Origin of the sequence: Microbacterium oxydans (genome assembly GCF_900095745.1) — a bacterium.
Lineage (GTDB): Bacteria > Actinomycetota > Actinomycetes > Actinomycetales > Microbacteriaceae > Microbacterium > Microbacterium oxydans_B.
The window spans coordinates 448276-503943 of the sequence record NZ_FMIR01000019.1 but is presented as its reverse complement, the minus strand read 5'-3'; the positions used below and the strand labels follow the sequence as shown (position 1 = coordinate 503943).

General features: G+C 68.7%; 55 protein-coding genes and 1 tRNA gene (2 of these 56 cut by a window edge). 39 read left to right on the top strand and 17 right to left on the bottom strand.

Features of this window, described 5'->3' with window-relative positions:
- The 4 genes in view from ileS to ndk are tightly spaced (at most 1 nt apart) and all read left to right on the top strand, a layout consistent with a single transcriptional unit that may run on beyond the window.
- Window positions 1-2364, top strand: the 3' portion of a protein-coding gene (ileS, locus tag BQ2383_RS17980; protein ID WP_091037059.1) for an isoleucine--tRNA ligase. The gene continues 1017 nt to the left of window position 1, outside the view; the window shows 2364 of its 3381 coding nt (coding positions 1018-3381); the start codon falls outside the window, past its left edge; its stop codon occupies window positions 2362-2364.
- Window positions 2361-3713, top strand: coding sequence for a bifunctional folylpolyglutamate synthase/dihydrofolate synthase (locus BQ2383_RS17975; RefSeq protein WP_091037056.1), 1353 nt, complete (start codon window positions 2361-2363; stop codon window positions 3711-3713). The genes ileS and BQ2383_RS17975 overlap by 4 nt, the downstream gene beginning before the upstream one ends.
- Complete coding sequence (locus tag BQ2383_RS17970; RefSeq protein ID WP_091037053.1) at window positions 3701-4123, top strand: DUF4233 domain-containing protein; 423 nt, start codon at window positions 3701-3703, stop codon at window positions 4121-4123. Before BQ2383_RS17975 ends, BQ2383_RS17970 begins: the two co-directional genes overlap by 13 nt.
- Before the next feature lies 1 nt (window position 4124).
- The gene (gene ndk / locus BQ2383_RS17965; RefSeq protein ID WP_029261664.1) at window positions 4125-4541 is read left to right on the top strand and encodes a nucleoside-diphosphate kinase; all 417 of its coding nucleotides are present in this window, start codon (window positions 4125-4127) and stop codon (window positions 4539-4541) included.
- A 69-nt stretch (window positions 4542-4610) separates the two neighbouring features.
- On the opposite strand, the gene BQ2383_RS17960 is transcribed toward ndk, so the two are convergent.
- Entirely contained in the window at window positions 4611-5228 is a 618-nt protein-coding gene (locus tag BQ2383_RS17960; RefSeq protein WP_029261665.1) for a vitamin K epoxide reductase family protein, read from the bottom strand.
- 283 nt (window positions 5229-5511) lie between these two features.
- Between BQ2383_RS17960 and BQ2383_RS17955 the strand changes: the two genes are divergently transcribed.
- A complete protein-coding gene (locus BQ2383_RS17955; RefSeq protein WP_244176044.1) occupies window positions 5512-8199 on the top strand; it encodes an Rne/Rng family ribonuclease in 2688 nt (895 codons plus the stop codon).
- On the opposite strand, the gene BQ2383_RS17950 is transcribed toward BQ2383_RS17955, so the two are convergent.
- Window positions 8164-8430 (bottom strand): DUF4031 domain-containing protein, encoded by a 267-nt coding sequence (locus BQ2383_RS17950; protein WP_091037051.1) that lies wholly within the window; start codon window positions 8428-8430, stop codon window positions 8164-8166. The two genes, BQ2383_RS17955 and BQ2383_RS17950, sit on opposite strands and share 36 nt — an antisense overlap.
- A gap of 245 nt (window positions 8431-8675) precedes the next feature.
- Between BQ2383_RS17950 and rplU the strand changes: the two genes are divergently transcribed.
- The 11 genes from rplU to BQ2383_RS17895 all read left to right on the top strand — a co-directional run bounded on the left by rplU (window position 8676) and on the right by BQ2383_RS17895 (window position 16463).
- Complete coding sequence (rplU, locus tag BQ2383_RS17945; RefSeq protein ID WP_028501602.1) at window positions 8676-8984, top strand: 50S ribosomal protein L21; 309 nt, start codon at window positions 8676-8678, stop codon at window positions 8982-8984.
- 18 nt (window positions 8985-9002) lie between these two features.
- Window positions 9003-9260: a 50S ribosomal protein L27 gene (gene rpmA / locus BQ2383_RS17940; protein ID WP_028501603.1), complete on the top strand. Its 258-nt coding sequence runs from the start codon at window positions 9003-9005 to the stop codon at window positions 9258-9260.
- A gap of 100 nt (window positions 9261-9360) precedes the next feature.
- Window positions 9361-10860, top strand: a complete 1500-nt coding sequence (obgE, locus tag BQ2383_RS17935) for a GTPase ObgE (protein ID WP_091037049.1) — start codon at window positions 9361-9363, stop codon at window positions 10858-10860.
- Complete coding sequence (gene proB, locus BQ2383_RS17930) at window positions 10857-11642, top strand: glutamate 5-kinase (RefSeq protein WP_091037048.1); 786 nt, start codon at window positions 10857-10859, stop codon at window positions 11640-11642. The genes obgE and proB overlap by 4 nt, the downstream gene beginning before the upstream one ends.
- Before the next feature lie 9 nt (window positions 11643-11651).
- Window positions 11652-12905, top strand: coding sequence for a glutamate-5-semialdehyde dehydrogenase (locus BQ2383_RS17925; RefSeq protein ID WP_091037046.1), 1254 nt, complete (start codon window positions 11652-11654; stop codon window positions 12903-12905).
- 67 nt (window positions 12906-12972) lie between these two features.
- On the top strand, window positions 12973-13197 hold the full coding sequence (locus tag BQ2383_RS17920) for a hypothetical protein (protein WP_091037043.1): 225 nt from the start codon (window positions 12973-12975) through the stop codon (window positions 13195-13197).
- A 6-nt stretch (window positions 13198-13203) separates the two neighbouring features.
- Entirely contained in the window at window positions 13204-13809 is a 606-nt protein-coding gene (nadD, locus tag BQ2383_RS17915) for a nicotinate-nucleotide adenylyltransferase (protein WP_091037040.1), read from the top strand.
- The gene (locus BQ2383_RS17910) at window positions 13806-15011 is read left to right on the top strand and encodes a hypothetical protein (RefSeq protein ID WP_091037037.1); all 1206 of its coding nucleotides are present in this window, start codon (window positions 13806-13808) and stop codon (window positions 15009-15011) included. The genes nadD and BQ2383_RS17910 overlap by 4 nt, the downstream gene beginning before the upstream one ends.
- The gene (rsfS, locus tag BQ2383_RS17905) at window positions 15011-15391 is read left to right on the top strand and encodes a ribosome silencing factor (RefSeq protein ID WP_091037033.1); all 381 of its coding nucleotides are present in this window, start codon (window positions 15011-15013) and stop codon (window positions 15389-15391) included. The genes BQ2383_RS17910 and rsfS overlap by 1 nt, the downstream gene beginning before the upstream one ends.
- A 1-nt stretch (window position 15392) precedes the next feature.
- Window positions 15393-16082: an SDR family oxidoreductase gene (locus BQ2383_RS17900; protein ID WP_091037030.1), complete on the top strand. Its 690-nt coding sequence runs from the start codon at window positions 15393-15395 to the stop codon at window positions 16080-16082.
- A gap of 96 nt (window positions 16083-16178) precedes the next feature.
- Window positions 16179-16463 (top strand): hypothetical protein, encoded by a 285-nt coding sequence (locus BQ2383_RS17895; protein WP_091037028.1) that lies wholly within the window; start codon window positions 16179-16181, stop codon window positions 16461-16463.
- A 78-nt stretch (window positions 16464-16541) separates the two neighbouring features.
- Here BQ2383_RS17895 and BQ2383_RS17890 read toward each other — a convergent pair whose 3' ends face one another.
- From BQ2383_RS17890 to BQ2383_RS17880, 3 genes are all read right to left on the bottom strand, one after another.
- Window positions 16542-16724 carry a hypothetical protein gene (locus BQ2383_RS17890; protein WP_091037025.1) on the bottom strand — a complete coding sequence of 61 codons (183 nt, stop codon included), beginning with the start codon at window positions 16722-16724 and terminating at the stop codon, window positions 16542-16544.
- Window positions 16725-16827: 103 nt separating this feature from the next.
- The gene (locus BQ2383_RS17885; protein WP_091037021.1) at window positions 16828-17289 is read right to left on the bottom strand and encodes an SRPBCC domain-containing protein; all 462 of its coding nucleotides are present in this window, start codon (window positions 17287-17289) and stop codon (window positions 16828-16830) included.
- 108 nt (window positions 17290-17397) lie between these two features.
- A tRNA-Ala gene (locus BQ2383_RS17880) sits at window positions 17398-17470 on the bottom strand.
- A 137-nt stretch (window positions 17471-17607) separates the two neighbouring features.
- Here BQ2383_RS17880 and BQ2383_RS17875 point away from each other — a divergent pair.
- Entirely contained in the window at window positions 17608-18678 is a 1071-nt protein-coding gene (locus BQ2383_RS17875) for an NAD(P)-binding domain-containing protein (RefSeq protein WP_167381659.1), read from the top strand.
- On the opposite strand, the gene BQ2383_RS17870 is transcribed toward BQ2383_RS17875, so the two are convergent.
- Entirely contained in the window at window positions 18665-19687 is a 1023-nt protein-coding gene (locus tag BQ2383_RS17870; protein ID WP_091037667.1) for a DUF2804 domain-containing protein, read from the bottom strand. The genes BQ2383_RS17875 and BQ2383_RS17870 overlap by 14 nt on opposite strands.
- Before the next feature lie 140 nt (window positions 19688-19827).
- On the opposite strand from BQ2383_RS17870, the gene BQ2383_RS17865 reads away from it, so the two are divergent.
- Genes BQ2383_RS17865 through BQ2383_RS17850 form a run of 4 tightly spaced genes read left to right on the top strand, consistent with a single transcriptional unit; the run spans window position 19828 to window position 23060 of the window.
- Window positions 19828-20619: a hypothetical protein gene (locus BQ2383_RS17865; protein ID WP_091037016.1), complete on the top strand. Its 792-nt coding sequence runs from the start codon at window positions 19828-19830 to the stop codon at window positions 20617-20619.
- Complete coding sequence (locus BQ2383_RS17860) at window positions 20616-21143, top strand: hypothetical protein (RefSeq protein WP_091037013.1); 528 nt, start codon at window positions 20616-20618, stop codon at window positions 21141-21143. The genes BQ2383_RS17865 and BQ2383_RS17860 overlap by 4 nt, the downstream gene beginning before the upstream one ends.
- Window positions 21144-21171: 28 nt before the next feature.
- A complete protein-coding gene (locus BQ2383_RS17855; protein WP_091037011.1) occupies window positions 21172-21828 on the top strand; it encodes an SDR family oxidoreductase in 657 nt (218 codons plus the stop codon).
- Window positions 21829-21854: 26 nt separating this feature from the next.
- Window positions 21855-23060: a glycoside hydrolase family 3 N-terminal domain-containing protein gene (locus BQ2383_RS17850; RefSeq protein WP_244176043.1), complete on the top strand. Its 1206-nt coding sequence runs from the start codon at window positions 21855-21857 to the stop codon at window positions 23058-23060.
- A 3-nt stretch (window positions 23061-23063) separates the two neighbouring features.
- Here the strand turns inward: BQ2383_RS17850 and BQ2383_RS17845 are convergent, their stop codons facing one another.
- Genes BQ2383_RS17845 through BQ2383_RS17835 form a run of 3 tightly spaced genes read right to left on the bottom strand, consistent with a single transcriptional unit; the run spans window position 23064 to window position 25665 of the window.
- Complete coding sequence (locus BQ2383_RS17845) at window positions 23064-23945, bottom strand: 3-methyladenine DNA glycosylase (RefSeq protein ID WP_091037008.1); 882 nt, start codon at window positions 23943-23945, stop codon at window positions 23064-23066.
- Window positions 23946-23963: 18 nt separating this feature from the next.
- On the bottom strand, window positions 23964-24989 hold the full coding sequence (locus BQ2383_RS17840; protein WP_091037005.1) for an App1 family protein: 1026 nt from the start codon (window positions 24987-24989) through the stop codon (window positions 23964-23966).
- 4 nt (window positions 24990-24993) lie between these two features.
- Window positions 24994-25665 carry a DedA family protein gene (locus BQ2383_RS17835; protein WP_091037003.1) on the bottom strand — a complete coding sequence of 224 codons (672 nt, stop codon included), beginning with the start codon at window positions 25663-25665 and terminating at the stop codon, window positions 24994-24996.
- Between the two features lie 41 nt (window positions 25666-25706).
- On the opposite strand from BQ2383_RS17835, the gene BQ2383_RS17830 reads away from it, so the two are divergent.
- Together BQ2383_RS17830 and leuS are read left to right on the top strand one after the other, a co-directional pair.
- The gene (locus tag BQ2383_RS17830) at window positions 25707-27029 is read left to right on the top strand and encodes an anthranilate synthase component I family protein (RefSeq protein WP_208617696.1); all 1323 of its coding nucleotides are present in this window, start codon (window positions 25707-25709) and stop codon (window positions 27027-27029) included.
- 34 nt (window positions 27030-27063) lie between these two features.
- Window positions 27064-29640: a leucine--tRNA ligase gene (gene leuS, locus BQ2383_RS17825; RefSeq protein ID WP_091037660.1), complete on the top strand. Its 2577-nt coding sequence runs from the start codon at window positions 27064-27066 to the stop codon at window positions 29638-29640.
- 69 nt (window positions 29641-29709) lie between these two features.
- Here leuS and BQ2383_RS17820 read toward each other — a convergent pair whose 3' ends face one another.
- Window positions 29710-30336 (bottom strand): phosphatase PAP2 family protein, encoded by a 627-nt coding sequence (locus BQ2383_RS17820; RefSeq protein ID WP_091037000.1) that lies wholly within the window; start codon window positions 30334-30336, stop codon window positions 29710-29712.
- Window positions 30337-30516: 180 nt separating this feature from the next.
- Between BQ2383_RS17820 and BQ2383_RS17815 the strand changes: the two genes are divergently transcribed.
- The 3 genes from BQ2383_RS17815 to holA are packed head-to-tail and all read left to right on the top strand — an operon-like array spanning window position 30517 to window position 34518.
- A complete protein-coding gene (locus tag BQ2383_RS17815; protein ID WP_091036998.1) occupies window positions 30517-31113 on the top strand; it encodes a ComEA family DNA-binding protein in 597 nt (198 codons plus the stop codon).
- On the top strand, window positions 31110-33434 hold the full coding sequence (locus BQ2383_RS17810) for a ComEC/Rec2 family competence protein (protein WP_244176042.1): 2325 nt from the start codon (window positions 31110-31112) through the stop codon (window positions 33432-33434). The genes BQ2383_RS17815 and BQ2383_RS17810 overlap by 4 nt, the downstream gene beginning before the upstream one ends.
- Window positions 33435-33477: 43 nt before the next feature.
- Window positions 33478-34518 carry a DNA polymerase III subunit delta gene (gene holA, locus BQ2383_RS17805; protein WP_091036995.1) on the top strand — a complete coding sequence of 347 codons (1041 nt, stop codon included), beginning with the start codon at window positions 33478-33480 and terminating at the stop codon, window positions 34516-34518.
- Window positions 34519-34614: 96 nt separating this feature from the next.
- On the opposite strand, the gene rpsT is transcribed toward holA, so the two are convergent.
- Window positions 34615-34875 (bottom strand): 30S ribosomal protein S20, encoded by a 261-nt coding sequence (rpsT, locus tag BQ2383_RS17800; RefSeq protein ID WP_091036992.1) that lies wholly within the window; start codon window positions 34873-34875, stop codon window positions 34615-34617.
- Between the two features lie 222 nt (window positions 34876-35097).
- On the opposite strand from rpsT, the gene BQ2383_RS17795 reads away from it, so the two are divergent.
- Together BQ2383_RS17795 and BQ2383_RS17790 are read left to right on the top strand one after the other, a co-directional pair.
- On the top strand, window positions 35098-36468 hold the full coding sequence (locus BQ2383_RS17795; RefSeq protein ID WP_091036990.1) for a glycoside hydrolase family 1 protein: 1371 nt from the start codon (window positions 35098-35100) through the stop codon (window positions 36466-36468).
- Window positions 36465-37700, top strand: coding sequence for an MFS transporter (locus BQ2383_RS17790; protein WP_091036987.1), 1236 nt, complete (start codon window positions 36465-36467; stop codon window positions 37698-37700). The genes BQ2383_RS17795 and BQ2383_RS17790 overlap by 4 nt, the downstream gene beginning before the upstream one ends.
- On the opposite strand, the gene BQ2383_RS17785 is transcribed toward BQ2383_RS17790, so the two are convergent.
- The 5 genes from BQ2383_RS17785 to BQ2383_RS17765 are packed head-to-tail and all read right to left on the bottom strand — an operon-like array spanning window position 37695 to window position 42996.
- Window positions 37695-38426: an alpha/beta fold hydrolase gene (locus BQ2383_RS17785; RefSeq protein ID WP_091036985.1), complete on the bottom strand. Its 732-nt coding sequence runs from the start codon at window positions 38424-38426 to the stop codon at window positions 37695-37697. The two genes, BQ2383_RS17790 and BQ2383_RS17785, sit on opposite strands and share 6 nt — an antisense overlap.
- Window positions 38427-38468: 42 nt before the next feature.
- The gene (locus BQ2383_RS17780) at window positions 38469-39047 is read right to left on the bottom strand and encodes a PH domain-containing protein (protein WP_091036981.1); all 579 of its coding nucleotides are present in this window, start codon (window positions 39045-39047) and stop codon (window positions 38469-38471) included.
- Window positions 39044-41146, bottom strand: coding sequence for an ABC transporter ATP-binding protein (locus tag BQ2383_RS17775; RefSeq protein ID WP_091036978.1), 2103 nt, complete (start codon window positions 41144-41146; stop codon window positions 39044-39046). Before BQ2383_RS17775 ends, BQ2383_RS17780 begins: the two co-directional genes overlap by 4 nt.
- Window positions 41097-42014: an ABC transporter permease gene (locus BQ2383_RS17770; RefSeq protein ID WP_091036975.1), complete on the bottom strand. Its 918-nt coding sequence runs from the start codon at window positions 42012-42014 to the stop codon at window positions 41097-41099. The genes BQ2383_RS17775 and BQ2383_RS17770 overlap by 50 nt, the downstream gene beginning before the upstream one ends.
- Window position 42015: 1 nt before the next feature.
- Window positions 42016-42996, bottom strand: coding sequence for an ABC transporter permease (locus BQ2383_RS17765; RefSeq protein ID WP_091036971.1), 981 nt, complete (start codon window positions 42994-42996; stop codon window positions 42016-42018).
- 365 nt (window positions 42997-43361) lie between these two features.
- Between BQ2383_RS17765 and BQ2383_RS17760 the strand changes: the two genes are divergently transcribed.
- The 5 genes from BQ2383_RS17760 to hemW all read left to right on the top strand — a co-directional run bounded on the left by BQ2383_RS17760 (window position 43362) and on the right by hemW (window position 49513).
- Entirely contained in the window at window positions 43362-45092 is a 1731-nt protein-coding gene (locus BQ2383_RS17760; protein ID WP_167381658.1) for an ABC transporter family substrate-binding protein, read from the top strand.
- A 116-nt stretch (window positions 45093-45208) separates the two neighbouring features.
- Window positions 45209-47062, top strand: a complete 1854-nt coding sequence (lepA, locus tag BQ2383_RS17755; RefSeq protein WP_091036967.1) for a translation elongation factor 4 — start codon at window positions 45209-45211, stop codon at window positions 47060-47062.
- A 3-nt stretch (window positions 47063-47065) separates the two neighbouring features.
- Window positions 47066-47551: a DUF1990 family protein gene (locus tag BQ2383_RS17750; RefSeq protein WP_091036964.1), complete on the top strand. Its 486-nt coding sequence runs from the start codon at window positions 47066-47068 to the stop codon at window positions 47549-47551.
- Between the two features lie 91 nt (window positions 47552-47642).
- Window positions 47643-48296, top strand: coding sequence for a DUF1990 family protein (locus BQ2383_RS17745; protein ID WP_091036961.1), 654 nt, complete (start codon window positions 47643-47645; stop codon window positions 48294-48296).
- The gene (gene hemW / locus BQ2383_RS17740; protein ID WP_091036958.1) at window positions 48296-49513 is read left to right on the top strand and encodes a radical SAM family heme chaperone HemW; all 1218 of its coding nucleotides are present in this window, start codon (window positions 48296-48298) and stop codon (window positions 49511-49513) included. The genes BQ2383_RS17745 and hemW overlap by 1 nt, the downstream gene beginning before the upstream one ends.
- A 19-nt stretch (window positions 49514-49532) precedes the next feature.
- Here the strand turns inward: hemW and BQ2383_RS17735 are convergent, their stop codons facing one another.
- Window positions 49533-50951, bottom strand: a complete 1419-nt coding sequence (locus BQ2383_RS17735) for a carboxylesterase/lipase family protein (protein ID WP_244176041.1) — start codon at window positions 50949-50951, stop codon at window positions 49533-49535.
- A gap of 103 nt (window positions 50952-51054) precedes the next feature.
- Between BQ2383_RS17735 and hrcA the strand changes: the two genes are divergently transcribed.
- The 6 genes from hrcA to ybeY all read left to right on the top strand — a co-directional run.
- Window positions 51055-52086 carry a heat-inducible transcriptional repressor HrcA gene (gene hrcA, locus BQ2383_RS17730; RefSeq protein WP_091036953.1) on the top strand — a complete coding sequence of 344 codons (1032 nt, stop codon included), beginning with the start codon at window positions 51055-51057 and terminating at the stop codon, window positions 52084-52086.
- Window positions 52087-52124: 38 nt separating this feature from the next.
- Window positions 52125-53240 (top strand): molecular chaperone DnaJ, encoded by a 1116-nt coding sequence (gene dnaJ / locus BQ2383_RS17725; RefSeq protein ID WP_091036950.1) that lies wholly within the window; start codon window positions 52125-52127, stop codon window positions 53238-53240.
- A gap of 2 nt (window positions 53241-53242) precedes the next feature.
- Entirely contained in the window at window positions 53243-53971 is a 729-nt protein-coding gene (locus BQ2383_RS17720) for a 16S rRNA (uracil(1498)-N(3))-methyltransferase (RefSeq protein WP_091036949.1), read from the top strand.
- A gap of 64 nt (window positions 53972-54035) precedes the next feature.
- Window positions 54036-54386, top strand: a complete 351-nt coding sequence (locus tag BQ2383_RS17715) for an HIT domain-containing protein (RefSeq protein ID WP_091036947.1) — start codon at window positions 54036-54038, stop codon at window positions 54384-54386.
- 79 nt (window positions 54387-54465) lie between these two features.
- Window positions 54466-55491, top strand: coding sequence for a PhoH family protein (locus tag BQ2383_RS17710; protein WP_244176062.1), 1026 nt, complete (start codon window positions 54466-54468; stop codon window positions 55489-55491).
- Window positions 55488-55668, top strand: the beginning of a protein-coding gene (gene ybeY, locus BQ2383_RS17705) for an rRNA maturation RNase YbeY (protein ID WP_029261717.1). It continues 278 nt past the right edge of the window; the window shows 181 of its 459 coding nt (coding positions 1-181); the start codon lies at window positions 55488-55490; its stop codon lies beyond the right edge, outside the window. The genes BQ2383_RS17710 and ybeY overlap by 4 nt, the downstream gene beginning before the upstream one ends.

Sequence of the window (55668 nt, the reverse complement as noted above, 5' to 3'; positions counted from 1 at the left end):
GACTACTACGCCGACACCGAGACCTACGGCACCGAGAACGCCTGGCGCATCCTGGTCGACGACTACGTCACGGTCAGCGACGGCACCGGCATCGTCCACCAGGCCCCGGCCTACGGTGAAGACGACCAGCGGGTCGCGGGCGCTGCCGGCATCCCCACGATCCTGTCTCTCGACGACGGCGGGAAGTTCCTCCCGAACGTCACCGACGTCGCCGGCCAGCTGTGGATGGACGCGAACACGCCGCTTGTGCGACTGATCCGCGAGAACGGCCGACTGATCCGTCTGCAGAGCTACGAGCACTCGTACCCGCACTGCTGGCGCTGCCGGAACCCGCTGATCTACAAGGCGGTGTCGAGCTGGTTCATCCGCGTGACGGACATCAAGGACGACATGCTCGCGAACAACGAGCAGATCACCTGGGTTCCCGAGAACGTGAAGCACGGCCAGTTCGGCAAGTGGCTCGAGGGCGCGCGCGACTGGTCGATCAGCCGCAACCGCTACTGGGGTTCGCCGATCCCGATCTGGAAGAGCGACGACCCGGAGTACCCGCGCGTCGACGCCTACGGGTCGCTGGAGGATCTGGAGCGCGACTTCGGCACGCTGCCGCGCAACCCCGAGGGCGAGATCGACCTGCACCGCCCGTACATCGACGATCTGACGCGCCCGAACCCCGACGACCCCACGGGCAAGAGCACGATGCGACGCATCGAAGACGTCTTCGACGTGTGGTTCGACTCGGGTTCGATGCCCTACGCCCAGGTGCACTACCCGTTCGAGAACCAGGAGTGGTTCGACTCGCACGCGCCGGCGGACTTCATCGTCGAGTACATCGGTCAGACCCGCGGCTGGTTCTATGTCATGCACGTGCTCTCGACGGCACTGTTCGACCGCCCGGCGTTCACCGGTGTGAGCTGCCACGGCATCGTGCTGGGCAGCGACGGGTACAAGATGTCGAAGTCGCTGCGCAACTACCCGGACGTGTCGGAGGTGCTCGACCGCGACGGTTCCGACGCGATGCGCTGGTTCCTGATGTCGAGCTCGGTGCTCCGCGGCGGCAACCTCGCGGTGACCGAGGAGGGCATCCGCTCCGGCGTCCGCGAGTTCCTGCTGCCGCTGTGGAACTCCTGGTACTTCTTCGCCACCTACGCGAACGCGTCCGGCCCCGACGGCTACGAGGCTGAATGGCGCACGGATTCCACCGACGTGCTCGACCGCTACATCCTGGCTCGCCTCGGTGACCTCGTGCGCGAGGTTCGAGCGGACCTGGAAGGGCTCGACTCGACCACGGCATCGGCGCGCCTGCGCGACTTCGCCGAGGTGCTGACGAACTGGTACATCCGTCGCTCGCGCGACCGCTTCTGGGTCGGTGTGACCGAAGACCCGAAGAGCCGCGAGGCATTCGACACGCTGTACACGGTGCTCGAGACGCTCACCCGCGTCGCGGCACCGCTCGTGCCGCTGATCAGCGAGCGCGTGTGGCAGGGCCTCACCGGCGGGCGCAGTGTGCACCTGACCGACTGGCCGGATGACACGCAGTTCCCGGCCGCCGACGAGATCCGCGACGCGATGGATGCGGTGCGCGAGCTCTCGAGCGTCGGCAACGCTCTGCGCAAGAAGGAGAAGCTGCGCGTGCGACTCCCGCTGGCACGTCTGACCGTCGTGTCGCCGCTGGCCGGAACGCTGGGGCAGTTCGAGGACATCCTGCGCGAGGAGCTCAACGTCAAGTCGGTCGAGCTCGTCGCCCTGCAGGACACGACCGCCGTCGAATACGGCATCACGCACCGCCTGAGCGTGAATGCGCGTGCCGCGGGTCCGCGCCTCGGCAAGAACGTGCAGACCGTGATCAGGGCCGCCAAGGCGGGGGACTGGTCCGAGGAGGGCGGGGTCGTCACCGCGGGCGGAATCGCCCTGGAGCCCGCCGAGTACGACCTGGCGCTGGAGACCACGGGGCGTCCGGCCGGCGAGGCGCTGGCGATCGTGCCCTCGGGCGGGTTCGTGCTGCTCGACACGCAGACCACGCCGCAGCTCGAAGCCGAGGGTCTCGCCCGCGACGCGATCCGTGTGGTCCAGGAGGCCCGGAAGAATGCGGGCCTCGACGTCAGCGACCGCATCGTCCTGGCACTGAACGCGTCGCCCGACGACGCCGCCGCGCTGGAAGCCCACGCAGAGCTGATCGCTGCGGAGACGCTCGCGGTCGCCTTCGCCGTGCAGCCGACCGACGACCTCGAGACCCTGGTCGATGAGGTCACAAGCCCCGGCGACGGCGTCTTCCGCTCGGGAGCGCGTGCGCTCGGTGCGACGAAGGCCCCGGTGATCGTGACGATCGATGCGACTGCGGTCGCGAGCGGAAAGGCCGGAGCATGAGCGAGAGGGAACGAGCGGACGCCGTCTACGAGGCGCTGCTGAGCCGTGCGGGGGAGCGCTGGGTGCAGCCGCGCAAGGAGCGCACCGCGCGCATCCTCGCCTTCCTGGACGACCCGCAGCGCACCTATCGCGTCGTCCACATCACGGGCACGAACGGCAAGACCTCGACGGCACGCATGATCGAGAGCCTGCTGCGTGCCCACGATCTGCGCACGGGGCTGTTCACCAGCCCGCACCTGGAGCGTTTCACGGAGCGCATCATGATCGACGGCGAGCCGATCGCCGACGAGGCGATCGCTGACGCGTGGGACGAGATCGAGCCGTTCGTCGACATCGTCGATGCCGAGTTCGAGGCCGCGGGGGACGCGCCGCTGACCTTCTTCGAACTACTGACGGTCCTGGCGTTCGTCGCCGTGGCGGATGCGCCGGTGGATGTGCTGGTGCTCGAGGTCGGGATGGGCGGGGAGTGGGACTCCACGAACACGGCCGATGGTGACGTCGCCGTGTTCGCGCCGATCGACATCGACCATGCGGACCGGCTCGGCGACACGATCGCCGAGATCGCGGAGGTCAAGGCGGGCATCATCAAGGAGGGTGCGGCGGTGGTCTCCGCCCAGCAGCCTCCCGAGGCCGCCGAGGTGCTGCGCCGCGTGGCCGCGGAGCGCAACGCCACGATCGCCTTCGAGGGCGAGGAGTTCGGCATCACCGAGCAGAAGCTCGCCGTCGGCGGCCAGCTGCTCACGATCCGTGGGCTCGCGGGGGAGTACGCCGAGGAGTACCTGCCGCTGTACGGAGCTCACCAGGGCCACAACGCCGCACTTGCCGTCGCCGCCGTCGAGTCGCTCATCGGCGGGGCGACCCAGGCGATCGCGGGCGACATCATCTCCGATGGGCTCCAGGGCACGACCTCTCCGGGGCGGCTGCAGCTGCTCGGAATCGCGCCGACCGTGATCGTCGATGCCGCCCACAATCCGCACGGTGCCACGGCTCTCGCCCAGGCGCTGGACGACAGCTTCGACTTCGACGAGTGGGGCCTCGTGCTCGGTGTGCTCGACGACAAGGACGCCGCAGGCATCGTCGGCCGGCTCGCTCCCGCCGTCGCGCACGTCTTCGCCACGGCGCCGGACTCGGATCGCGCGAGCGACGCCGACGCGATCGCCGACCTCGTCGAGCAGACGGGTCAGCGGGCGACCGTGCATCACTCCCTCTCTGACGCTGCCGACGCGGCGCGCGAGTGGGCGGCCGCATCCGATCGCCGCGCCGTCGTGATCGCCGGCTCGGTCGTGCTCGCCGGTGAGGCGATCGCTCTTGCCGAGGAAGAGGACTGGAAGTCGGGGTGGCGCGCGTGACCGCGGATGCCGCTCCCGCACGCGCACCTCGCCCGCCGAGGACACTGGTGCAGAAGCTCGCGCCCATCGTGCTCGGGTTCGAGGCGATCGTGGTGTTCCTCGTCGGACTCACGATCTTCGGCCTGCGGCAGCTTCCCGCCGGCATCGAGCAGTGGTGGGGGATCGTCGGCGGTGCAGTGCTCGCGATCGCCTGCATCGCCATCGCCGGGATGATCACGAAGCCCTGGGCCCTCACGGCCGGGTGGGTCGTCCAGGCCATCGTCGCGCTGTCGGCGTTCTTCGTTCCGGCCATCCTGCTCGTCGTCCTGATTTTTGGCGGCATGTGGGCGTATGCGACCATCGGAGGGGCCCGACTGGACGCACGACGCCCCGCCGAGCCCACGACCGAGACTCAGACAGAGAGTGAATGACATGGCCACCGAAGAAACCCTCGTCCTCGTCAAGCCCGATGGCGTCGCCCGCGGCCTCACCGGCACGATCCTCGCCCGCATCGAGGCGAAGGGATACGCCCTCGTCGACATCCGCCTCGTGGAGCCCGACCGCGATCTGCTCGCCGAGCACTACGCCGAGCACGAGGGAAAGCCGTTCTACGAGCCGCTGCTCGAGTTCATGCTCTCGGGTCCGTCGGTCGCCATCCGTCTCGCGGGCAACCGCGTGATCGAGGGCTTCCGCTCGCTCGCCGGCACGACCGACCCGACCACGGCCGCCCCCGGCACCATCCGTGGCGACTTCGGTCGCGACTGGGGACTCAAGGTGCAGCAGAACCTGGTGCACGGCTCGGACAGCCCCGAGTCGGCCGCACGTGAGCTCGGCATCTGGTTCGACTGAGCTCCGAGACAGGAAACCCGCCGTCGATCCGAGGATCGGCGGCGGGTTTCCTCATTCCGTGGAGCGGGATCAGAAGATCATGCCGATGACCTCGCCGAGAAGGTCGAGGCCGCGCAGCTGGACGAGCAGGATGATCAACGCGTAGGCGAGGATCGTCGCAAGCGGCACCCAGGGCATCAGCCGGTTCGCGCGCTCCTGCGCCCGCTCGCTGCTCGTGAACGTGCCGTTGCGGGTGAGATGCACCATGGTCGCGAAGAAGGTCGGGATGGTGACCGCCCACGTGGCCATGCACCACGGGCACAACACGCCGAGGTTCGGCGCGTACAGGCTCTGGCTGATGAGCCAGACGACGAAGCCGAACGCGAACGTGATCCCGGCACCGAAAGCCAGCCAGAACCAACGGGGGAAGCGCGCGCCGGCGAGCAGCGCCACGCCGACGACCAGCGGCGCCATCCACAGTGTGAGGCCGATGATCGGGTTCGCGAAGCCGAAGACCTCGCCCTGCCACGAGTTGAGGTTGACGTCGCACTGGATCATCACGCTCACGTAGCAGTTGGACACCGCGTCGGGATTCTCGAGCTTGGCGAGCTTCTCGGTGAGGAGCTGGAAGGCGGCGAACCAGCCCACCACGCTCGCGAAGATCAGCCAGACGGCGTAGACGACGGGGCGGGTGCGCTGCTCGCTCATACTGAGGATTATCCCTGCGATGGCTATGGATGTGGCGAGAACAGGCCGGACAAAAACGCGCTGGTCTCGATGGGATGCCGTGAACGGACCCACTTGGTGCGATAATGGCCTGTGACACGATGAACGGCCTTGCCGCGACACGTGCCGACGCAGACTTCGGGGCCCCATGCCCCACGCGATCAGAGCCATGAGCCGGTCGCACACCGAGTGAGTTCGCGGAACCTGCGGGTACCGCATGAGATTTCACGGAGCACCAGTGCCCCGTGCAGGGAGTAAGCCAGAGATGGCCGATGAGAACAATGACAACAACGTACCTACCCTCGACTTCCCGGCTGACGCCGCGGGACCGCTGACGGAGCCCACGGCTCCCGAGGCCGACGACCCCCACGGGTCGACGAGCGAGGGCGACGCCGCATCGGATGCAGCGGAAGCTGCCGCCGATGCCGCTGCCGACGATGTCGCTGCCGGCTACGCGGCTGCGGAAGACGCCGCCGCCGCTGCGGATGACGCTGCGGCGGGCGCCGTCGCGGATGCCGCTGCAGACGACGAGGCTGCCGCGGTGATCGCTGCCGAGGCTGCGAACGCATCCGGATCCGAGGCCGAAGCCGAGGCCGAGGCAGACGCTACGGCGGAGAGCGGCGATGCCGTGGCTCCCTCGGATGCCGACGTCGAGGCGATGTCCGAGGCGATCGTCGAAGAGAGCGCTGTGAGGGACGAGGCTGCCGAAGAAGCGTCCGGTGCCGAGACCTCCGCCGAGGAGTCTGCAGGACAGGCTGACGCTGCCACCGAGACGCCCGTCGAGGAACCTGTCGAGGAGAAGGCTCCGGCTGCTCCCGAGGCTCCGGCTGCGGTGACCGCCGTGTCGCTCGGGCTGCTGCCCGAGGTCTTCGTGTCGCAGGTCTCCACGCAACTGCACTTCTACGCCCCCGAGGTCATCCCGCTGCCGGCACGCCCCGACCGCGGAGAGCGCATCTTCGACCGCATCGCCGAGCGCGAGCAGCCGCAGGACGACTCCTCGGGTCGTGGCCGCGGTCGCGGCCGCCGCCGTGGCGGATCCGACGGAGACGACCAGCGCGAAGAGCCGCGTCAGCGTCAGCGTGTCGTCGAGTACATCACCGAGCCGAAGGCCATCAAGGGCTCCACGCGGCTCGAGGCGAAGAAGCAGCGCCGCCGCGACGGACGTGACGCCGGTCGGCGTCGTCCCGTCGTCACCGAGGCGGAGTTCCTCGCGCGTCGCGAGTCGGTCGACCGCAAGATGGTCGTGCGCTCCAAGAACGGCCGCACGCAGATCGGCGTCCTCGAAGACGGTGTCCTCGTCGAGCACTACGTCGCCCGCAACCAGGACGCATCGCTGATCGGCAACGTGTACCTCGGCCGCGTCCAGAACGTGCTGCCGAGCATGGAGGCCGCGTTCGTCGACATCGGTCGCGGCCGCAACGCCGTGCTGTACTCCGGTGAGGTCGACTGGGACGGCGTGGAGACCGGCAACCAGCCGCGACGCATCGAGCTCGCGCTCAAGCCCGGCGATCGCGTGCTCGTGCAGGTCACGAAGGACCCGGTCGGGCACAAGGGTGCGCGCCTCACCAGCCAGATCTCCCTTCCCGGCCGCTACCTGGTCTACGTACCCGGCGGCTCGATGAACGGCATCAGCCGCAAGCTTCCCGACAACGAGCGTGCGCGACTCAAGCGGATCCTCAAGGAGGTCCTCCCCGAGTCGTCCGGTGTGATCGTGCGCACCGCCGCCGAGGGCGCGACCGAGGACCAGCTCACGCGCGATGTGCAGCGCCTCACCGCGCAGTGGGAGCACGTCCAGAAGCAGGTCGAGAACCAGCAGGCTCCGGCCCTCCTGCACGCGGAGCCCGACCTGCTCGTGAAGATCGTCCGTGACGTCTTCAACGAGGACTTCACCAAGATGCTGATCCAGGGCGAGGACGCGCAGCAGACCATCCGCGCCTACCTGGAGAGCGTCGCGCCCGACCTGCTCGAGCGTGTCGAGGCCTACGAAGAGGAGACCGACCCGTTCGACGCGTTCCGTATCACGGAGCAGATCGAGAAGGCCCTCGACCGTAAGGTCTGGCTTCCGTCGGGTGGTTCGCTCGTGATCGACCGCACCGAGGCCATGACCGTCGTCGACGTCAACACCGGCAAGTTCGTCGGGTCCGGCGGAAACCTCGAAGAGACGGTCACCAAGAACAACCTCGAGGCTGCCGAGGAGATCGTCCGCCAGCTGCGACTGCGCGACATCGGCGGCATCATCGTGGTCGACTTCATCGACATGGTGCTCGAGTCCAACCGTGACCTCGTGCTCCGCCGTCTGATCGAGTGCCTGAGCCGTGACCGGACGAAGCACCAGGTCGCCGAGGTCACCTCTCTCGGTCTCGTGCAGATGACCCGCAAGAAGCTCGGACTCGGGCTCCTCGAGACCTTCAGCGAGGCGTGCGAGGTCTGCGCCGGCCGCGGCGTCATCGTGCATCACGATCCGGTCGTGAAGCACCGCTCCAGCAACAACGGCGGCAGCAGCAACGGCAACGGCCAGAGCGGTCGTCGTCAGCGCGGCGGCAACGGCAACAACGGCGGCAACGGTCAGAATCAGAGTGCGCCGGCGGTCCCGACTGTGACCCACAGCATCACCGAGGGTGCCAAGTCGGCGCTGGCTCAGATCGCCGCTTCCACGATCGTTCCGGCTGCGGAAGGCGCTACAGAGGCGGAGACCGCCCCGGCAGCGGCCGAGGCGCCGACGGCGGCCGAGCGGCCCAAGAAAGCCCGCAAGAAGCGCGGTGGCGATCGTTCGGCACCGAAGTCACCGGCAGAGCAGCTGCTCGACTCGGTTCTCGACGCCCTTCCGGAGCCGAAGGCTCCTGGTCAGGGTCGGGGTCGCCGTCGGGTGAGCACGGCCGCACTCACCGGCACTCCGGTGTCGGTGAACTCCGAGCCGTCAGCGCCGGTCACGGCCGCGGACTCGGAGTCCTGAGGCGATCAGCCGGCGCACCAGCTCCTTGCCCTTCACAGGGCGGGCACCGGCGATGACGAGCCGGGGGATCATCTCCTCCGGCACGTCGTAATGGTCGAGGTCGAAGGCGCGCGCCGGCACATCGTTCGCCTTCGCGAAGGCGTGCAGCTCATCGAGGCTCTCGTCGCTGACCAGGTGCGCCCACAGGCGTCCGTGGGCGGGCCAGAGGGGGTCGTCGACGAGAACGGTCACCTCGTCAGCCTACGGCCGCTCCGGACGTGGGCGGCCGCGGAGCGACACACGGAGGCGCGGGAGCGGCCCGCTTTGCGACACCGACCCGCATCCGGTAAAGTAGTCCCTTGGTGCGTATGCCGCGTCGTCCTCGTCGGTCGAAGCGGAGAGTCTTGCGTTCGCGCCCGCCGTTCTGCGGCGCATGCAAGCAACAGTCTTCCCGTGAGATCTCGGAGCCGCGAGCTCCCCAACGAAACAGGTATGAAGTGGTTTACGCAGTAGTGCGCGCCGGTGGGCGGCAGGAGAAGGTCGAGGTCGGCACGATCGTTCAGCTCGACCGTGTCAAGGCTGCCCAGGGCGAGAAGATCGAGCTGGCTGCAGTGCTGCTCGTCGACGGCGCCACGGTGACCACCGACGCTGACTCGCTGGCGAAGGTCAAGGTCACGGCTGAGGTCATCGGCAACCTCCGCGGCCCGAAGATCATCATCCAGAAGTACAAGAACAAGACCGGTTACAAGAAGCGCCAGGGCCACCGTCAGGAGCTCACGCGCGTCAAGATCACCGGCATCAAGTAAGCCCGAGGGGACTAGGACATGGCACATAAAAAGGGCGCAAGCTCAACCCGTAACGGTCGTGACTCCAACGCTCAGCGCCTCGGCGTGAAGCGTTTCGGTGGTCAGCAGGTCCTCGCCGGCGAGATCATCGTCCGCCAGCGCGGCACGCACTTCCACCCCGGCGTCAACGTCGGCCGTGGTGGCGACGACACGCTGTTCGCTCTGGCCGCCGGTGCGGTCCAGTTCGGAGCGAAGGGCGGCCGCAAGGTCGTCAACATCGTCGCTGCAGCTGAGTGATCTCAGCACGACACTAGTCATCCGGTTCGGGGCGGGCTTCGGCTCGCCCCGTCCGTGTATCTGCACACAGTCATAAACAGGAACCCAGGGGAACCCGCACATGGTCACGTTCGTCGACACCGTCACACTGCACCTGCGTGCGGGTAAGGGCGGCGGCGGTTGCGTCTCCGTGCACCGCGAGAAGTTCAAGCCGCTCGGCGGCCCCGACGGGGGCAACGGCGGCGACGGCGGCGACATCGTGCTCGTCGCCGACCCGCAGACCGGCACGCTGCTCTCGTACCACCACTCGCCGCACCGTTCCTCGGGCAACGGCGGTCCCGGAATGGGCGACCACCGCTCCGGTTTCCTCGGCGAGACGCTCGAACTGCTGGTTCCGGTGGGCACCGTGGTGAAGAACACCGCGGGCGAGGTCCTGATCGACATGATCATCCCGGGTGAGCGGTTCGTCGTCGCCAAGGGCGGGATGGGTGGGCTGGGCAACGCGGCTCTGGCCACTCCGAAGCGCAAGGCTCCCGGTTTCGCACTGCTGGGTACGCCCGGGTATGAGGGCGATGTCGTCCTCGAGCTGAAGACCGTCGCCGACATCGCGCTCGTGGGCTACCCGTCCGCGGGCAAGTCGAGCCTGATCGGCGCGATCTCGGCAGCACGACCCAAGATCGCGGACTACCCGTTCACCACCCTGCACCCCAACCTGGGTGTCGTGCAGGTGGGCGATTTCCGTTACACGGTCGCCGACGTTCCCGGCCTCATCGAGGGCGCGAGCGAGGGGCGTGGCCTCGGACTCGAGTTCCTCCGCCATGTCGAGCGCTGCTCGGCTCTGCTGCACGTCCTCGACTGCGCCACCCTCGAGCCCGGGCGCGACCCGATCTCCGACCTCGATGTCATCCTCGCCGAACTCGGCGCCTACGAGGTGCCCGAGGGCCAGACTCCGCTGCTCGAGCGCCCGCAGTTCATCGCGCTGAACAAGGTCGACGTGCCCGAGGCGCGCGATCTCGCCGAACTGGTGCGCCCCGACCTCGAAGCGCGTGGATTCCGCGTGTTCGAGATCTCCACGGTCTCGCACGAGGGCCTGCGCCCGCTCACGTTCGCGCTGGGCGAGCTCGTCGAGAAGGCCCGCGCCGAAGCCGCGCTCGAGACCCCGCCGGAGCGCGTCGTCATCCGCCCGCGTGGCCCCAAGAAGGGGTTCACCATACGGGTCGAGGGCGGCACCTACGGCAACGTCTACCGCATCATGGGAGAGAAGCCGGTGCGCTGGGTCCAGCAGACCGACTTCCAGAACGAGGAGGCCGTGGGCTACCTCGCCGATCGTCTCGAGAAGCTCGGCGTCGAGGATGAGCTCTTCCGCCTCGGTGCGGTGCAGGGATCGACCGTCGTGATCGGCGAGGGCGACAGCATCGTCTTCGACTGGGAGCCCACGATGACCTCGGCAGCAGAGCTCATGAGCGCTCCGCGTGGTACCGACCCCCGTCTCGCGCCGAACGCGCGTCGGACGACATCAGAGCGCCGCGAGCAGTACTACGAGCGCATGGATGCCAAGGCCGAGGCTCGTGCAGAGGTGGAGACCCAGCGCCTGGCCGCGTACCGCGAGGACGGCGAGTGACCGCACGCACCCGCGCCGATCTGGCGACCGCGTCACGCATCGTCGTCAAGGTCGGGTCGTCCTCGATCAGCGGTGAGTCGTCGTGGCGCATCCCCGTCATCGTCGAGGCCCTCGCCGCGGCGCACGCCCGTGGCGCAGAGGTCGTGCTGGTGTCCTCCGGCGCGATCGCCTCCGGGATCCCTTTCCTGCGTCTGGACTCGCGGCCGAACGACCTCGCCACCCAGCAGGCGGCCGCGGCCGTGGGGCAGAACATCCTCATGTACCGGTATCAGGAATCGCTTCGCCCGTTCGACATCGTCGCCGGTCAAGTCCTCCTCACCACCGGCGACCTGGAGCATCCCACCTCGCGCTCGAACGCCCGGCGCGCGATGGAGCGACTTCTCGGCCTGCGGACCCTGCCGATCGTCAATGAGAACGACACCGTCGCGACCCAGGAGATCCGGTTCGGCGACAACGACCGTCTCGGGGCCCTGGTCGCGCAGCTGATCGAGGCCGACGCGCTCATCCTCCTGAGCGACATCGAGTCGCTGTACACGAAGCCGCCGACGGACCCGGGTGCGGAGCCGATCGACATCGTCGCGCCCGATGCCGATCTCACCGGGCTCGAATTCGGTGCGACCGTGGTCAACAGCGTCGGCACCGGGGGAGCAGCCACCAAGGTCTCGGCCGCACGTCTGGCTGCCGCGTCCGGCATCGGCGTGCTCGTCACCAGCGCTGATCTGGTGGACAAGGCGCTCTCCGGCGCCGAAATAGGGACCTGGTTCGAACCCGCCAGCTCATAAACTGGACGGATGACCGACCAGACCCCGCAGGCGCGCCTGGAGCGCGCCAAAGAGGCCTCCCGCGCCACCGCAGCCCTGACCAGCGCTGACAAGGCCCGCGTGCTCGAAGCCATCGCGCTCGCGCTCCTGGCGGACACGCCGCGCATCATCGAGGCGAACGGTCGTGACATCTCGCGCGGGCAGCGCGACGGCATCGGTGATTCCCTGATCGATCGGCTGCGCCTCGACGAGAAGCGCGTCGCGGCTCTGGCCACCGCCGTGCGCGAGGTCGCCGCTCTCCCCGACCCCGTCGGGCGCGTGGTCGGCGGGCACCGGATGCCCAACGGCGTGGCGCTCGAGCAGGTGCGGGTTCCGTTCGGTGTGGTCGGCGCGATCTACGAAGCCCGACCCAACGTGACCGTCGACATCGCCGCGCTCGCGCTGCGATCGGGCAATGCGGTGGTGCTGCGCGGTGGCAGCGCCGCTCACGATTCCAACGCCGTGCTCGTGGAGATCATGCGTGCGGCGGTCGAGAGCGCCGGCCTCACGGCGGAGGCGATCCAGACCGTCGACGATTTCGGACGCGACGGCGCGAAGGCTCTCATGCACGGTCGCGGCTTCATCGACGTCCTGATCCCGCGGGGGAGCGCAGGCCTCATCGAGACCGTCGTGACGGAGTCGACCGTGCCCGTCATCGAGACCGGAGCCGGTAACGTCCACATCTTCCTCGACGAGACCGCTCCCGACGACTGGGCGCGTGACATCGTCGTGAATGCCAAGGTGCAGCGTCCGAGCGTGTGCAACGCGGTCGAGACGGTCCTCGTCCACCGTCAGGCTGCGCCGCGGCTCGTGCCGCTGGTGGCCAGCGCTCTCCAGAGCGAGGGCGTCGCGATCCACGGCGACGACATGGTCGTGGGGCTCATGTCCAACGTGATCCCCGCCACCGAGGAGGACTGGGAGACCGAATACCTGAGCCTCGACATCGCGATGAAGGTCGTCGACTCGCTCGACGAGGCACTAGCGCACATCCGCCGGTACAGCACGGGGCACACCGAGTCGATCATCACGACGGATTCCCGCAATGCCGAGCGGTTCCTTGCGGAGGTCGACTCGGCCGTGGTCATGGTGAACGCGTCCACACGATTCACCGACGGAGGCGAGTTCGGGTTCGGGGCGGAGGTCGGCATCTCGACCCAGAAACTGCATGCGCGGGGACCGATGGGGCTCTCCGAGCTGACCAGCACGAAATGGCTCGCGCGTGGGTCGGGGCAGACGCGCGGCTGAGGGCTAGACTGGGGGACGCTGTAACCCCCACAGGATCCCGAACAGCACGCCACGAAACGGAGCCAGGATGAACCTCGTCGCACAGATCGCGATGGCCGCTGCCGAAACCGAGCACCACGGCAACGTCGCGCTCGAGACGCTGATCTTCGGGGTCATCGCCGCGATCGTGTTCGGCGCACTCGGCCTCGTGACGTTCTCGTACAAGAACGTCGCCAACCGTCATTCGGCGAAGGCCGAGGCGTGGGCCGCGCAGCACGGCAAGGACAGCCACGAGGCGGGACACGGCCACTAGGCCCGCATGAACGACGCTGCGACCACGCGCCCCCCGCGCATTGGCGTGATGGGCGGCACGTTCGACCCCATCCACCATGGCCACCTGGTCGCAGCCAGCGAGGTCGCGAACTCCTTCGGCCTCGACGAGGTCGTCTTCGTACCCACTGGGCATCCGTGGCAGAAGTCCGGCGTCTCGCCGAGTGAGCATCGCTATCTCATGACGGTGATCGCGACCGCCTCGAACCCGCAGTTCACGGTGAGCCGCGTCGACATCGCCCGCGAAGGCCCCACCTACACGATCGACACGCTGCGCGATCTGAAGCGCGATCGACCCGACGCCGAGCTCTTCTTCATCACGGGAGCCGACGCCGTGGCGCAAATTCTCAGTTGGAGGGACCATGATGAGTTGTGGGAGTTGGCCCACTTCGTCGCGGTCTCACGCCCTGGACATGTCCTGAGCACAGACGGCCTCCCGAGCGACAACGTCAGCCAACTGGAAGTGCCGGCGCTGTCGATCTCGTCGACAAACTGCCGTGAACGCGTTCGCGACGATCAGCCGGTCTGGTACCTGGTCCCTGATGGGGTCGTTCAGTACATCGCGAAGCATCATCTGTATCGGAGCAAGGCATGAGTACATCGGATCAGCAAGGGCACGGTCCGCTGACGCGCAAGCAGCTGCGGGAGATCCGGTTGACGGGATCGAACCCGGTGATTTCCAGCGAGGAGGCCGCCGCGGCGGCCGAGGCCGCGCCTCCCGCGCCCCCGTTGCCCCGTGCTGCAGAACCCGTCCAGATCGAACCGGCACCGCTGCCGGTCCCCGTCGCCGACGAAGCGAACGGTGATGCCCCGCTGACCCGCCGCCAGGTTCGCGAGCAGGAGAAGGCCCGCACCGGTTCCGTCTCCGTGATCGGTGCCGACGAGGCAGAGGCGGCATCACCCGCCGAGGAGTCCGAGGCAGCACCCGCAGAGCCGCTCGAAGAAGAGGCACCGCAGCAGGAGGAAGCTCCCGCGGTGGCCGCTGCAGAAAAGCCTGCCGAGATCGTCTCCGGGGTCCCGGACTTCGCTCCTACCGTCGACGCCGGTGATGACGATGACGACGATGTGGATGACGAGGTCGCCATCGCGCCCGTCAGTGCATCCGTCGCGGCCGACACGGTCGGCGACGTCCCGCTCGAGGCTGTCGACACCCCCGCAGACGCAGCCGTCGACGAAGACGATGTCGAGGCGGCGCTCGGCCTTCCCGTCGAGGGCAGCGATGAGGCCGTCGACGGCGATGTCCTCGCCGACGTGGACGATGCCGACGAAGACGACGAAGACGACACGGAGCGTCCCACGGTCAACTCCTCCTTCGGAGAAGGCCTTCTCGCTGACGCCCCCGAAGTCCACACACCCTTCCGGCCGTCCTTCGACGAACTGATCGGCGTGGGAGACTCCACGGGATCGCAGCACTCCGCTCCCAACGCGCTGATCTTCACCCCGTCGCCGGGGGAGGGCTCACTGTCCGGCCCGGTCGCGTCGACCGGAGAGATCCTCGTCACCGGCTCCTACGAGCTGCCGCAGGGCATGGGCTCGCAGGGGCACGCACTCGGCACCACCGATGGCAAGGACATCGACGCCGTTCTCATCGATGGCGAGCTGCCGCCGGCATCCTCGCCCACGCCGATCGCCGCGAGTGCGGCCGTCAGCACCATCAAGCCCGCCGGAGAAGTCATCCGGCCTCCGGCCCCCGAGAAGGGGAACCGACTGATGGTGACCCTCGCCATCATCGCCGGCGGACTCGCCCTCGCGATCGGCGTCGTTCTCGTCATCGCCTTCACTACGAAAATGATCTGATGCAATCACCTGAAACCGCCGAAGAGATGCTGCGCCTCGCAGCACAAGCCGCCATCGACAAGGGTGGTGAGGATCTCGTCGCGCTCAACGTCTCCGAGCCGCTCCCGCTCGTCGACATCTTCCTGCTCGTCACGGGAAACAGTGAGCGCAACGTCGCCGCGATCGCGGACGAGATCGAGGACCGGCTGATCGAGTCCGGTCACAAGCGCGTGCGTCGCGAGGGGCGGGCGGAGGCCCGCTGGGTGCTGCTCGACTTCGGCGACCTGATCGTGCACGTCTTCCACCAGGAGGAGCGCGTCTACTACGGACTCGAGCGCCTCTGGAAGGACTGCCCGGTCGTTCCGATCGACGTGGCCGAGCCAGCGGCCGACGCCAGCTGACATGACCACGCACCTGATCACCGGTGCGGGCTCCGGCATCGGGTCCGTTCTCGCCCGGCGGTTGCTGGACCGTGGCGATGCCGTGGTGGCGATGGCTCGGGATGCGGGGCGTGCCAAGCAGATCGCGGACGACCTTCCCGGGGCGTCCGTCATCGTCGGCGACCTCGCGCAGCCCGGGCGCCTGTCGTGGGCGCTGTCGAAGCAGCAGCTGCCCGACCGCATCGACTCGCTGGTGCATGTCGCCGGTGTCGTCGACCTCGGCGACGTGGCTGATCTGCCGGCCGCGCTGTGGGAGCAGCAGCTCGCCGTCAATCTCGTCGCTCCCGCCGAGCTCACCCGGCTCCTCCTTCCGGTGCTGCGCGTGTCGCAGGGGCAGGTGGTGTTCGTGAACTCCGGCGCCGGCCTGCGCGCCAACGCCGGATGGTCCGCGTATGCCGCGTCCAAGCACGGCCTCAAAGCTCTGGCCGATGCTCTGCGCGCCGAGGAGGCCTCGCACGGAGTCCGTGTGACCTCGATCTACCCCGGCCGCACGGCGACGCCGATGCAGGAGCGTGTGCACCAGCAGGAGGGGCAGGCGTACGACGCAGAACGCTACGCCACACCGGAGGCGGTCGTGACGACCATTCTCACGGCGCTCGACCTTCCGCGTGACGCGGAGATCACCGATCTGACGGTGCGCCCCGGCCGCTGAGCCGATCCGGCATCCTCCGCTGGCGATGTCAAGGGGCTTCTCTTCGGGGCGGTGATGGCACAGGCTCTCCTTGAGAGAGTCCTGGAGGGCCCCCACATGTCTGAACTTCCCGATCCGCGCTTCATGTTGAATCGCATCACCGCGTCGGAATGGGTGATCAACGACCTTCGGTACCCGCCGAACGATCCGCGGCATGTGGTCGCGTGCGTCTACGAACTCGCCGAGACCGAGGTCGAGGTGACCTGGCTCCGCGACCTGCCGCTCGCAACCCGCTACGGAACCGCGTTCGAAGTGCTCGAGGACGTCGAACGGATGCGCGGTTCCAGCCGTGCTACCCGTCCGATCAGCATTCCGCACCGGCCGCCGCTGATGGCGACCTGACCGTCTCCACCACGCCGTACAGAAGCGCACCCCCTCGATGCTCGAGGGGGTGCGCTTCTGAGTTGTCCGCTGACCTGTTCAGATCAGAGGGTCTTCCTCGTCCGCTCCTGCGGCGACGCGATCGGCCTCGGCGCTGTCGACGAGAGCGTCGTCGACATCCGGATCGAGCACGCGCTCACCGTCGACGTCCCTGGTGGGCACACCGGCCGCGTCGTCATCGTGAGGGACGGGAGGCACCGGAGGAATGATGGGGTTCGACATGATCGCATCCTTTCGTCGAGGTGCGTTCACGCTAGAACCCGGAGCGTGCGGACTGAACCGGGTTGACGCCTGCGAAGTCGCACGCTACCCACGGCGCCGGGATTCAGGGCTCGAGATAGGCTGCGAGATTCGCCAGCGACGACGTCAGCCCCTGTGCGTGGTCGCGGGCACGGACGCCCTGGGGCACGTCGCGTGCGGTCAGCTCGACCTCCGTCCCCTCCTCGACGCTGCGGACGCGCCACTCCATCCGCATCGTGCCGTGGAACGCCGGGTCAGCGGAGTCGAAGTCGACCTCCTGCACGATGAGCTCGCCCGGCACGATCCGCGTCACGCGGACCTCGGAGGCGTCTGAGTCGGCCGAGGTCTTGCCCGGCGCGTCGGTGGGGTCCTCGTACGTGAGAACAAGTCGATAGGAGCCGCCTTCGCGCATGTCGAAGCGCTCGAATCGCCCGTGCATCCCGTGGGGAGGCAGCCAGGAGAGCAGCGCCTCGCGACTGGTCAAGGCGTCGAACGCTTCGTCGCGGCCGACGTGGAGGAGGAGGCTGGCGCGGTCGGTTCTACTCATGTCGTCAGCCTATGGCGGCGGCGTTCCGCGCGGCTCCGGGTGATCACCTCAGCCTCGAAAGGAGCGCGGAAAAACAAGAAAACCCGCGATCTCTCGCGGGTTTCGTTGTGGACCTGGGGGGACTCGAACCCCCGACCCCCTGCATGCCATGCAGGTGCGCTACCAGCTGCGCCACAGGCCCAGATGCCGCTCCCTAGAAGCCGGAGCAACTTGAAAAGAGTACTACACGAATCCGCGCGAGCACCAATCGGCGGCGGCCGCCCGGGAGTGTCGTCATCCGGCTGGAACAACCGCGGGGAGCGGGGCGTTCTGTTCTTCGTGAGCATCCTCGACAGTCTGGTGATCGGCGCAGGGCAGGCCGGTCTCTCGGCATCCTTCCACCTGTCGCGGCTGGGCATCTCGCATGTGGTCCTCGACGCGGATGAGCGACCTGGAGGCGCTTGGCAGCATCGCTGGGATGCCCTCACGATGCGCGACGTGCACGGCGTCGCCGAGCTGCCCGGCGACACGCCTCCGCCGCGTGACGGAGCCCGCGCCAACGTCGCGGTCCCCGACTACTTCGCGGCATACGAGCGCGCGCATGCTCTCCCCGTGCTCCGGCCGGTGCACGTCGAACGGGTCGACGACGAGGACGGACTCCTCGTCGTGCGAGCGCGGGAGGGGGAGTGGACGACCCGCACGCTGGTGAACGCGACGGGGACGTGGTCGCATCCGTTCCTCCCGCACTACCCCGGCATGGAGACCTTCGTCGGTGAGCAGCTGCACACGGTCGACTATCCCGGCCCCGAGCACTTCCTCGGCAAGCGGGTTCTCGTGGTGGGCGGTGGGGCGTCCGCGGTGCAGTTCCTCGGCGCCCTCGCCCCGATCACCGACACGCTCTGGGTCACCCGTCGGGAACCCGTGTGGCGGAACGACGACTTCACCCCCGAAGCCGGCGCCGCCGCGGTCGCTCTGGTCGAGCAGCGCGTCGCCGCGGGCCTCCCTCCCGAGAGCGTGGTCAGCGTCACCGGACTCATGCTGCGCCCGCAGGAGCGCGAAGCCGAGCGTCTGGGCGCCTATGCCGCACGGCGGCCGATGTTCGAGCGCATCGAGCCCGACGGCGTGCGCTGGGCCGACGGCAGCTTCGAGCGCGTCGACGTCATCCTCTGGGCCACGGGGTTCCGTCCGGCCATCAGTCACCTGGCGCCCCTGCATCTGCGCACCGCCGCCGGCGGCATCCAGCTCGACCGCAACGGGCGCGGAACCACCGCGGTCGCGGATCCGCGGGTGCAACTGGTCGGCTACGGCCCATCGGCGAGCACGATCGGCGCGAACCGTGCCGGACGCTCCGCGGCGAAAGGTGTGCAGCGCGCGCTGCGGTCCGCGGAAGCGAACGTCACCAGCGGTTGAGCACCTCTTCGGCGAAGCCCTCGATGCCGTCGACGCGCACCTGCGTACCCGTGTCGTCGCGCACCCAACCCGACCAGACGCCGAACAGCTGATCCGTCCGGCTGGCGATGACCAGCGCGTTCGTGCGCGACCTCTTGTCGTAGAAGGGGGTGAACGTGAGGTCGGCCGTCGTACCGTGCACCCGCCAGGGGTGCATGAACTGTTCGGGGTCGTAGTCCCACACGAGTTCCTCGCTGATCTTCGACAGACGTCCGTCGACGAGCAGCGCGTTCTCGGTCGCCCCGGAGCCATCGGTCCACTTCGCGCCGAGCTGCAACCCGATCGTTCGGCCGTCGACGGTGCCGCTGCCCGCCGCCCAGTTCCACTGGACGCGGTACGGCCAACGCCCGCGTCCGTGATCGAGCACCGCCCAGCTGCCCACCGGCACGTCGTGGGCGGTGCCGTCGATCGCGACGGAACCGGTCGTCGGCCGCGCCACATCCTTCACCGTGTACTGGAACCTGCGGATGTCGTCTCCACGACGCCAGGGCACGACCACGCCGAGCGACTCGTGCTCGGGCGGCCTGGCGGCGAGCAGGTCGAACGTCACCCGGGGAGCGGTGCCCCGCAGGCGCGTGCCGTCGAACACCTCGTCGACGTCCAGCGTGATCCGGCGGGTGCGGGCGTGCGCGGGGCCGTCTCCGAGCGATGCCGGCAGCGTCGCGGTGCGCGCACGGGGGGAGATCACCGTCGAGCCGATGTCCTCCCCGGTCGCACGGTCGAGCACCCAGACCTCGTGCAGCGCCAGGTAGTCGACGCACGACACGGTGAACGCGATGATGTGCGACGGCGTCATCACGTTCCAGTACTCCCAGCGCTTGTTGCGCCCCCAATGGCCTCGGCCGGGGATGCCGGAGGTGTCGTGCAGAGGCATTCGAGACCAGCCGAGCGCATCGCGGTTCAGGGCTCCGTCGGGAGTCGTGAGCGAGACGGGCGCGGTGATCTCGCGCTCGATCAGCGGTGTGGGCATCGTCGTCCTGCTGTCGGGAGGGATGCCGTTCGGGTCGGCATCGTTGCCCCGAGTGTAGAGGACCCGGTGTCGCTGAACGAGGGGCACGGCGCGCAGATCCGTGCTCGGGAGGAGAACGATGCCTGGCTACGCTGAACATCATGCTCCGCATCGTGTTCCTCGCTGTCTGGCTGCTGCTCTCCGCCTGGCTCGTCATCTGGGTCGGCGAAGGGCTGTTCGGCGTGGATCAGCGTCACTCCATCCTCCCCTTCGCCGGTGAGGACACCCTCGGCGGCCCGATCATCATCGGCGTCGCGTGGGGCCTGCTGCTGACGTTCGGCGGGATGCTGTCGGGCCTGGCGCGTCGCAGGACCCCGCGTGGTGAGGCGCAGATCGGGGTCGGCACGATCGTCGAGGTCACCCGCACCGGGATGACGGTCAACGATGTGCCGCAGTACGACCTCTTCATCCGCGTGACCCCGAGCGCGGCCGATGACTTCATCGGGCAGCTCCGGACGCTCGTGCAGCCGACGGATCTCGCGACGCTCCAGGTGGGGCTTCCGGTCCCGGTGCGCTACAGCGTGACCGACCAGGACACGGTCGAGCTCGCGGACCTGAGCGACCCCGCCGTTCGAGACGCGATGCTGCAGTGGCGCATCGACCGTGGATTGATCGACCCCCGGCAGGTGCGAGCGCGCACCAGCGGGACGCAGGTGCCGGCGTCGGTGCTCGAGGTGCGGCCGACGGGCCGACGGCGCGAGGGGCAGAGCGAACTCGCGCTGCGCGTACTGATGGCACCCGAAGGGGCGGCGACCTGGGAGGCCGACACGACCGTGTTCGTCTACCCCCAGGCGATCCCGCATCTCCAGGTGGGAGCTCCCGTATGGGCGTTCTACCGCCGGGAGGACACGCAAACCGTCGCGGTAACCCTCGAGAAGGAGACGGCACGATGAATCCGGTGGACACGCTCGTGTGGCTCGTGAACTTCCCGGCCGCGCACGGCTACGCCATGGTCTTCATCGCGGGGTTCTCGATCCTCGGGCTGTTCGCGCTGTCGGCGCGGGGTGCGGTGCCGGGCGATTCGCTGCGGAGCATCCGGGAGCGGGAAGGTCTCCTGCACCCCACGGAACGTCCGCGAGCTCGGGTCTGGGCCGGCGTCGTCCGTATCGGTGCCCGCGTGCTGGCGCTCCTCATGCTGGGATCGCTCGTGATCGGGATCCTCAGCCTCACCGGAGTGCCCGTGACCCGCGCATACATCTACGACAACGGCCGCCCGACCACCGGGACCCTGGAGGGGGACTGGGTGACGTTCACGACCGCCGAGGGCGTCGAGTACACGCTGGAGAGCAACTTCTTCACGCCCGCCGTGTACCCGGACCGCGACGTCTACCTGACGAGCGGCGAGCCGGTGGTCGTCCGCTACCTGCCGAGCCATCCGCAGGCGTTCGTGATCGACAGCGACCAGACCCCGCGCTGAGGTCGGAGGGGGCGCGTAGGGTGAAGGTATGTCGCGCATCATCGTCTTCGGCGGCCATGGCCGCATCGCCCTTCTGCTCGCGCCGCTGCTCGTCGCTCGCGGCGATGAAGTCACCGGAGTGATCCGCAACCCGGAGCATGCCTCCGATGTCGAAGCGGCGGGGGCCGAGGCCCTCGTCGCGGATATCGAGAATCTCGACGTGGACGAGCTCGCCGAGATCATCCGGGGGCACGACGCGGTCGTGTGGTCGGCCGGTGCCGGCGGCGGATCCCCGGAGCGCACCTACGCGGTCGATCGCGATGCGGCGCAGCGTTCGATGGACGCGGCCGAGCGCGCGGGCGTCCGTCGCTACGTGATGGTGTCGTGGCTCGGTTCCACGGCCGATCATGGTGTCCCGGAGGGCGACTCCTTCTTCCCGTACGCGGATGCCAAGTGGGCGGCCGACGAGCATCTGCGCGGCAGCGGGTTGGAGGGCACGATCCTCGCTCCCGGCACACTCACGTTCGACGAGCCGACCGCGCGGATCCAGATCGATCCTGCGGGCAGCGGAGCCGTGGCACGGGCAGACGTCGCCGCGGTCATCGCCGCAGCGCTCCACGGGCCGTGCACCATCGGCCGCACGATCCGTTTCGGCAACGGCGACGCGGCCACCGCCGTGCCGATCACCGAGGCGCTCGGCTGCTGACGCGTCCACACCGCACAGGACCCGCCATGTCCCGATACCGTCGCTGGGCCGCAGGAGCACTGGCGGTCGTCGCGACGGCGGCACTGTGCGTCTCACCGGCAGCTGTCGCTGCGACCATCCCGTCGACGGCGGCCTCCCGCACTCCCGCCGCCGTCTCCCCGGTCGCGGAGCCGGCCGGCCCGGCCGCGCATGCTACCGCTCTCGTCAAGGAGATGTCGGTGGCCGAGCAGGCCTCCGCTGTGGTCATGGGGCACGTGTCGGGAACGGATCCCGCCGCGCTCCGGGCATACATGAGCTCCGGTCTCGGTGGGTTCATCCTGATGGGGGCGAACATCCCCGACTCGGAGGCCGAACTGCAGGCCCTCACCGCCGCCATGACCATCGATCCCGCGTTGCCTCCGCTGATCGCGGTCGACCAGGAGGGCGGGATCGTCTCGCGTCTGCACGGCGATGAGTACGCGGCCTCCACCACGCTGAAGGGGCTCCCGGTCGACGAGACCTCCACGGCGTTCACGGCTCGAGGGTCGCTGGTGGCCCGTGCGGGGATCACGGTGAACTTCGGCACGGTGGCCGATTTCACGGCCGACTCGGGAACCTTCATCTACGGTCGCGCGCTCGGCACCGACCCCGCGAGCGCCGCGGATCGGGTGGCGGCGGCCACCACCGCACAGGAACAGTTCGTCGCTTCGACGCTCAAACATTTCCCCGGACACGGCGCCGCCCCCGGCGACTCGCATTCCGCGATCCCGAGCACGAGCATGGGACTCGACGAATGGCGCAACACTGAGGCTGTTCCGTTCGCGGCGGGGATCGATGCCGGAGCATCTCTCCTCATGTACGGGCACCTCGCCTACACGGCTGTCGATGCCGCGCCGGCTTCCCTCTCTGCCCAGTGGCATGAGATCGCCAGGGAGGAACTCGGCTTTGACGGGGTGGCGGTGACCGACGACCTCGGGATGCTGCTGTCGTCGGGGAATCCCGCCTACGCGGATCCGGTCGCGAACGGTGTCGCCGCGATCGCGGCCGGCAACGACCTGGTGCTGATGATCGCGGGCTCCGATGCGCAGACCGCGGGCAAGATGGCGGCCGGCATCGCCGCGGCGGTCGAGGCCGGCACGCTGCCGAAGGAACGGCTCGAAGAAGCGGCGACGCGAGTGCTCACGTTGCGTACTCAATTGTCCGCGGCGTCGGCGCGTTGGACGCTCTGTGCCGAGTGCGAACCGGCGGAGTGACGCTCAGGCTGCTTCTCGTGCGCCGTCGCCGAGCCACGCGTCCAACAGGGCAGCGCGCAGAGCGGCCCCGCGTTCGGCGAAGACGCGCTGCCGACGCACATACTCCGCCTTGCCCTCCGGCGTCTCGATGCGGACGGGGGTCACATCCCACGCGGAGAGATCGTACGGCGCGGCCTCCATGTCGAGCAGCCGGATGTCACGCGCCAGCTCGTACGAGTCGAGCAGGAGTTCGCCCGGGATGAGCGGTCCGAGCTTCGTCGCCCACTTGTAGAGATCCATCCCCGCGTGCAGACACCCCGGTTGCTCGAACAGCGGCTGGTCCTCGCGGCTCAGCGACGTGCGATTGCGCGGAACAGCCTCCGGGGTGAAGAACCGGAATGCGTCGAAGTGCGTGCAGCGCAGGTCGTGACTCTCGACGACCGCATCCGTGCCCGCCCGTCCCAGACGCAGCGGCACCGCGTGGCGGTGCTCGTCCGCCTGGTAGACCATCGCCCACTCGTGCAGCCCGAAGCAACCGAACTGGCCGGGGCGTGACGCCGTGCGGCGCAGCATCCGCTCGACGAGCGCGGCGAGGTCCCTCTTCTCCTGCGCGAAGGATCGGGGGTCGGGCATGGCGCTGCCCTCGGTCTCGCCCGGCGAATACCAGCGCCAGGAGAGGCGCTCCGGCGCATCCTGAAGCTCGACGTCCGCTCCCGGATGCCAGCGCCGAAGCTGCGCAGGCTTGTAGGAGTAATACGTGTGGAGGAAGTCCCACACGGGGTGCTTCTCTGATCGAGAGGCGCGCTCGCGATGCGCGGCCGTCAGGGCGTCTGCGCGCTCCTGATGTGCCCGCTCACGGGCGAGCCATTCGTCGCGGGGGATCGCCCTCTCCACCACCGTGTGCATGTCTGCCCGTGTCTCTCGTCAGTGCAGGATGCCGGCTTCGCCGAGCAGGTCGCGGAGCCCGGCGCCGTCTTCGGCACTCACCCAGGGGGCCACGTCGTCGGAATGCGGCTCTCGGCCGGCGCGGCCGCCGGCGAGCACGGCTTCGGCGGGCAGCAGGCGCCGGATGGCGACGCCGGCGACCGAATCCGGGTGCTCGTCCATGAACTGCGAGTAGATGGATTCGTCGTGCTGGCCGTCATCGCCGATCAGCAACCACTTCACGTCGGGGAACTCCGTCGCGAGCCGGCGCAGGTTGGTGAGCTTGTGCTCACGCCCGCTGCGGAACCAGCGCTCATGCGTCGGGCCCCAGTCGGTCAGCAGCATCGACCCCGCCGGGAAGAGGTGACGACCGAGGAACCGCCAGAGGGTCGGCGCGACGTTCCAGGCGCCGGTGGACAGGTACACCATCGGCGCTCCGGGGTGCTGTCGCAGCAGCTGGTCGAGCAGCACGGCCATCCCGGGCACGGGGAGGCGGGCATGCTCATCGAGCACGAAGGAGTTCCAGAAGGCGATGAACGGACGGGGCAGGGCCGTGACCATCACGGTGTCGTCGACATCGGACACGACGCCGAACGTGGTGTCCTTCGCGACGATGAAGGCGCCGGCCTCGACGGGCTCCTGGCCCTCGACTGAGATCGTGAAGTTCTGCCAGCCGGGCTCGAGGTCGACGGCGATCTTCGCATCGACCACGCCACCACGATCGGCGACCAGCTGATGCGTCGTCCCTCCGACGTGCACGGTCACCGCCGCGTACCCGACCGGGATCCCGACGAAGCTGCGCCAACCGCGCACGCTCGCCGGTTCGCCGTCGCGCGTACGACGCTGCGGGGGCACGATCAGCACTCGACCGACGACGCGCACCCAGCCGGGACCGCCGTAGCCGGGGAAGGGGAGGATCGTGGCGACACGGCCACGACGGCGCGCACGACCTTCACGCCAGACATGGAGGCGATGCTCGAGTCGGGCGAACCAGTGGATCCGGGGGGCTGGGGGAGCCGATGCCATTGACTCAGTCTTTCACGTCGGAGTCGGCTGCCGACTCCGGGGCCTCCTGATGGCGGGCTTCGAGCCGCTGCAGCAGCTTCTTGCCGAGGAACGCGAGGAGCAGGAACAGCGCGATGACGCCGACGAAGATGTAGCCCGCGAAGTGCACGCGATCGACGAGTTCGCGGAAGCTGCCGGCCGCGAGGGAGGTCACACTCACATACGCGGTGGCCCAGAGCACGCAGGCCGGAGCCGTCCAGGCCAGGAACTTGCGATAGGGGTACTCGCTCATGCCGACGGTGAGGGGGACGAGGGAGTGCAGCACCGGGAGGAACCGGGAGAGGAAGATCGCGATGCCGCCGCGGCGCTCGAGGTAGTTCTCGGCACGGACCCAGTTGTGCTCGCCGATCCTGCGGCCGAGCCACGACACGCGGATGTGCGGGCCGAGCCAGCGTCCGAGCCAGAATCCGATGCTCTCGCCGATCAGTGCGCCGATCACGACGGCGACACCCATCGCGATGCCCTCCCATACGGTGGCGACGCCCATCGAGGCGATGATGACGATGGTGTCCCCGGGGACGATGAGGCCGATCAGGATGCTGGTCTCCAGCATGACGGCGATCCCCGCGACCAGTGTGCGCGTGATCGGATCGATCGACTGCACGGTGTCGAGGAGCCAGAGCAGGAGGTCGTCCACGTCAAGAGAATACGGGAGCGACCCGGTCCTAGGCTGGAAAGGTGCCCGAACAGCTGACCGCTCGACCCCTTCCCTCCTGGGTGGAGCCGTCGTCCGTGTTCGGGATGCTCGAAGCGCGCGGCGCCGATGTCTTCTGGCTCGACGCCGGAGCGGATGCCACAGAGGGCTGGAGCTTCGTCGGCACGGGGGAGCGGTCGTCCCTGCCGCGGGATGTGGCGCTGGATGGGGCGCCGAGCGATCCCACCCTTCCGCCGTTCTCCGGAGGGTGGGTCGGCTGGCTCGACTACGAGTCCGGCGCCGCGGCCGCCGGTGCGCCGGTGAGTGGGCCTGTCGATGAGCTAGGCGGCTCCTGGCTGCGCGCCACACACGTCGTCGCGTTCGATCATGCCGCGCGGCGCGCCTGGGCACTCGGCGCCGACGACGACCTCCCGGCGTGGGCGGCGGAGGTCTCCGGTGCCCCGCAGCCGCCGGACCACGCGGTCCCCCTGAAGGCCTCCGACGGTGCGGTCCGCATCGCCGAAGCGCGACACGATCCGCACGAGTACACCGCGCTCATCGAACGCTGCCGCGACCTGATCCGCGCCGGCATCGCCTACCAGCTGTGCCTGACGACGCGGTTCACCGTGGCCGGGGCGCATGACGCCGTCGACGTCTACCGTCGCCTGAGAGCCGCGACGCCCGCGCATCACGGCGGGTTCCTCCGCATCGGCGGCCGCGCGCTGCTGAGCGCCAGCCCCGAGCAGTTCCTCCACGTCGAGGCCGGTGTCATCCGCACCCGCCCCATCAAGGGCACCCGGCCCCGCAGTGCCGACCCGGAGGAGGATGCCGCGCTGGCCGCAGAACTCGCGGCAGATCGCAAGGAGCGCGCCGAGAACGTCATGATCGTCGATCTGATGCGCAACGATCTCTCCCGCGTGTGCGAGCCGGGGAGCATCCGCGTCGACGGACTGTGGGTGGTCGAGAGCTACCCGGCCGTGCACCAGCTCGTGAGCACCGTGAGCGGTGTCGCCGCGGCCGGGACGACCGTCGGTTCGCTGCTCGACGCGGCCTTTCCCGCCGGCAGCATGACGGGTGCGCCCAAGCTCTCCGCGATGACGAGACTGCAGGAGTTGGAAGGCGGACCGCGCGGCGTCTACGCCGGCTGCTTCGGGTACATCGGTGCGGACGGTGTGCTCGACCTCGCCATGGTCATCCGCAGCATCCTGATCGACGACGAGCAGGCGGTGGTCGGCGCCGGAGGAGGGATCACTTGGGGGTCGGTGGCCGCATCCGAAGTCGCCGAGGTCGCGACCAAGGCGCGAGCGCCCCTCGCCGCGCTCGGTGCGGAAATGCCGGGGGTCTGGCGTTCCGATATCCTGAACTGATCCCGCTTTTTCCTTCAGATTGGTCGTGCGTTCGTTGTCTGAGAACCTGTCCACCGCTCCCGCCGATGACGAGACTCCGTCGGCGCACGCCATCCAGACGAAGTGGCAGAAGTACTGGGCGGAGAACGGCACGTTCCTCACCGGCGGCGAGGAAGACACCCGCCCGCGCAAGTACGTGCTCGGAATGTTCCCCTACCCGTCCGGCGACATGCACATGGGGCACGCCGAGAACTACGCGTACGTCGACATGGTGGCGCGGTTCTGGCGTCACCGCGGTCACAACGTGCTCAACCCGATCGGCTGGGACTCCTTCGGCCTGCCCGCGGAGAACGCGGCGATCAAGCGCGGCGCCGACCCTCGGGAGTGGACGTACGCCAACATCGATCAGCAGAAGCAGAGCCTGAAGGAGTTCGGCACCTCCTACGACTGGACCCGCGTCCTGCACACGTCCGACCCCGAGTACTACCGCTGGAACCAGTGGCTGTTCCTGAAGCTCTACGAGCGCGGGCTGGCCTATCGCAAGAAGAGCCCGGTCAACTGGTGCCCCAACGACCAGACGGTGCTGGCGAACGAGCAGGTCGTCGACGGTCGCTGCGAGCGCTGCGGTGCCGAGGTCATCAAGAAGAAGCTCACGCAGTGGTACTTCCGCATCACCGACTACGCCGACCGTCTGCTCGATGACCTGAACCAGCTCGAGGGCTTCTGGCCGCACAAGGTGCTGCAGATGCAGCGCAACTGGATCGGACGCTCGATCGGAGCGGACGTCGACTTCGTGATCGAGGGTCGCGAAGAGCCGGTCACCGTCTTCTCGACGCGCCCCGACACGCTGCACGGAGCGACGTTCTTCGTCGTCGCACCCGACTCCGACCTGGCATCCGAGCTGGCGGCGGATGCGCCCGACGAGGTGCGCCAGCGCTTCCGGACGTACCTGGAGCAGGTGCAGAAGGAGACGGACATCGCCCGGCAGTCCACGGACCGCCCGAAGACCGGTGTCTTCCTCGAGCGCTACGCGATCAACCCGGTCAACGGCGAGAAGCTGCCGGTGTGGGCGGCCGACTACGTCCTGGCCGATTACGGTCACGGCGCCGTCATGGCCGTGCCCGCCCATGATCAGCGCGACCTGGACTTCGCCCGCGCGTTCGACCTGCCGGTCAAGGTCGTCGTCGACACGACGGCTCCCGTCACGGGCGCGATGCCCGTGATCGAGGTCGACGAGGAAGGGGTGCCGATCGACACCGGCGCCGCTCTCGACGAGCAGAACCCCGCATCCACCGGCATCGCGTTGACCGGCGAAGGCCGCATGATCAACTCGGGTGCGCTGAACGGACTGTCCAAGCGCAACGCGATCGCGCGTGCGATCGAGCAGCTCGAGGCATCCGGCACCGGACGCGCCGCGAAGAACTACCGCCTGCGTGACTGGCTGATCTCGCGTCAGCGCTTCTGGGGCACTCCCATCCCGATGCTGCACACCGAGGACGGGGACATCATCCCGGTTCCCGAAGACCAGCTGCCGGTGAAGCTGCCCAGCGTGGAAGGTCTCGACCTCTCGCCCAAGGGCACCTCGCCGCTCGGTGCGGCGGAGCGCTGGGTGCGTACGACGGCCCCGGGGACCGGCGACCCGGTGCTGCGCGACACCGACACCATGGACACCTTCGTCGACAGCTCCTGGTATTTCCTGCGCTTCCTGTCGCCGAACAGCGACACCGTGGCGTTCGACCCGGCTCAGGCCGACCGATGGGCTCCTGTCGACTCGTACATCGGTGGTGTCGAGCACGCCATCCTGCACCTGCTGTACGCGCGCTTCATCACGAAGGTGCTGTTCGACATGGGGCTGATCGACTTCACCGAGCCCTTCACGACGCTGATCAACCAGGGCATGGTGCTCCTCGACGGATCCAAGATGTCGAAGAGCAAGGGCAATCTGGTCGAGTTCTCGTCGAGCATGATCGACCCCGGTGCCGATGTCGTCCGCGTCGCTCTGGCCTTCGCAGGCCCGGTGGAGGATGACATCAACTGGGAGGACGTCTCCACTGCCGGTGCGCAGAAGTTCCTGGCCCGCGTGCTGCGGATCGCCGGCGACGTCGCAAGCCCGGTCGACGTCGTTTTCGACGGTGGGAACCCCGCACTGCGCCGCGCGACGCACAAGCTGCTCGCCGAGGCCCCGGCTCTCGTGGAACAGACGAAGTTCAACGTCCTGGTCGCCCGTCTCATGGAGCTGGTGAACATCACCCGCAAGACGATCGACGGTGCCGCCGGTGCCGCTGACCCCGCCGTGCGCGAGGCCGCCGAGACGATCGCCGTGATGCTCGACCTGTTCGCCCCGCACACCGCCGAAGAGGTGTGGGAGATCCTCGGGCACGAGCCCTCGGTCGGGCTGGTGCCCTGGCGATCCGCCGATGCCGCGCTGCTGGTCGAGGACACGATCACCGCCGTCGTGCAGGTGGGCGGCAAGGTCCGCGCACAGCTCGAGGTCTCGGCGCGCATCGGCGAGTCCGAGCTCGAAGCGCTGGCCCGTGCCGACGAGCGGGTCATCCGTTCGATCGGCGACCGCGAGATCGTCAAGGTCGTCGTGCGCGCGCCCAAGATCGTCAGCATCGTCGTGAAGGGCTGATCGGCTCCCACCGCAGGGACTGCTTCCGGCCCCTGGCGCTCACTTCGGTGAGGCCAGGGGCCGTCGCCGTCATTCCTGAGGAGTCGTGGCGCGCGCACGGATAGCGCGCAAGACCGCCTCGACGCCGATGACCACCGCCACGCCGAGGATCGCTCCGAGGGCGATGTCGTGGACGTAGTGGACGCCCTGCGCGACGCGCCCGACGGCGACGACGGAGGCGAGCGCGATCGCCGACCAGGTGAGCCACGACCGTCCGACGGCGATGGCGATCACTGCGGCGGCGCCGAATGCGAGGGTCGCGTGGTTCGAGGGCAGCGACCAGTCTCCAGGCGGCGGGCACTCACCAGCGATCTGCCAGACCGAGCACGGACGCGCCTGGGCGAAGAGCAGCTTTCCGCCCTCGCTCAAGAGGTAGGCCAGGACCACGCCGACGGCGGAGGCGGCGATATGCACGCGTCGTTCCGGCTGGCTCCACCAGGCGCGGGCCATGACGACGGCCGTGGCGGCGGCGAGCACGAGGAGCCCTGCCTCGGAGATCAGCTCGACGGCGGGGACGGCTGACCCTGCGGAGCTGAGCCATCGGGTGCCGACCACGCTGAGGCTCCCCGGCAGCGGGACGATCAGCAGGAGGGCGGCGAGGGCTGAGACGATGCCCAAGGGCAGCACGGAGCGCACGGACAGACGAGTGGTGGGCATGCCCACGACGCTACGGACAGGGGGCTCCCGTGAGCATCGGTCGGGGGATGTATCCAGATCCGTCGCGGGGCTGAGATGCGCGATCCGAACTGCTCTGCACCATCAGTTCAGGACGCCGGTTGTCCACGGCTCAGGTCTGTGGGGTGCGGGGAGTCTGCCTCGCACACCTAGCTTGGCCGGATGGCATCCCCGCAAGCACCAGCTCCGACACGGCGTCGACTGCGTCTGAGCATCGGCGCCGGGGTGGTTCTCGCACTCGTGGTGCTGTCTGCCGCCGTCGGCCTCGGCATCCTCCGCGGCCAGGCCGCGCCGACCGCATCCGTACCGTTGACGGATGCCGCGACGACCGCCGGCCCGTCCGGTGAGCTGTACGTGCACGTGCTGGGTTCGGTCGCCCGTCCGGGTATCTACGTGCTGGACCTCGATGCGCGCCTCGTCGACGCGCTGGCCGCGGCCGGGGGCGCGACCGACGATGCCGACCTGGCGGCGGTCAACCTCGCGAGGCTGCTCGAAGACGGTGAGCAGATAGTCGTCCCGGCCGTGGGTGCGGCGACCGATGCACCGGGAACGGGTCCTCCGGGTGACGACCGCGTCGACCTCAACACCGCGGATCAGGCCGCCCTGGAGACGCTGCCGCGCATCGGTCCAGCGCTGGCGGAGCGGATCATCGCCTGGCGCGACGAGAACGGGCGCTTCGGATCCGTCGACGACCTGCTTGCGGTTCCCGGCATCGGGGAGAAGCTGCTCGCCGGCCTGCGCGACGGGGTCAGGGTGTGAAGACGCGCGACCTCCGACTCCTCCCTCTTGCGCTGGCTGTCTGGGTGATCGCCCTGCTCTGCGTACTGATACCCGAGGCGGCCTGGTGGTCTGCGGCCGCTTGCGGTCTCGTGGCGATTCTGGTGCTGATGCTGCTCGTCGGGCGCCCGCGAACCTGGGTTTCGCGCCTGACCGGCGGTCTGGCCGTCGTGCTTCTCGCAGCCGCCGCAGCCACGGCCTTGACGGTCGGGTTCGCCCTCCCCGCACGGGAGCAGGCGATGTCGTGGAACGGTCGCGTGGTCGAGGTGACGGGAGAAGTCACGTCCTCGGCATCGGTCGGTCGCGACGGGCGGTTGTGGTTCGAGGCCTCGACCTCCACGCTCGGACCGCCGGGGCGCGCGAGCGGGTCGTCGGCACCGGTGCGCATCGGAGTGGACCCGGCTGACGGGTTCGACCTCGGCGCGCGCATCCGAGCCGTCGGCGAGGCCTCAGCCACCGATGCGGGAGAGCGGTCGGCGCTCGTGGTCTTCGCGAACGATGCCGAGGTCGTCGAGCCGGCATCGGGAGCGTTCGGCGTCGCAGCGGCTCTCAAGCACGCCTTCGTCGAGCGTTCATCACGGCTCCCCGAGCCCGGCGCGGGCCTGCTTCCCGGCCTGGCCGTGGGGGATACCCGGGCGGTGTCGATCGAGCTGAACGACGACATGCGCACGAGCGGTCTCAGTCACCTCACCGCGGTGAGCGGGGCGAACTGTGCGATCGTCGTCGGCGGGATCTTCTGGATCGCCGCCCTGTGCGGTGCGGGGCGAATGCTGCGGGTCGTCCTCGCTGTCGTGGGGCTTGCCGGGTTTGTCGTCCTCGTCACGCCGGAGCCGAGTGTCATCCGCGCAGCGGTGATGGCGGCTGTCGGCATGCTCACCGTGCTGCTCGGCCGCCCGAGCGCTGGATCCGGCATGCTCTCGCTGTGCGCGGCGGGCATCCTCCTCGTCGACCCCTGGCTGGCCGCCACCCCGGGATTCGCGCTCTCGGTCGCGGCCTCCGGAGCGCTGATCCTGCTCGCGCCTCCACTCGCGCGGGGGTTCGGCCGGATCATGCCCGGACCGGTGGCTCTGGCTCTCGCGGTCCCTTTTGCCGCACAGTTGGCCTGCGGCCCAATCATCGCCCTGTTCGCCGAGCAGCAGTCGCTCATCGGCATCGCCGCGAACATCATCGCGGCTCCCGCGGCGCCCATCGCCACCGTGGTCGGGATGCTGGCATGTCTGGCCGCTCCGCTGCCGGGTCTCGCTGATCTGCTGGCGTCGTCGGCCTGGCTGCCGGCCGCCTGGATCGCGACGACGGCGACGACGACCGCTCGCCTGCCGGGCGCACAGTTGTTGCTGCCCGCAGGGATCGGCAGCGCACTGCTCGTGGCTCTCGTGAGCGCGTGTATCGCGGTCGTCGTCATCAGGTCCGGCCCCCAGAGCAGGGGAGCTGCGACCGGGCGTGGAGGACTCATCGTGCAGCGAGCCGCAGCCGCGGTTCTGATCGTCGTACTCTCGCTCGCCGGCGCCCGTGTGGTCCTCGACGGACCGCTCGCCACGGCGACGACGCCGGAGGGGTGGGCGATCGCCGCGTGCGATGTCGGACAGGGCGATGCGCTGCTCGTGCGCTCGGCGACGAGAGTGGCGCTGATCGACACGGGGCCCGCCCCGGAGCCACTGGCGGCATGTCTGCGGTCTCTCGGCATCGGGCACATCGATCTTCTCGTCCTCACGCACTTCGACCTCGACCATGTCGGCGGGGTCGCCGCCGTGCAGGGACGGGTGGGTGCGGTCCTCCACGGTCCGGCGCTCGAGGCGGACGAACGACGTCTCCTCGCCGACCTCGCCGTCTCGGGTGCACAGGTCGACGAGGCGTGGGCAGGCCAACGCGGCGACCTCGGCGATGCCGCGTGGCGAGTGCTGTGGCCGGTGCGGGGTTCGGCCGCCTTTCCGGCGGGCAACGACGCGAGCGTGGTGATGGAGTTCGATGGGGGAGGAGTGCCCCGGTCGCTCTACCTCGGCGACCTCTCTGCGGCACCCCAGCGGATGCTGCTCCGCACGGCTCGGCTGGGTCACTACGACGTCGTCAAGGTCGCCCATCACGGCAGCGCGGACCAGGACGCGGGTCTCTATGAGGCCGTGCAGGCTCGCGTGGCGCTGTTCAGCGTGGGAGCGGACAACGACTACGGCCACCCGCGCATCGAGACACTCGACCTTCTGTCGGCGACCGGGGCGCAGACGCTGCGCACCGATCGGCAGGGACGCATCCTCCTCGGCACCGGCGACAGCGAGCTGCAGGTGTGGACTGAGAAGACCGCACCATGAGCGAGCGGGCAGCGGTGTCGGCGACCGCCGGTAGTCTGGATCCATGGCAGCTTCGCGTCCCCCTTCCCGCGGTGGTGCGAAACCCACGAAGGTCCCCCAGGTCTCCTGGCGAGAGCCTCGTCCCGCTCCGCTCGTGCTCGTCTCCGGGCCGGAAGAGGTCTGCGCAGAGCGCGCGATCGCCGGCGTCCGCGACTATCTCCGCGCCGAAGACCCCGCTCTCGAGGTCAGCGATGTGCGGGCCGACGACTACGCGCCGGGAACGCTCCTGGCCCTCACCTCCCCGTCCCTCTTCGGCGAACCGCGCCTGGTGCGCGTCTCCGGCGTGGAGAAGTGCTCCGACGCCTTCATCCAGGAGGCGGTGTCGTACCTCGACAACCCGCAGGAGGGCGCGACCGTCATCCTCCGGCACACGGGCGCGAGCGTGCGCGGCAAGAAGCTGCTCGATGCGGTCCGTGCCGGCACCGGCGGAGGCATCGAGATCGCCTGCCCCGCGATCAAGCGCGATGGCGATCGGGTCGACTTCGCCGCCGGAGAGTTCCGCACCGCCAAGAAGCGCATCGCGCCGGCGGCGCTGCGCGCGCTGGTCTCCGCGTTCGCCGATGATCTCACCGAGCTGGCGGCGGCCTGCCAGCAGCTCATCGGAGACGTCGAGGGCGACATCTCCGAAGAAGTCGTCACCAAGTACTACGGCGGGCGCGTCGAAGTGTCGGCATTCGTCGTGGCCGACACCGCGATCGCCGGCCGTTACGGTGAGGCGCTGGTCGCGCTCCGCCACGCCCTGTCATCCGGAGCCGATCCGGTGCCGATGGTCGCGGCCTTCGCGATGAAGCTCCGCACCATGGCGCGGGTCGCCGGAAACCGCGAACCCAGCCGGCAGCTCGCCCAGCGACTGGGCATGAAGGACTGGCAGGTCGACCGTGCCCGCCGTGACCTTGCCGGGTGGAACGAGCGTTCGCTCGGGATGGCGATCCAGGCCACAGCGCGCGCCGACGGTGAGGTCAAGGGTGCCGCCCGCGATCCGATCTTCGCGCTCGAGCGCATGGTCACGGTGATCGCCACTCGTCGACCGTTCGGCGAAGAATAGTCACGCGTCCTCGCTCCGCAGAACGCCGCGGATCACTGCCGGAGACGAAGAAGGCCCGCCCCGAAGACGGGACGGGCCTTTCTCAGAAGCTTCAGCTCAGAGAGAAGCGACCTGCTTGGCGAGAGCCGACTTGCGGTTCGACGCCTGGTTCTTGTGCAGGACACCCTTGCTGACGGCCTTGTCGAGCTTGACGGCGGCCTTCTTCAGGCCGGCCTCGGCTGCGACCTTGTCGCCGGCGGTGACTGCCGTGCGAGTCGTGCGGATGACCGTCTTGAGCTCGCTCTTCACGGCCTTGTTACGCTCGCGCGCCTTCTCGTTGGTCTTGTTGCGCTTGATCTGCGACTTGATGTTTGCCACGTGTGGACGCTTTCTGTACAGGAGTGTTCGGAATGCCGGCAGCAGAAGAGGGCTGCTGCACGGCGGTCGTGAGGGAAGAACCCACACGCAAGCCAAGAGTCGAGTCTACCAGCAGAGGGGGTGTAGACGCGAAACGGCCGACGGATTGCGAAACTCCGTCGCGGATCTCGTGGTACTGGGTGCAGAATCATCACTATCCCGACACCGCTGTCAAGGAGCCATATGACCCCCGAACGCGTTCCTCCGTCCGTGCCCGCAGGCCTTCGCTGGTCCGCCGCGACCTCCGCCTTCCAGATCGAGGGATCGCGTCCGACGGGAAATACGGGACGCTCCATCTGGGACGACTTCCTCGAGAGGCCCGGCGCGATCATCGACGGGTCGACGGCAGACCCGGCATGCGACAGTTACCGGCATCCCGAGGCCGATGTGGCCCTCGCCGCCGGGTTGGGGCTCGACCGCTATCGGTTCTCCATCCCGTGGGCGCGCGTGCAGCCGGACGGCAGAGGTGACGGTGACAAGACCGCCCTCGACCACTACTCGCGGCTGGTCGACCTTCTGCTGGAGGCGGGCGTCGCTCCGTTCCCGACCCTCTTCCACTGGGAGATGCCGAGTGCGGTCGAGGCCGACGGCGGCTGGCTCGAGCGTGACACCGCCGAGCGCTTCGCCGACTACGTGACGATCGTGGCCGACCGCCTCGGTGATCGCGTGCGGCAGTGGTACACCCTGAACGAGCCGGCCATGACGACGTTGCAGGGATACGCGGTCGGCGCACTCGCGCCGGGGAGACAGCTGCTCTTCGGCGCGCTGCCGACCGCCCACCACCAGCTGCTCGCCCATGCCAGCGCTGCCTCCGTGCTGCGGGAGCGAGGCGCCTCCGCCGTCGGGCTCGCGAACAACCACACGTGGGTGCTTCCGCTGCATGACACGGCCGCCGACCACGAGGCGGCCGGCCTCTATGATCTGATCCACAATCGGGTCTTCAGCGAGCCGCTCCTCACCGGCGCCTACCCGGACCTGGAGTCGCTGGGCCTCCCGCCGATGCCGGTGCGCGACGGGGACCTCGAGGAGATCGGCGGCTCGATCGACTTCTACGGCATCAACTTCTACAACCCCACGACCGTGACGGCACCAGAGGAGGGGAGTCCCATCCCCTTCGACATCGTGCCCACTCCCGGCGCTCCCGTCACCGGCTTCGGTCCCGAATGGCCGATCGTGCCCGGAGCGCTCCGCGACCTCCTGGTCGACCTGCATGCGCGGCACCCCCGTCTTCCCCCGGTCATCATCGGTGAGAACGGGGCTTCGTTCCCGGAACCGCCGCGCGCCGGCCACGTCGATGACACGGACCGGATCGCGTATCTGGCCGGGCACCTCGCCGCCGTCGGGGAAGCGATGGCAGCCGGAGTCCCAGTGGAGGAGTACACGGTGTGGTCACTGCTCGACAACTGGGAGTGGGCCGACGGCTACACCCAACGGTTCGGGCTCGTCCACGTCGACTTCGAGACGGGGGAGCGGACGCCCAAGGCCTCCTACGACTGGTATCGCGACGTCATCGCGAGTTCGCGCGCGGCGACAGCGACGGCGGTGGCGAGATGACCGAGGTCGCCGGCACCCGCACGGTTCGAGCGGGAGCACGATGGATGTCGCTGTTCACGCTGGCGTGGCTCGCGATCTGGACCGTGCAGCTCACGCCGGTGCAGCTGCTTCTTCCCCTGCAGCTGGACACACCGGAAGACGACTGGATCCGCGGTGTCGTCTCCTCCGGTCTGGTGCTCGGAATCGGCGGGCTCGCCGGCATCATCGCCGGTCCTGCGGCCGGAGCGCTCTCCGACCGCGCAGCTGCGGGGCGCCACCGCCGCCGTCCGTGGGCGCTCGGCGGCGTTCTGTTCACCGCGGTCTGCCTCGTCCTGACCGGATACGCCGAGGGCCCATGGGCGGTCGGCGCCGGATGGGTGGGCGTGTCGATCGGCGTCGCGGTCTCGTCCGCCGCCTTCACCGCTCTCATCGCCGACCAGCTGCCGTCGACGCAGCGCGGTGCGGCATCGGCGGCGGTCGGTTCCAGTCAGGCCGTCGGCATCGTGCTCGGCGTCGGCCTGGTCGTTCTCCTCGGACTCGGCATCCGCGAAGGCTACCTGCTGCTCGCCGGAGTGATCGCCGTCGTCGGATCGGCCGTCGCCTTGCTCCTGCCCGACCCGCCGAGCGTCGAGGCGATGCGACCGAAGCAGGTGGGGCGTCGCCGGCTGGCCTCTCTGCGCGATCGGGATTTCGCCTGGATGCTCTCCGGTCGCCTGGTGACGAACATCGGCAATGCGCTCGGGACGGCCCTGTTCCTGTTCTTCCTGCTGCACGGGCTCGGCCAGCCGAGTGCGGTCGCCCAGGACAACCTCCTGCTGCTCATCGTCGTGTACACCGTGTTCGTGGTGATCGCCTCGGTGGTCACCGGCATCGTCTCCGACCGCACGGGGAACCGGCGCACGCTCGCGGTCGCCGCGACGGTGGTGCAGGCGGCATCCGGTGTCGCGATCGCGCTCGTGCCGACGTTCGAGATGACGATGGTGGCCGCGGCTCTGATGGGCCTCGGCTACGGCGCCTTCTCGACGGTGGGGCTCGCTTTCGCCGCCGATCTGCTGCCGGATGAACAGGACCACGCGCGCGACCTCGGGATCGTGAACGTCACGGCCGCCCTCGGCCAGCTGATCGGACCGGTGCTCGGGGCTGCGCTGGTCGCCCTGGTCGGCGGGTTCTGGCTGGTGTTCGTCGCGGCGGCCGTGCTGTCGCTGGTGGGGGGACTCCTCACCGCGTTCGCCCGAGAGCCGAAGCGCTCATGAGCGCGATGCGTCCTTCTCCACCGTCGCGATCGCGAGCTGCAGCACCGCGTTGAAGATCCGCGGTCTCATCGCCGTGACCAGATGGGTCGTTCGAGGGACGACGATCAGTTCGGCGTGCGGGGCGAGACGACGGAAGAGCGTCTCGTTCAGGCGCAGCTGGTCGTACTGACCGTTCACGAACCAGAGGGGGATTGTGATGCGGGGGACCGCGGCGGCGACGTCGAGGGCCGCGAGACTGCGGAGCGCGGCATCCTGTGTGTCGAGTGCGTAGCCGCCCGCGGCGAAGTCCGACCGCGTCTCGGCGGGGATGGTGGCCTCGAGCATGCGCGCGGTGAGCCACATGCCGCGGTCGGGGAGCGAGTCGACGGCCCTCGCGAACAGCCGATAGGCCCGCAGACCTGCGCCGTGGGGGAGCGAGGTGCACGCTGCCGCGACGAGACCGGCGACGGGTGGCGTCTGCGCTCCGCCGACGTACGCGAGGCAGAGGAGCCCACCCATCGAGTGCCCGACGAGCACGACGGGCCCCTTCTGCGCCGCGGCGCGAACCGCGGCATCGATCGTGTGCAGCGCCTCATGCAGCGTGAAGTCCTCGCTCATCCGGGTGCCGTGTCCCGGCAGGTCGACGGCCGTGGCGGCGTATCCGCGCGCCTCGAGATAGGCGAGCTGCGCGCGCCACATGGTGGCGGACGTGCGGATGCCGTGCACGAGGACGATCTGTGCGCTCACGCGTTCAGCTTAGGATCTCGGCGTCTGTGCCGAGACCCCGCGTCACAACAGCAGGCCGGCGGCCGTGACGCCGAGAGCCACGGCGAGGGCGAGAGCGAGGAGAGGCAGCCACGCGAAACCTACGGTTCGTGATGACGTACCCGTCGGCGCTCGCCCGACGTCATCACGCGCCCGGTCGATCGCCTCCACGACACCGACGAAGGCGCGGGAACGGTGCGTCGTCGACGCATCGGCTTCCCGGTCCCGGCGCGGTTGGACGGTGGGCGAACCCCACGCGCGGATAGTGGTGCCGTCGGTCAACTCGACGACCAGCTGATACCGCACGTGGAGCTCGGCCACCTCCTGCCACGGGATCGTGTGCGTGCGGACGACGTTGACCACGGTGAGCGTGGGCGGCGCGACGATCAGGCAGGGCCGGATCAACAGCATCCAGCACACCAGCAGTACCGCGGCCATCCAGGGCAGGGAGAGGAGCACGATCGCCCACTCCGCGCGCACGGTCGCATCGATGAGCAGGTAGGCGAAGAGCGCCGCCAGAACACCGCTGATCCACCAGCCCGATGCGCCGCGGATGACGATGCGGTCAGTGCCGCGCCCGCTCACGCCGTCACCACGGATCACGCGGTCTGCAGGATGTCCTGCTCCGCCCAGTGGCAGGAGACGTCGCGTCCCTCCACGGGCCGCAGCTCGGGCGACCTGGTCTCGCACTCGGCCTGCTGCTCCGGAGGGAGTATCGCGTAGAGCGGGCACCGCGTGCGGAACGCGCACCCGGTGATCGTCTCGGTCGGCGATGGCAGGTCTCCGGAGAGGAGGATCCGCTCGCGCGTCCGCTCGATCTGCGGGTCGGGGACCGGCACGGCCGACAGCAGCGCGCGCGTGTACGGATGGCGCGGGTTGCTGAAGATCTCGTCGACGTCGCCGTACTCGATGATGCGCCCGAGGTACATCACGGCCACGTCGTCGGCGATGTGCCGCACCACGGCGAGGTCATGGGCGACGAACAGGTACGAGAGCCCCAGCTGCTGCTTCAGGTCTTCGAGCAGGTTGATCACGCCGGCCTGCACCGAGACGTCGAGCGCGGAAACCGGCTCGTCGAGGACGAGGATCTTCGGTTCGACGACGAGCGCACGCGCGATTCCGATGCGCTGGCGCTGACCTCCGGAGAACTCGTGCGGGTAGCGACGGGCATAGCTCGGCTCGAGACCGACGAGCTCGAGCATCCGGCGCACGCGGCGCGAGATCTCCTTCGCCGGGACGTCGTGCACGGTGAGCGGTTCGCCGATGAGCTCTTCGACGGTCATACGCGGGTCGAGCGAGGCCGCCGGGTCCTGGAACACGATCTGGATGTCGGTTCGGAGCGCGCGACGCTGTGAAGCGGAGAGCGTGGCCGTGTCGATGCCGTTGACGGAGACGCGCCCCGACTGCGGCTGGGCGAGCTCCATGACCTCCATGACGGTGGTCGACTTTCCGCAGCCCGATTCTCCGACCAGGCCGAGGGTCTTGCCGCCGTCCAGCTCGAAGCTGACGCCGTCGACCGCGCGGACGGTGCCGATCCGGCGGCGGAAGACGGTGCCCTTGGTGAGCGGGTAGTGCCGCTTCAGGTCCTCGACCTTGAGCACGGTGCCGCGGGTCTCGACCTCGCGGACGACCTCTTCGACAGGGGCCGGCGGGGAGAAGACCTCGTCGCGGGGGAGCCGGCCGTCGACGATCTCTTCCGAGCGGATGCACGCCGCGGACTGCAGCGGTGCGACGGGGACGAGATCGGGCTCGATGTCGTGGCACGCCGAGATCACGGCGGGGCAGCGATCGGCGAACGGGCAGCCGGTGGGCACCTCGGTCAGCAGCGGCGGACGTCCCTCGAGCGGGACGAGACGTTCGGAGGGCCCGTTGGCGATGCTGGGCATCGAGCGCAGGAGTCCGATCGTGTACGGCATCGCCGGACGTGCGAACAGTTCGTCGACCGGTGCTGTCTCCACGATGCGGCCCGCGTACATCACGGCCACGCGATCGGCGTTGCCGGCGACGACGCCGAGATCATGCGTGATGAGCACCACGGCGGCGCCGGTGATGTCCTTCGCCTTCTGGAGCACATCGAGGATCTGGGCCTGGATGGTGACATCCAGTGCCGTGGTCGGCTCGTCCGCGATGATCAGCTTCGGATCGTTCGCGATGGCGATCGCGATCATCGCGCGCTGGCGCATGCCGCCCGAGAACTCGTGCGGGAACGATTTCACCCGTCGGCGGGGCTCCGGGATGCCCACGATGTCGAGCAGCTCGACCGCTCGGGCCTCCAGAGCCTGGTTGCTGAGTCCGGGCTGGTGGAGCTTGAGGCCCTCGATGATCTGCTGGCCGATCGTGTAGACCGGGGTCAGCGCCGAGAGCGGGTCCTGGAAGATCATCGCGATGTCGGAACCGCGCAGCTTCGACAGCTGCCGGTCGGTGGAGCCGAGGAGCTCGGTGCCGTCGTACGTGATGGAGCCCGAGACGTTGGCGGTGCTCGGGAGGAGGCCCATGACCGCCATCGACGACACGGACTTTCCCGAGCCGGATTCTCCCACGATCGCCAGGAACTCTCCCCGGTTGACCTCGTAGTTGACGCCACGCACCGCGTGGACGGTGCGGGCCTTCGTCTCGAAGGTGACGTTGAGGTCGCGGACGCGAAGCAGGGGTTCAGGCACGGTTGTTCTCCGAGGTCGGGTCGACGGCGTCACGCAGGGCATCTCCGAGCAGACTCGACGCGAGCACGGTGGCGACGAGGATGATCGCCGGCGGGATGAAGAGCCAGGGGCGGGTGGTCGCCGCGGCGCTTCCGGCGGCGAGCAGCGTGCCGAGTGACACATCGGGCGGCTGAATGCCGAAGCCGAAGTAGCTGAGTGTGGTCTCGGCGAGGATCGCGGCGCCGACACCCAGCGTCGCGTCGATGATCAGCAGCGATGCCACGTTGGGGATGATGTGGCGGCGGATGATCGTGAAACCGCCGACGCCCATGAAACGGGCTGCCTTGACATAGTCACGCTCGCGCAGCGACATGGTCTGACCGCGGATGACTCTCGCGAGCACCATCCACCCGAAGAGGGGGAGGAACACGACGAGCGCGACCCAGGCCAGGTCCTTGAAGAGCGGGCTCAGCAGGACCAGGATGTAGAAGCTCGGCAGCACGAGGAGCAGGTCGATGATCCAGACGATCACCCGGTCCCACACGCCGCCGACATACCCGGCGATCGCGCCGACGAGCCCGGCGATGATCGCGGTGACCGGACCGACGATGAGGCCGATGAGCAGCGACTTCTGCAGGCCGGCCATCGACTGGGCGAAGATGTCCTGCCCGATCGTGTCGGTGCCGAACCAGTGGTCGAGGCTCGGACCCTTGTTGAATGACAGGTAGTCCTGATCGGTCGCGGACCACGGGTAGAGCAGCGGGCCGACGTACGCCAGCAGGAACATCAGCACGAGCACGCCGGCGCCGATCCAGGCGCGCTTGGTCGAGAACGTGCGGACCAGGATCAGCCGCCACCGGGGGATCGAAGGAGACTCCTCGTTCTCCGGCTCGAGCGGCGGAGCGTCGAGCTGTGTGGGATCGAGCGTCATGTCACATCCTCACTCGGGGGTCGAGGGCCGCGTAGAGGACGTCGGCCAGCGTGCCCGCGATGAGCACCAGGATCGCGGCGAACAGGATGGACCCGGTCGCGGCGTTGATGTCGTTGTTCGACACGGAGTCGATGAGGTATTCGCCCATGCCGTGCCAGCTGAAGATCTTCTCGGTCACCGCCGCGCCAGCCAGGATGGTGCCGAACGAGTAGGCGAAGAAGGTCGACATGGGGATCAGGGCGACGCGCACGCCGTGACGCATGATGGCGGATCCGCGGGTGCGTCCCTTCGCACGTGCCGTCCGGATGAAGTCCGAGGAGAGCACATCGAGCATCGCGCTGCGCTGATACCGGGAGTAGGAGGCTGCCGCGGTCACGGTGAGCGCGATCGTGGGCAGCAGCAGATGCGCTATTCGATCGCCTATGACGGGCCAGAACCCGGTGACCCCGACGCTGTACTCGCCGGTGAAGTTGATGAGCTGCTGGCCGGACGCGTTGTTGACCCAGGTCGCGCCGATCATGAGGAGGACCGCGATCACGAAGATCGGCGTCGCGAGCACGGTGAACGACGCGTAGGTGATGATCTGATCGCTCGCGCGGTACTGCCGGATGGCTCCCCACACGCCGAGCAGGATGCCGAAGACCGCGCCCAGGATGGTGCCGATGATGAGCAGTCGCAGGCTGGTGCCGGCACGTTCGATGATGTCGGCCGTGACCTCGGTGCTGCGCGTCGAGATTCCGAGGGAGCCGGTCGTCACGAACTGGACGAGCCAGTCCCACATGCGCTGAAGCAGAGAGACGTCGGGATTGACGCCCATCTTGTCGAGCGCCGCGTCGATGCTGGACTGCGGGACCGGGGGATTCTTGCCGAGGAACCGTGCCGCCGGCTGAAGAGTGGTGGAGACGAGCGCGTAACCGGCCAGGGTGGCGATGACGGTGAGGATGAGATAGTTCACCAATCGCTTGGCGATGAATCCGATCATGGAGCTCCTTCGGCGCGGGATCGCCGCGCACCCGACATCTGTTGCGGCCTCGCTACTCTAGGCACCCGAGTCCCGCTTTCCAAAACTCCGGCATATCCTCTTCGATCGCCGGCAGGCTCCCTATGGTGCCACGTTCATGGTGATCGGGCCGACGCGACGCGGTGTCAGCGCGGACGCGACCCCGTTTCAGTCGTGCGACCATGTGACTTCAACGACAACTAGGTAACGATCCGGACAACACGTGCCTGACATGCCGGTGTACGGGGCGATCATCGATGATGTTGCTCCATAGCCGGTCGCTGTCTTCGGTACCGGCTCGGACGAGTCCTGTGCAGTCTGCACGAAACGATAGAAGGGGGAGATCGATGAAGTCGAACTCCAAGAAATGGGCGGGTCTCGCCGGGATCGCCGCGGTCGCGCTGGCGCTCTCTGCGTGCGCGCCCGCCACGAACGGCGGAAACGAGGGGGACGGCGGTTCCTCGCCCGAGGCGCTTCCCGCGACCGGCTGGGTCGCCGCTGACCGCGACGCCATCAAGGACGGCGGCACGCTGAACCTGCCGCTCGACGAGACGCCGGCCAACTGGAACCTCTACAACCTCGATGCCGGCACCGTCGACGACAACACGATCTCGAGCCTGTTCACCCCCGGCTTCGTGGTCATCAACGAGGACGGCGGCTGGGAAGCCGACCCGAACTTCGCCACGTCGGTCGAGCTGAAGAGCGAGGACCCTCAGGTCGTCGAGGTCAAGGTCAACCCTGACGCCGTCTGGTCCGATGGCACCCCCATCGGTGTGCAGGACTTCCAGGGCCAGTTCAATGCGCTCAACGGCAAGACCGAGGCATACGCCCCGACGTCCACCAACGTCTGGTCCGACGTCGCCTCCGTCGAGGCCGGCGAGAACGACCAGGACGTGCTGATCACGTTCGCGAACAAGAACGCCGACTGGCCTTCCATCCTCGGCACCGGCACGATCTACCCCCGCTGGCTCACGGCGACGCCGGAGAGCTTCAACACGGCATGGGCGAACGGCCCGTTCGCTGCTGACGGCTCGACGTACGTCTCGGGCGGTCCGTTCATCGTGAGCAAGTTCGACGCGACCGGCAAGACGATCACGTTCGAGCCGAACCCGAAGTGGTGGGGCGACAAGCCGAAGCTCGACACGATCAACTACAAGGCGACAGACCGCTCGACCGTCGGACAGGCGTTCGCCAACAAGGAGTTCGACGCCATTCCGATCAACTCCAGCGTCGACACGCTCGAGTCCGCGAAGGCACGCTCCGACTCCGAGATCCTGAACTCGAAGGGTGTCACGTACAGCCACGTCACGCTCAACGGCACCGCCGGCGTGTTCGAAGACGTCGCCGTCCGTCAGGCCTTCGCGAAGTCGCTCGACCGCCAGATCATGGCTCAGGCAGTCATCGAGCCGCTGGGCGTCGAGCCCGAGGTCCTCAACAACCTCATCTTCCTCAACGGTCAGAACGGCTACGAAGACGACGGCGCGGACATCGCGTTCGACGTCGACGCCGCGAAGAAGCAGCTGGAAGACGCCGGCTGGGTCGAGGGCGACAAGGGCATCCGCGAGAAGGACGGCACCAAGCTGACCGTTCGCCTCGTGATCCCCTCGGAGACCCCGAACTCGGCGATCCTCTCGCAGCAGATCCAGCCGATGGCCGCCAAGGCGGGCTTCGACGTCAAGATCGACACCGTCCCGTCGGCGGACTTCTTCACGAAGTACATCACGACGGAGACGCGTGACTTCGAGGCGACGATCTTCGCGTGGCAGGGTACGCCGTTCCCGATCTCCTCGACGGAGTCGATCTTCAGCCCGGCAGACTCGGGTCAGAACTTCCCCGGCGTCGCGGATGAGCGTCTGGACGGTCTGTGGACGAAGGCCAACGCCGAGCTCGACCCCGAGGCACGTCTCGAGATCGCGAAGGAGATCGACAAGATCATCATGAGCGAAGCTGTGACGATCCCCCTGGCGGCACGTCCGAACCAGTACGCGATCGCCGACGGTCTCGTGAACTACGGTCCCTCGCAGTTCGAGTCGACCACCGGCACGAACTTCTGGCAGAACGTGGGCTGGGCCAAGTAAGCCCCGTTCGCATCACACACTGGGCGGTCCCTTCGGGGGCCGCCCAGTGTGCTTTCCCCGGTGTCGCATCACGCGAATCGGGGATTGCCGCCGCCTGACCGTAGAATCGAGGGGACATGTCCCCACGCGCTCTCACACCTCTTCAGCCTGCCTCGACGCCGGCTGCGCAGATCCGCAATTTCTGCATCATCGCCCACATCGACCACGGCAAGTCCACCCTCGCCGACCGGATGCTCCAGATCACCGGTGTCGTCTCGGATCGCGACATGCGGGCGCAGTACCTCGACCGCATGGACATCGAGCGCGAGCGCGGCATCACCATCAAGAGCCAGGCCGTGCGCATGCCGTGGCAGCTCGACGGCCAGACCGTCGCCCTGAACATGATCGACACCCCGGGTCACGTCGACTTCACCTACGAGGTCTCGCGCTCGCTCGCGGCGTGCGAAGGCGCGATCCTGCTCGTGGACGCGGCGCAGGGCATCGAAGCCCAGACGCTGGCGAACCTCTACCTGGCGCTGGAGAACGACCTCCACATCATCCCGGTGCTCAACAAGATCGACCTGCCGGCCGCCGATCCCGAGAAGTACGCGAAGGAACTCGCATCCCTCATCGGCGGCAAGCCCGAGGACGTGCTCCGTGTCTCGGGCAAGACCGGCGTCGGCGTCGAGGAGCTGCTCGACCGCCTCGTCAAGGAGATCCCCGCGCCCGTCGGCGACGCCGACGCTCCCGCGCGCGCCATGATCTTCGACTCGGTCTACGACGCCTACCGCGGTGTCGTCACCTATGTCCGCATGGTCGACGGCAGCCTCTCGCCGCGAGAGCGCATTCAGATGATGTCGACGGGCGCCACCCACGAGGCGCTCGAGGTCGGCGTGTCCAGCCCCGAGCCCGTGCCCTCCAAGGGACTCGGCGTCGGCGAGGTGGGGTACCTGATCACCGGAGTGAAGGATGTCCGTCTGTCGAAGGTCGGTGACACGATCACCACGGCACGCAGGCCCTCGACCCAGGCTCTCCCCGGATACACGGACCCGAAGCCCATGGTCTTCTCGGGGCTGTACCCGATCGACGGCAGCGACTACGCGGAACTCCGCGAGGCGCTCGACAAGCTGAAGCTCTCCGATGCCTCCCTCGCATACGAGCCTGAGACATCCGTCGCCCTCGGATTCGGATTCCGCTGCGGATTCCTGGGACTCCTGCACCTCGAGATCATCACCGAGCGTCTCGAGCGCGAGTTCGGCCTCGACCTCATCACGACCGCACCCAGCGTGATCTACGAGGTACTCACCAGCGATACGGGCGAGACCGTGACGGTGACGAACCCGAGCGAGTACCCCGACGGTCGCATCGGCTCCGTGTCGGAGCCGATGGTGAAGACGGCGATCCTGCTGCCCAAGGACTACGTCGGCACCGTCATGGAGCTGTGCCAGTCGCGCCGCGGAACGCTGCTCGGCATGGAGTACTTCTCCGAGGAGCGCGTCGAGCTGCGCTACAACATGCCGCTCGGTGAGATCGTGTTCGACTTCTTCGATCAGCTGAAGTCCAAGACGCAGGGCTACGCCTCCCTCGACTACGAGCCGTCCGGCCAGCAGGAGGCCGACCTGGTCAAGGTCGACATCCTGCTCCAGGGCGAGAAGGTCGATGCATTCAGCTCGATCGTCCACCGCGACAAGGCCTACGCCTACGGCACGATGATGGCCGAACGCCTGCGCAAGCTCATCCCTCGCCAGCAGTTCGAGGTTCCGATCCAGGCCGCGATCGGCGCGCGCATCATCGCCCGAGAGACGATCCGCGCGATCCGCAAGGACGTGCTCGCCAAGTGCTACGGCGGTGACATCACCCGCAAGCGCAAGCTCCTCGAGAAGCAGAAGGAGGGCAAGAAGCGCATGAAGATGGTCGGTCGCGTCGAGGTCCCCCAGGAGGCGTTCATCGCCGCGCTGTCGGGCGACGTCGAGGGCAAGGACAAGAAGTAGCACGTGCCGCTGCCGGCATACGAGCGGGGAATCACACGCCATCCGATCGCGACAGCGCCGGAGGGGATGCGGATCGCCGAGCATTCGACCGTGGTCGATCCGGCGGCGCGCGATGCCGTCGCGGCGTTGGTGTGCTCGTGGGAGTTCAAACGACGCGCCGGATTCGAGGTGCCGCCCCAGGAGCCGATGCCCGGCCTCGAAGGTGTGCTCGCGAAGCGCCTGTTCGGCATCCGCTTCGTCGAGCCGGTGCGCATCGTCTGGGCCGATGAGAGCGGGTTCGGCTATGAGACGCGACCCGGGCACCCGATCTACGGCGAGGAGTCGTTCCGGATCGACGAGCACGGTGTGTTCACGGCGCGGTCCATCTCCTGCCCTTCCACCGCACTCTGGCGGGTTCTCGGTCCTGCCTTGCGGATGGTGCAGCGCGCGACCCATGCGCGCTACGTGAAGATCGTGCAGGCCGAAGCGGCGGCTTCCCGCACGCAGTGACGCTCGACCGGCCGGGTGCGCCGACCGAAGATGTGTCGCCGTGCGGCGCGTGGGGGTGTTCGCTCAGGTAACGGGAAGTAGGCTGGAACTCATGCGGCGCGGGACTTTCCGAGACGACACGGTGGACTATGCGGCCGTGGGTGCGACCCACGCGCCCGATCTGATGCAGTACCCGCCGGAGCGCAGTCTCCCGGCGGAGGAATCCTGGCGGATCGGCAGCGGCATCGAGCGCTTCCAGACCGCCGGTGAAGCGCTGCTCTCGTGGACGGCGCAGCGCGCGGCCGGACTGTCGGTCGAAGACGTGCGCCCGGCGCCCGGCCCTGCTTACGCCGGGGTGAGCTTCGACGCGGAGGGCAACCCGATCGCGCCGAGCAAGCGCGACGTCGAGCCCCGCTACGACGCGGAGGGCATGCCCTTCGTCGGTGCGGGGATGACTCTTCATCTGCGCGGTCGCGTCGGCAGCATGCGTGCGGACGCGGAGCTGCGCGTGATCTCGGTGACCGAGGAGACCCGGCGCATCGGCTTCGTCCTCGGCACCGTCGGCGGATCCGTCGTCCGCGGCGAAGAGTCCTTCGACGTGGACTGGCGCGAAGACAACGACGAGGTCTGGTTCACCGTCCGCGCCTTCGACGCTCCGCACGCGCTGCTGTACCGCACCGTGCCTGCACTCGTGAAGCGTCGTCGTCGTGAGCTCTTCGCGCGCTACCTCCGCGCGATCTCCCCGCTGTACGCGACCCCTCTGTGATGGCGGGACCGCTTCCTCTGGGAGACCCTGCGCCGGCAGACGGACATCTGCCCGACGACCTTCCCATCGACACGAGTGTGCCGTTCTCGGCCTACCTGCACATCCCGTTCTGCACGGTGCGCTGCGGTTACTGCGACTTCAACACGTACACGTCGACCGAGCTCCGCGGAGCCAAGCAGGAGGACTACGCATCGACGCTGATCTCCGAGATCGGCCTCGCCCGTCGGGTGCTGGCCGACGCGGGGGCGCTGCGGCCGATGGACACCGTCTTCTTCGGGGGTGGCACGCCCACGCTGCTGCCGGCCGGCGATCTCGCCCGGATGCTGGAAGCCGCGACCTCGGCCTTCGGACTGGCGGAGGGCGCAGAGGTCACGGTGGAGGCGAATCCTGACACCGTGACGCCCGCGGTCGCGCGTACACTGGCCGCTGCCGGTGTCACGCGGATGTCGGTCGGCATGCAGTCGGCCGTGCCGCACGTGCTCGCCTCCCTCGACCGCACGCACCGGCCCGAGAACGTGACCACCGCGGTCGCCGCGGCGAAGGACGCGGGTCTCGCGGTCAGTGTCGATCTGATCTACGGGGCGCCGGGGGAGTCGCTCGCCGACTGGGAAGCCTCGCTCGACGCGGCGCTCGCGCTGGAGTCCGACCACGTCTCCGCGTACGCGCTGATCATCGAGGACGGCACGAAGCTCGCTCGCCAGATCCGCCGTGGAGAGGTTCCGACCCCCGACGACGACGTGCAGGCCGACATGTACGAGCTCGCCGACGCCCGTCTCGCGGCGGGGGGCTTCGACTGGTACGAGGTCAGCAACTGGGCACGCACGCCCGAGCAGCGGTCGCGGCACAATCTCGCGTACTGGCGCGGGAGTGACTGGTGGGGCTTCGGCCCCGGCGCGCACAGCCACGTCGCCGGGCTGCGCTGGTGGAACGTGAAGCATCCGGCGGCATACGCACAGCGGCTCGCGGCATCCGAGTCACCCGCCGCGGGCACGGAACGACCGGACGCCGAGTCCCGGACGCTGGAGCGGATCCTGCTGCTGAGCCGCATCCGCGAGGGGATCGCGATCGACGAGGTGCCCACCGCCAACCGCAGCCGCGTCGCCGGACTGATCGCCGACGGGCTCGTGGACCCGGCCGCAGCCATCCGCGGCCGTGTCCAGCTGACTCTGCGCGGACGACTCCTCGCCGATGCCGTGGTGCGCGAGCTCACCGACTGAGCGCCCGCGCCGGTCGGGCTCACCCCGGGAGCAGATCCATGCCGGTGGTCCGCCGCTGCGGCAGCGTCGCGCTGGTGGTGTCGAAGACCCGCGTCTGTCGGCCGGACCCGTACGCCGGCCAGCCGGGGTCGCCGTTCGTGACGAATCCGACCCAGGCCGCGTTCATCTCGTCGGCGAGCGTCTGCGGGGCGTCGCGGCCCGCCAGCCGCACCGTCTCGTCGTCCGTGAGCCGATCGAACACGAACCCGAGTTCGAGTGCATGCGCGGCGCGCAGATCGCGAACCGGACTCGGCCACGCGAATTCGTACACATGCGTGCGCTCCGGTCGCATTGCCGCCACACGACTCAACGGCCCTCGCAGCATCATGTCCGTGACGAGCTGCCCGAACACCTCGCCGGTGCTCGCCCCGGGGAAGGCCGAGCGATACTCGCGCACTGCTCGACGAGGGATGCGGGAGAGGATCCGTGCGGCCTGCAGCTTCAGCTCGCTGATGCCGGCCAGAGCCTCGGGCGGGAACCACAACCGGTACTCGTCGGTGTTGCTGCCGATCAGGAGCGGAGTCTCGATCTCGCCGAGCACCTCGTGCGGAGAGCGGGGCAGGCTGTCCGGGTCGATGGCGAACTGGAAGCCGGGAGCTCCGCCCAGCGGCGAGGATCCGGCCGACTGTGCCTTTCGCGCTTCGAGCAGCTGATCGGGTGAGAGCGCGGCGAACGAGTCACGGTCGGCCCGGACACCGAGGTGCTTCGCGAGCTGTGCGGTCACCCGACCCGCCTTCTTCACCGGCTGTGCCGTGAGTGGCCCGGATTCGATGATGGCGCGATGGATCAGCTCGCGGGAAGCGTCTCGTGCGAGAAGCCCGGCGAGGATCGCCCCGCCTGCGGATTCCCCCATCGCGGTGATCTGCGCCGGATCGCCTCCGAAGGCGGAGATCTCGCGATGCACCCACTCCAACGCGGCAGCGGCGTCGCGCAGACCCAGGTTCCGGGGTGCGCCGTCGAGTACCGAGAACCCCTCCGACCCCAGACGGTAGTTGATCGAGACGAACACGATCCCCGCCTTCGCGAAGACGGTGCCGTCGTAGAGGGGCAGCGCGGCGGTTCCGCGTTCCAGCGCGCCGCCGTGGATCCATAGGAGCACCGGCGCCGCGGAGGCCCCGACCGGAGCCCAGACGTTGGCCGTGAGGATGTCTTCCCCGTCGATGCGCACCGAGCCGAGGAGCTCGCCGATCGCGCCGGCGTAGGGGAGCTGGGGAGCGGTGGGGCCGAACTGCGTCGCCTCACGGATGCCCTCCCACGCCGGCACCGGCTGCGGGGTGCGGAACCTGTTCTCGCCGAACGGAGGCTGCGCATAGGGGATGCCGAGGAACCGGGCGACACCCTCCTCTTCGGAACCGCGCACAGCGCCGGTCGACAGCGTGGCCTGAGGTGAGGAGGTCATGAGCGTCATCCTAGGGTCGTGCGTCCGCGGTACGGAGAATCCCGAGCTGCACGGGGTAGGATTGGCACTCTGAACGTCCGAGTGCCAGCGGAAGGGAAGGGTGATGGTCACAGAGCGAGGACTCCAGGTTCTCCGCGCGATCGTGCAGGACTACGTCGAGACCCACGAACCCGTCGGCAGCCGTTCCATCGTCGACCGGCACTCCTTCGGGGTCTCGGCGGCGACGATCCGCAACGACATGGCGCTGCTCGAGGATGAAGAGCTCATCACGGCTCCGCACACCTCGTCCGGTCGGGTGCCGACCGACAAGGGCTACCGCGTCTTCGTGAACCACCTGGCACAGCTGCGACCGCTCTCGTCGGCGCAGCGCTCGGCGATCGAGTCGTTCCTCGGCGAGCCCGCCGACCTCGACGACCTGATGGTGCGCACGGTGCGTGTGCTGACGCAGCTCACCGGTCAGGTCGCGCTCGCGCAGTACCCCTCGTTCGCACGGGCTCACGTCACCCACGTCGAGCTGGTCGCGCTGGCGCCCAACCGACTCCTGATCGTGCTGGTCACCGATGCCGGTGGTGTGTCGCAACGCGTGGCCCAGCTGCCGGAGGCCATCGACGAGGCCGAGATGGCGGTGCTGCGCGCGCGCATGGCCGCCTTGATCACCGGTCACGGCATCGGCGAGGCCTCCGACCGTCTGCAGGCACTGCTCGCCGTTCAGGACGCGCCGAAGGATCACGTGCTGCGCGCGATCGCGAGCGTCGTCATGGACGAGCTCAGCGGTTTCCGCCAAGAGCGTCTGGTGATGGCGGGAGCAGCCACCCTGGCCCGTCGCGAACAGGACTTCCGCGGCAGCATCCATCCGCTCCTCGAGGCGATCGAGGAGCAGGTGACCCTGCTGCGGCTGATGAGTGAGATGGTGACCGACGAGCACGGGCTCGCGGCCAGCATCGGCACCGAGAACGCGCCGTTCGGCCTCGGCGAGGCATCGATCGTCGCCAGCAACTACGCGGCACCCAGCGGCACCGCGCGCGTCGGCGTGATGGGGCCGACGCGGATGGATTATCCGAGCAATCTCGCGGCGGCGCGGGCGGTCGCCCGCTACCTGTCGCGGATGCTCGACGAAGACGAGGCCGGCCGCTGACGCGGTCGCGACCGGAAGACACACGCAGAAAGGCGATTGTGGCGGACCACTATGAGGTTCTCGGGGTGTCCCGAGACGCTTCCACCGACGAGATCAAGAAGGCGTATCGGCGCCTCGCGCGACAGCTGCATCCGGATGTGAATCCCGGTGAGGATGCGGCGGAGAAGTTCAAGCTCGTCACGCACGCGTATGACGTGCTGAGCGACGATGAGTCGCGGCGCCGCTACGACATGGGCGGAGGAGACGGCGCTGCCGGCAACTTCGGCGGATTCGGCGGGTTCGGCGACATCTTCGAGACGTTCTTCGGCGCCTCCCAGGGCGGCGGACGCGGGGCGCGACCCCGTTCGCGCCGGGAGCGCGGACAGGACGCACTCGTGCGTGTCACGCTCGACCTCGGTGACGTCGTCTTCGGTGCGCACCGCGACATCGACGTCGACACCGCCGTGCTGTGCGAGACGTGTCAGGGGTCCTGCTGCCAGGAGGGGACGTCCCCCGTCACCTGCGACATCTGCGGCGGTTCCGGCCACGTGCAGCGTCAGGTGCGCAGCCTGCTCGGCAACGTCGTCACCTCTCAGCCCTGCGGCACGTGCGAGGGCTACGGCACCACCATCCCGTACCCGTGCGGTACGTGCGGCGGCCAGGGCCGCGTGCGCTCGCGTCGCACGGTCTCGCTCGACATCCCGGCCGGCGTCGAGACCGGGCTTCGCCTGCAGCTGCCCGGCTCGGGCGAGGTCGGCAAGGCGGGTGGCCCGAACGGCGACCTGTACGTCGAGGTCACGGTCAACGCGCATCCCGCCTTCAGCCGCGAGGGCGACGACCTGCTCGCCACGCTCGAGGTGTCGATGACCGATGCGATCCTCGGCACCGAGACCACGATCCAGGGGCTCGACGGCGAGGTCGACCTCGAGATCCGTTCCGGCGTGCAGTCCGGGGATGTGCTGACCATCAAGGGGCGGGGCATCACCCCGCTCCGGGGCACCCAGCGCGGAGACCTGCGCGTCGGTGTGCAGGTGCTGACGCCTACCCGGCTGGACTCCGCGCAGCGCGCACTTATCGAGGACTTCGCGAAGAAGACCAAGGCTCCGGATCCGCAGCTCGCGCAGTTCCAGCCCGGGCTCTTCTCGAAGCTCCGCGACCGTTTCCGCAGCCACTGATCATGGCACTGCACTTCGTGGTCGAGTCGTCGACGGATGCGGGCGTCGGCGAACTCGTGTCGCTGACGGGCGCGGAGGCGAAGCATGCCGCTGTCGTCCGGCGGCTACGCGTCGGCGAGCCGGTCACGGTCGGCGACGGCGCGGGCGTGTGGCTGACGGGTGCGGCCGAAGAGGTGTCCCCGACCCGGGTCGAGGTCCGGATCTCCGACCGCGTCGAGCATCCGGCTCCGAGCCCACGGATCGTCCTGGTCCAAGCTCTCGCGAAGGGCGACCGCGACGAGCTGGCCGTGCAGGCGGCGTGCGAGCTCGGCGTCGACGAGATCGTGCCGTGGCAGGCGAGCCGTAGCGTCTCCCGCTGGGAGGGGCCGAAGGCCGTCAAGGGGCGCGAGCGATGGGCGACCATCGTGCGCGAGGCCGCGAAGCAGGCCCATCGGGCCTGGCTGCCCGAGGTCATCGCACCGGTGTCGACGAAGCAGCTCGCCGAGCGGGCGTCTTCGCAGCGGGTGCTGCTCCTCGACCCCACGGCTTCCGTGCGTCTTTCCGAGATCACGGCCGACGGTCGCGATCTGGTGCTGGTCGTGGGGCCCGAAGGCGGGATCGCCGAGGAGGAGCTCGACCGGCTGACGGCCGCGGGCGCCGAAAGGGTGCTCCTGGGCGACACTGTGCTGCGGACCTCGACCGCGGGCCCGGCGGCGATCGCCGTGCTGTCGGTCGCGCTCGGACGCTGGTGAGCGCTGGTCCGGGCGTCGAGGGAGCCAGGGCGCCACGGACGCGGCGATCAGTAGACTTGAGCGCATGACGGAACCCTCGATCTTCACGCGCATTCTGAACGGGGAGATCCCTGCCGAGATCCTCGGCGAGACCGACCGCCTGTTCGCACTGCGTGACATCGCGCCGCAAGCACCGGTACACCTCCTCGTGGTGCCGAAGACCGCGGAGTACCGCGATGTCACCGAGCTCGCCGCGGGGGATCCGTCCCTGCTGGCCGAGATGGTGGCGTTCGCCGGGAAGCTGGCCGAGGAGCACACCGACGACGGCGACTTCCGCCTCGTCTTCAACACCGGCGCGAACGCCGGACAGACCGTTTTCCACGTCCATGCCCATGTGCTGGCCGGGGGATTGACCGAGAAGAGCGTCGGTGCCTGACAACAACGAACCGCAGGAGCGCAGCCTGGGAGGTCGACCGCCCGAGGCGGTCGAGAAGATCTATGCCGACGGCGTCGCCATGGTGCAGCTGCTCGGACCACAGGACCGCCTGCTGCGGATGCTCGAGAAGGAGCACCCTGACGTCCAGGTGCTCGTGCGCGGCAACGAGATCACTCTCGGCGGCGACGTGGATGCGGTCGCGAAGGCCAAGGCGCTGGTCGAAGAGCTGCTCGCCATGACCAGAGCCGGCCATGATCTGGCTCCGAGCGACGTCGCCAGTTCGGCCCGCATGCTGCGCCAAGAGGGCGGTCCGCGCCCGAGTGAGGTGCTGGGCGAGGCGATCCTGACCACTCGCGGCAAGGTCATCCGTCCCAAGACCCTCGGGCAGAAGGAGTACGTCGACGCGATCGAGGAGAACACGATCGTCTTCGGCATCGGTCCTGCCGGCACGGGCAAGACCTACCTGGCGATGGCGAAGGCCGTCCAGGCGCTGCAGCGCAAGGAAGTCACGCGCATCATCCTCACCCGTCCCGCCGTCGAAGCGGGCGAGCGTCTCGGCTTCCTGCCCGGCACGCTGACCGACAAGATCGATCCGTACCTGCGGCCGCTGTACGACGCGCTCAACGAGATGATGGACCCCGAGATCGTGCCGCGCCTCATGGCGACAGGGACCATCGAGGTCGCACCCCTCGCGTACATGCGCGGGCGCACTCTCAACGACTCGTTCGTGGTGCTCGACGAGGCACAGAACACCACGCCCGAGCAGATGAAGATGTTCCTCACGCGCCTCGGCTTCGGCACGCGCATGGTCGTGACGGGCGACATCACCCAGGTCGACCTTCCGCAGGGTTCCTCCGGACTGCGTCTGGTCACGCGCGTGCTGGACGGTATCGACGACATCCACTTCTCGCGGCTCACCAGCGATGACGTCGTTCGGCACTCGCTGGTCGGACGCATCGTCGATGCATACAGCGAGTACGACGAGAAGCGCACGGCACAGCGCTTCGAGCGCGAACAGGCCGCGGAGTTCGCGAACCGCGCCGACCGCAGGGGAGCGCAGCGCCCCGGACCACGTGACCGCATGCCGAAACGAGGACTCTCATGATCGAGATCAACAACGAGTCGGCCATCGACGTCGACGAGACCGTGCTCCAGCGGCTCACGGACTACAACCTGGCGCAGCTGCACGTCAGCCCGGATGCCGAGGTCGCGATCGTCCTCGTCGACGAGGGCGCCATGGAAGCTCTTCATGTGCAGTGGATGGATGAGCCCGGCCCCACCG

What these genes read in the sequence shown, in the direction of transcription:
- BQ2383_RS17820 (WP_091037000.1), bottom strand. Translation starts at nt 30,336, where the DNA reads ATGCCCACCACTCGTCTGTCCGTGCGCTCCGTGCTGCCCTTGGGCATC.
- BQ2383_RS17925 (WP_091037046.1), top strand. Translation starts at nt 11,652, where the DNA reads ATGACCGACCAGACCCCGCAGGCGCGCCTGGAGCGCGCCAAAGAGGCC.
- BQ2383_RS17960 (WP_029261665.1), bottom strand. Translation starts at nt 5,228, where the DNA reads ATGAGCGAGCAGCGCACCCGCCCCGTCGTCTACGCCGTCTGGCTGATC.
- BQ2383_RS17975 (WP_091037056.1), top strand. Translation starts at nt 2,361, where the DNA reads ATGAGCGAGAGGGAACGAGCGGACGCCGTCTACGAGGCGCTGCTGAGC.
- BQ2383_RS17890 (WP_091037025.1), bottom strand. Translation starts at nt 16,724, where the DNA reads ATGTCGAACCCCATCATTCCTCCGGTGCCTCCCGTCCCTCACGATGAC.
- obgE (WP_091037049.1), top strand. Translation starts at nt 9,361, where the DNA reads ATGGTCACGTTCGTCGACACCGTCACACTGCACCTGCGTGCGGGTAAG.
- rpmA (WP_028501603.1), top strand. Translation starts at nt 9,003, where the DNA reads ATGGCACATAAAAAGGGCGCAAGCTCAACCCGTAACGGTCGTGACTCC.
- BQ2383_RS17770 (WP_091036975.1), bottom strand. Translation starts at nt 42,014, where the DNA reads ATGACGCTCGATCCCACACAGCTCGACGCTCCGCCGCTCGAGCCGGAG.
- BQ2383_RS17815 (WP_091036998.1), top strand. Translation starts at nt 30,517, where the DNA reads ATGGCATCCCCGCAAGCACCAGCTCCGACACGGCGTCGACTGCGTCTG.
- BQ2383_RS17765 (WP_091036971.1), bottom strand. Translation starts at nt 42,996, where the DNA reads ATGATCGGATTCATCGCCAAGCGATTGGTGAACTATCTCATCCTCACC.
- ndk (WP_029261664.1), top strand. Translation starts at nt 4,125, where the DNA reads ATGGCCACCGAAGAAACCCTCGTCCTCGTCAAGCCCGATGGCGTCGCC.
- BQ2383_RS17870 (WP_091037667.1), bottom strand. Translation starts at nt 19,687, where the DNA reads ATGCCCACACCGCTGATCGAGCGCGAGATCACCGCGCCCGTCTCGCTC.
- BQ2383_RS17795 (WP_091036990.1), top strand. Translation starts at nt 35,098, where the DNA reads ATGACCCCCGAACGCGTTCCTCCGTCCGTGCCCGCAGGCCTTCGCTGG.
- BQ2383_RS17760 (WP_167381658.1), top strand. Translation starts at nt 43,362, where the DNA reads ATGAAGTCGAACTCCAAGAAATGGGCGGGTCTCGCCGGGATCGCCGCG.
- BQ2383_RS17860 (WP_091037013.1), top strand. Translation starts at nt 20,616, where the DNA reads ATGAATCCGGTGGACACGCTCGTGTGGCTCGTGAACTTCCCGGCCGCG.
- BQ2383_RS17710 (WP_244176062.1), top strand. Translation starts at nt 54,466, where the DNA reads ATGGTGCAGCTGCTCGGACCACAGGACCGCCTGCTGCGGATGCTCGAG.
- hrcA (WP_091036953.1), top strand. Translation starts at nt 51,055, where the DNA reads ATGGTCACAGAGCGAGGACTCCAGGTTCTCCGCGCGATCGTGCAGGAC.
- nadD (WP_091037040.1), top strand. Translation starts at nt 13,204, where the DNA reads ATGAACGACGCTGCGACCACGCGCCCCCCGCGCATTGGCGTGATGGGC.
- BQ2383_RS17720 (WP_091036949.1), top strand. Translation starts at nt 53,243, where the DNA reads ATGGCACTGCACTTCGTGGTCGAGTCGTCGACGGATGCGGGCGTCGGC.
- BQ2383_RS17850 (WP_244176043.1), top strand. Translation starts at nt 21,855, where the DNA reads ATGTCCCGATACCGTCGCTGGGCCGCAGGAGCACTGGCGGTCGTCGCG.
- lepA (WP_091036967.1), top strand. Translation starts at nt 45,209, where the DNA reads ATGTCCCCACGCGCTCTCACACCTCTTCAGCCTGCCTCGACGCCGGCT.
- BQ2383_RS17955 (WP_244176044.1), top strand. Translation starts at nt 5,512, where the DNA reads ATGGCCGATGAGAACAATGACAACAACGTACCTACCCTCGACTTCCCG.
- hemW (WP_091036958.1), top strand. Translation starts at nt 48,296, where the DNA reads ATGGCGGGACCGCTTCCTCTGGGAGACCCTGCGCCGGCAGACGGACAT.
- BQ2383_RS17790 (WP_091036987.1), top strand. Translation starts at nt 36,465, where the DNA reads ATGACCGAGGTCGCCGGCACCCGCACGGTTCGAGCGGGAGCACGATGG.
- BQ2383_RS17895 (WP_091037028.1), top strand. Translation starts at nt 16,179, where the DNA reads ATGTCTGAACTTCCCGATCCGCGCTTCATGTTGAATCGCATCACCGCG.
- BQ2383_RS17745 (WP_091036961.1), top strand. Translation starts at nt 47,643, where the DNA reads ATGCGGCGCGGGACTTTCCGAGACGACACGGTGGACTATGCGGCCGTG.
- BQ2383_RS17885 (WP_091037021.1), bottom strand. Translation starts at nt 17,289, where the DNA reads ATGAGTAGAACCGACCGCGCCAGCCTCCTCCTCCACGTCGGCCGCGAC.
- BQ2383_RS17855 (WP_091037011.1), top strand. Translation starts at nt 21,172, where the DNA reads ATGTCGCGCATCATCGTCTTCGGCGGCCATGGCCGCATCGCCCTTCTG.
- holA (WP_091036995.1), top strand. Translation starts at nt 33,478, where the DNA reads ATGGCAGCTTCGCGTCCCCCTTCCCGCGGTGGTGCGAAACCCACGAAG.
- BQ2383_RS17865 (WP_091037016.1), top strand. Translation starts at nt 19,828, where the DNA reads ATGCTCCGCATCGTGTTCCTCGCTGTCTGGCTGCTGCTCTCCGCCTGG.
- BQ2383_RS17715 (WP_091036947.1), top strand. Translation starts at nt 54,036, where the DNA reads ATGACGGAACCCTCGATCTTCACGCGCATTCTGAACGGGGAGATCCCT.
- BQ2383_RS17735 (WP_244176041.1), bottom strand. Translation starts at nt 50,951, where the DNA reads ATGACCTCCTCACCTCAGGCCACGCTGTCGACCGGCGCTGTGCGCGGT.
- BQ2383_RS17845 (WP_091037008.1), bottom strand. Translation starts at nt 23,945, where the DNA reads ATGCACACGGTGGTGGAGAGGGCGATCCCCCGCGACGAATGGCTCGCC.
- rsfS (WP_091037033.1), top strand. Translation starts at nt 15,011, where the DNA reads ATGCAATCACCTGAAACCGCCGAAGAGATGCTGCGCCTCGCAGCACAA.
- BQ2383_RS17840 (WP_091037005.1), bottom strand. Translation starts at nt 24,989, where the DNA reads ATGGCATCGGCTCCCCCAGCCCCCCGGATCCACTGGTTCGCCCGACTC.
- BQ2383_RS17910 (WP_091037037.1), top strand. Translation starts at nt 13,806, where the DNA reads ATGAGTACATCGGATCAGCAAGGGCACGGTCCGCTGACGCGCAAGCAG.
- BQ2383_RS17920 (WP_091037043.1), top strand. Translation starts at nt 12,973, where the DNA reads ATGAACCTCGTCGCACAGATCGCGATGGCCGCTGCCGAAACCGAGCAC.
- BQ2383_RS17900 (WP_091037030.1), top strand. Translation starts at nt 15,393, where the DNA reads ATGACCACGCACCTGATCACCGGTGCGGGCTCCGGCATCGGGTCCGTT.
- BQ2383_RS17775 (WP_091036978.1), bottom strand. Translation starts at nt 41,146, where the DNA reads ATGCCCTGCGTGACGCCGTCGACCCGACCTCGGAGAACAACCGTGCCT.